This window comes from Acerihabitans sp. TG2 (genome assembly GCF_035013185.1).
Taxonomy (GTDB): domain Bacteria; phylum Pseudomonadota; class Gammaproteobacteria; order Enterobacterales; family Enterobacteriaceae; genus Acerihabitans.
In genome coordinates this window covers 57672-111583 of record NZ_JAYGJO010000017.1, presented here as the reverse complement: position 1 = coordinate 111583, position 53912 = coordinate 57672, and the positions used below count along the sequence as shown (strand labels likewise).

Below are 53912 nucleotides of genomic sequence, written 5' to 3'. Positions count from 1 at the left end.
AACTTTCAGGAAAATACGGACCCGGTTCATCAGCGGATGGCGATAGCCGCCGTAGCAACTTCGATTTCCCACCTGTCGACCTCGATCGGGCCTGGCAATGCGTTGCCGAAATGCGTGTCATTGCAGAAAGACACGGCGTATCTGTCAGTCAGATAGCGCTTGCCTGGTTACTGGTCAGGCCATATGTCACCAGCGTCATTATCGGCGTCAAGCGTATCGATCAGCTCGACGACAACCTCGGCGCAGCAGATATCATTCTGACAGCAGAGGAATTGGTGCGACTGGATGCGGTAAGCGCTCTGCCTCCTTATTATCCGGGATGGATGATTGAGCATCAGGACGCCGCTCGCCGCCAGGCATCCTCCAGCCCTCAGAAACTGAATGTGATTAAAACGTTGTAAAAACCCCTATCCCGTTGCTTGCATGTTTGCCTGTAGAACTGCATTGCGCTGGAATAAACCACGTCTAGCAAAAGAGATAAAGAAATGAATAAAGGTTATTTGATCGCGCATGTCACCGTATCGGACGCTGTCACCTACGCCGAATATGCCAAGGCTGCCGGAGAAGCAATGCAGGCGTTCAGTCCTAAGGTTATTGCCTGGTCTGGGCAGTATGAAAACCTTGAGGGAGAATCACATGAACGGCACGTCGTTTTTGAGTTTGCTTCTTTTGCCGAGGCCAAGCGTTTTTATGAGAGTCCTGAATATCAGGCAGCCAGAGTAATACGTGCAGGGGCTGCGACCGGAACTTTTGTGCTGGTTGAAGGAGGAGCTTAATTTTCGGCGTAATGCTTGATAAAAAAGCTAACACTGCCTTGGCTCTAAGGCCTGTCTGATGTCGGACTTTAGTGCTAAATATAATATTCATTTGGGCGTCATATGAATGTTATGAGGGGGCATCCCTCCCATTTTTACTGGCTACTAGGGAGAAAGCCTGAATTAAGCGACGAACTTCTTTTGGGTGGACTAAAAATTTTATTGATGCTTTTGAATCACACAGCCTTTGATACAGTGCGCCAGAATGTCTGCTCTAGCTGCCCATCAAAAAACAAAAAGCCCGCTTCAGTTCCCTGAAACGGGCTTTTCTAGAATCTTGGCTCCTCTGACTGGACTCGAACCAGTGACATACGGATTAACAGTCCGCCGTTCTACCAACTGAACTACAGAGGAATCACTAAGTGGTTCGCATAATAGCGATGCTTTGACCCCATGTCAAAGGGGGATGTGGTTAAAAAAACTGTTTGCTCATAGATTGCGCACCCCCGGTCGAGAATAGACTGCCTTTCCCTCCCTCCGGCACCACCATTCGTTCAACGTTGGTAGTGACACAAAGGAGAGCCGCCCGCCGCTGTGCTCGGCAGCGTGGTACGATCTTCGGGGTACGCCACCCAAGAGCATTTCAGACGATCATCCTGTTTCGACGGACTTATGGAAGTCCGGCTATAAAGAACTCTAGACATCTAAATGGTTGTCCGGTATGTTAATTCGCTAGTTAACCAGTTCATATTGTTGGTGTAAGCGATGACAAAACAGATTCAGATTCTTGATGGGGGAATGGGACGAGAGCTGGCGCGCAACGGTGCGCCATTCCGTCAACCCGAGTGGTCGGCGCTGGCGTTAATCGAGGCGCCGCAGTATGTCCGGCAGGCGCATGATGCCTTTATTCATGCCGGTGCGCAGGTGATCACCGCCAACAGTTATGCCGTGGTGCCTTTTCATATCGGCGAGGCGCGTTTTCAGGCCGATGGTGCGGCGCTGGCGTGGTTGGCCGGTAGCTTGGCCCGCGCGGCGGCCGATGCCAGCCCACATCCGGTATGCGTAGCGGGCTCGTTGCCGCCGGCGCTGGGTTCATACCGTCCCGATCTGTTCGAACCGGTGGCGGCAGGTGCCATTTTACAGGTGCTGATCGACGCATTGAGGGACAGTGTCGATATATGGCTGGCCGAAACGCAAAGTGCAATTGCCGAAGTGCGGCTGGTGGCTGAGTTGCTCAAAGGCGACCGACGTCCGTTATGGTTCTCCTTTACGCTTAACGATGCACTCGATGAACAAGGCCATGCCCGGCTGCGTTCCGGTGAGCGCATTTGCGACGCGGTAACGGCGGCCACCGAGCTGAATGCGGCGGCAGTGCTGTTTAATTGCAGTCCTCCAGAAGTGATGAGTGCGGCGCTGCGTGAAGCGGCGGCGAACTGCACCTTGCCGCTTGGGGTGTATGCCAATGCCTTCGAACCGGCGGATAATAAACGCGGCGCCAATGTCGGTATCAGCGAATTACGCACTGACACCCAGCCACCCAATTATTTGCGCTGGGCACAAGAATGGGTCGGGCAGGGCGCTAGCATCGTGGGCGGCTGTTGCGGCATCGGTCCTGAACATATCGCCGCCCTGGCGGCCGCGTTCCCGCCTGCCGGCTCACTACATCATCCTTTAGGTGTCAGTCATGATTAATCGTCGTTCTTTTATTAAAAGTACGGGGGCCGTTGCTATTACTGCCGCCATGACCTCTCCCTGGTCGTTATCGGCCGCCTTTGCCGCCGAGGCGCCCACGTCCCCTAAAAAGGGCGGGCACTTGATTGTTGGCGTGGATAATGCTTCCACTACCGACCGTCTGGACCCGGCGTTCTGGTTTGAGATCTGGATGTACTTCACCGGCAGCCAGCTGTTTAATGCCTTGGTGGAAATCGACGAGCAGGGCGAGATCGCACCCTCTTTGGCACAGTCCTGGTCCAATGAGAATGGCGGCCGTAAATGGGTGCTAAACATTCGTCAGGGCGTGGAGTTCCACGACGGTCGCAAATTGGGGGCGAAAGACGTGGTCTGGTCGCTGAACCATCATCGCGGCGAAAAATCAACCTCGCCGGTTAAAGGTTACCTGGATCCCGTTACCGCCATCGACGCCACGGGGGCGCACGAAGTCACTATCACGCTGAGCGAACCGAACGTTGAGTTTATTTCACTGCTCAGCGCCGTGCATTTTGTTATTACTGCCGAAAATGAAAGCTTCGACAAAGGCATCGGTACCGGGGCCTTTATTCTGGACAGTTTCCAACCCGGCGTGCGTATGCTGGTGAAACGCAATCCGAATCACTGGAACCCAGCCCGTGGCCATGTGGATTCGGTAGAAACCCTGGCAATGAACGATTCAACCGCCCGGGTGGCGGCGCTGGTCAGTGGTTCGGTTCATATGATTAACCGGGTGAATCCGCGCATTGTCAGCCGGATCGAAAAAATGCCGGCGATTCAGTTGGTCCGTGACAAAGACAGCCAGCTGTTCACGTTACCGGGCCTGTCCAATGTTGCACCGTTCAATACCCTGGATGGGCGTCTGGCGCTGAAATATGCCATTGATCGCCAGCAGATGATTGACACCGTGCTGGGGGGCTATGCTTCGCTGGGCAACGATAATCCGATTTTCCCGTCCAATAAGTACTTTGCCAAGGATATCCCACAGCGTCCTTACGATCCGGATCAGGCACGTTTCCACTGGCAGAAAGCCGGCTTCAACGGTCCGCTGGTGCTCTACGCCGCCGATGCCGGTTTCCCCGGCGCGGTAGATGCGGCCCAACTCTATCAGCAATCGGCCAAAAAAGCGGGTATCCCGCTCAGTGTGGAGCGGGTGCCGGATGACGCATTCTGGAACGATACCTGGTTGAAAAAATCGTTTTGTACCTCCAACTGGACGTCCCGTCCCACGGCGGATTCCCTGCTGTCGTTGGTGTTTACCAGTAAAGCCCCCTGGAATGAATCCGCCTGGCGGGTACCGGCCTTCGACCAGTTGGTGAGCGCAGCACGGGGTGAAACCAACGAAGATAAACGTCGCCAGATATACCATGACATCCAGGTGATGTTGGTGGATCAGGGCAGTGAAATCATCCCGCTGTATGCGGATTCACTCAGTGCCGCCAGCAAAAAAGTCCAGGGTTTTACGTCGGTGCCCGGTCTGCCACTAAGCGCTAACCGCGCCGCCGAGAAAGTTTGGTTGGAAGGGTAATATTCATGTCTTTATCCATAGCAGTTTCTGCTCGCACAGGAGGGCGGTCGCTACTGGCCGCCATGATTTTGCGGCGCTTAGCGGGTGGGTTGCTGATGGTACTTGCGGTCTCGGTACTGATTTTCGCCGGTCTCAATTTGTTGCCCGGCGATACCGCTACGGCGATCCTGGGACAGTCGGCAACGCCTGCGTCGGTGCAGGCGCTCAGGCTGCAACTGGGATTGGACCAGCCTGCGTTGTGGCGCTACCTGCATTGGCTCGGTGGGGTGCTTCAAGGGGATTTTGGCATCAGCCTGACCTCCCGGGATAATATTTCCATCACCTTGTGGGTTCGACTGAAAAACACCTTATTTTTGGCCGGCAGTACGGCGGTGGTGGCGATCCCCCTGGCGTTGACCATTGGTTTTGTTTCGGTACGTTTTCACGGTGGCTGGATTGATAATCTGCTTAACCTGTTTACCCGCACCGCAGTAGCGCTGCCGGAGTTTTTCTCCGGTTATCTGCTGATTCTGATTTTTTCCATGACCCTGGCCTGGTTGCCCAGCAACAGTAATGTACAGGGTGATATGCCGTTGCTAAGCCGGTTGCAGGCCATTGCACTACCCTGTGCGACGCTGGTGCTGGCGGTGCTGGGGCATATGAGCAACATGACGCGCGCGGCATTGTTGAGTGCTCAGCGCAGTAGTTATGTGGATACGGCCATCCTCAAGGGATTATCACCCATGGGGATTCTTTGGCGGCATGTTTTGCCGAATGCCTGGGCGCCAATCATTAACGTTATTGTACTGAATCTGGCTTATCTGATGGTGGGCGTGGTGATCGTTGAAAATGTGTTTGTCTATCCCGGCCTGGGCCAGTATATGGTGGACAGCATTACCAAACGCGATGTTCCGGTCGTGCAGAGCTGTGCCTTGGTGTTGGCGGCAATGTATATTCTGCTCAATCTGTTTGCTGATGTGGTGGCCATGCTGGCAAATCCCCGCTTGCGCCACGGAAAATAATGCGATGCCTGCGATAAAACTTTCTTTGTTACCCGGTATTGCCGGGCTGTTTCTGTTTGTCGGGGTGGCGCTGTTCGCCCCTTGGCTTTCTCCCCATGCACCCGACCAGGTAGTCGGCATGGCGTGGGACACCCCCTCGGCGCTGGCCCGTTTAGGCACAGATAACCTTGGCCGCGACCTGTTGTCCCGTCTTATCTGGGGAACACGTACGTCCCTGGCGGTGACCGGCTTGGCGGCGCTGGTGGCGTTTGTGATTGGCACGACACTGGGATTTATCGCCGGGGTATGCGGTGGTTGGATCGATCAACTTATTTCGCGCATTAACGATATCATCATGGCGATACCCACCCTGATCCTGGCGTTGATTATTCTGGCGATGCTGCCGAAAACCCTGGGGGTCATTATCATGGTGCTCGGACTGCTGGAAGCGACCCGTATTCTGCGCGTTGCCCGTGCGTTGGCGGTCAATATTGCCGCCATGGAGTTTATTGACGTGGCCCGCATGCGTGGGGAACGTTTGGGCTGGATCCTGATGCGGGAGATTTTGCCCAATGCGTTACCGATATTGATTGCCGAATTTGCGCTGCGTTTTATTTTTATTTTGCTGTTTCTTTCGGCCTTATCCTTCCTGGGGCTGGGGGTTCAACCACCCACTGCCGACTGGGGCGGGCTGGCCAGGGATAATAAAGACGGGATCCTGTTTGGCATCTGGGCTGCCCTGATCCCGGGGGCGGCTATTGCCCTGCTGGCTTTGTGCATCAATATGCTGGCGGACTGGCTGGTGGGTAATAATGCCCGCGCCTGGGGAGGTCGCAGCCATGACTAACGGTCACCTTGCCACATCTCAATGTCTGCTGAGTGTTGAACATTTGCACGTTAGTGCCAACGGCAAACCGGCGCGGTTGCTGGTGGATGATATTTCCTTCACGCTTAACACGGGCGAGGTGCTGGGCTTGATCGGTGAGTCCGGTGCGGGGAAATCGACGATTGGTCAGGCCATCCTTGGCCATTGCCGTGACGGTATGACACTGACCGGCGGGCGTATTATGTTCCATGATCAGGATTTGGCGCGTCTGCCAGAGCGTCAACTGCGTCACATTCGTGGCAAACGTATTGCTTATGTGGCGCAGTCCGCCGGTGCTGCTTTTAATCCGGCGCTAACCATTGGTGCTCAGGTGGTGGAAGCGGCCCGCCTGCATGGGGTACTGGACGCGCAGGCAGCCCGGGCCCGGGCGTTGGAACTGTTTCAACGCTTCTCTTTACCGCAGCCGGAACAGTTTTATCAGCGTTATCCCCATCAGGTCTCCGGGGGGCAATTGCAGCGCGCAATGATTGCCATGGCTTTGTGCAGCCGACCCGAGCTGATCATCTTCGATGAGCCGACCACGGCGCTGGATGTGATCACCCAATTGGAGATCCTGCAGGCTATCGCCGAGGTGATTCGTCACGACGGCGTGGCGGCTATCTATATCAGTCATGATCTGGCGGTGGTGGCTCAGTTGGCCGACCACATAATGGTGCTGCGCCATGGCCGTCAGGTTGAGCACAATACCACTCGTCAGATTCTGCATTTTCCCGCCGAGCAGTATACCCGCGATCTGCTGAATGCCGGGCGCAGTGACTGTCGCCCCGGAATTGTGCCGGGAGAGGCCACGACGCTGTTGGCAATCCGCTCACTTAGTGTGCGTTATTCTCATCAGCGGGTGTTGGACGGGGTTTGTCTGAATCTGTCTAAGGGCCGTACCCTGGCGGTGATTGGCGAATCCGGTTCCGGTAAATCGACGCTTGGTAAAGTGATTTGCGGTCTGCTGGCCGCCGAGGAAGGGTCCGTCACCCTTAACGGACTGCCGTTGCCGCCGACGTTACGCCAGCGCAGCCGTCAGCATTTGCAGCGGATCCAGATGATTCATCAAATACCTGACACGGCGCTCAATCCCAAGCTGTTGATTGGCGACCAGTTGAACCGTGCCTTGCAACAATTCACCGGGCTTGATCGGGCTCAGCGCGAACAGCGGGTTCGCGAACTGTTGGGGCAGGTGGGTTTGGAGGTAAGCCTGGCAAAACGTTACCCGCCGACGCTGTCCGGGGGACAGAAACAGCGGGTATGCATTGCCCGTGCCCTGGCGGCGCAGCCGAGCCTGATCGTGTGTGATGAACCCACGTCGGCGCTCGATCCGCTGGTTGCCCGCGAGGTATTGCAATTGCTGCGCCAGTTGCAACAAGATACCGGCGTCTCGTTGCTGTTTATCACCCACGATCTGCAGGTGGTAAAAGAAATTGCCCATGATGTGGCGGTGTTGCGTGCGGGGCGTATTATCCGCCAGGGCAGCGTCGATGACGCGCTGCGCCCGCCGCTGGATGGTTATACTCAATGTTTAATCGATGCGGTACCGGAAATGAGGGAAGACTGGCTGGCACAGGTGATGGCGTAAGGCAACCGCCATCACCTGCAGACGTATCACATCGATACCCAAAAAATCAGCGCCAGCAATTGTGGCGACAGAATGCGCAGGAACATGACCAGCGGATACACCGTGGCATAAGAGAGCGCGGCCGCGCCGCTGGTGCCGTGCAAAGCGTTGGCAAAAGCCAGCGCCGGTGGATCGGTCATCGATCCGGCCAATACGCCGCACAGACTGAGATAATTCATCTTGAACACCACCCGCGCCAGCAGGCCGACGCTAATCAGTGGGATAGCGGTGATCAAGGCGCCATAACCCAACCATGACAGGCCGTCGCCATAAACCAGGGTATGCACAAAATCCCCTCCGGACTTGAGGCCCACTACCGCCAGAAATAACACAATGCCCAGCTCACGCAACGCCAGGTTGGCGCTGGGCGGCATAAACCAGTACAGCTTGCCGATACTGCCGATGCGCCCAAGGATAATCGCCACCACCAGCGGTCCGCCCGCCAATCCCAGGCGCAGTGCGGCGGGCAAACCTGGAACATACAGGGGCAACGATCCCAGCACTACACCCAAACCAATGCCGATAAACACCGGCAGCATATGCACTTGCTGAAGTTTTTGCTGCGCGTTGCCGACCACGGCGGCGACAGCATGAATGGACTCCGGACGGCCGACTAAATTGAGGATATCGCCGAACTGCAGACTGGCATTACTGCTGGCAATCAGTTCCACGCCGGCGCGGTTCAGGCGGGAAACCACGACATCATATTGTTGTTTAAAATGCAGATCGTGAATTTTTTTGCCCAGCACTTTTTCATTGGTGACCACCACCCGTTCCATCCGTAGATCGGTACCCTGCATGGAAAGCGAGGTGTCAACCTGCTGGCCAATCACCAGGCGGGTTTTTTCCAGATCCCGGGGTAAACCCACCAAATGCAGCAGATCGTCGGTCTGAATCACGGTGGTGGGCAGCGGAACCATCAACATGTCGCCGCGTTTCAAGCGCGAGCAGACGATCTCGGTGCTATTTAGCACGGGCACATCCTGCATCGCCAGTCCTTGCAGATTGGCGTTGGTGACCCGGATATTCATGGTTTGCAACTGGCTGCGGTTGGCACCACTGTCAATGTCGTATTGTTTTGCTTCGCGTTCTACATTAATGCCTAAAACAAAACGAATCAGCCACATGCTCAAGAGGATGCCGAAGATGCCAAAGGGATAAGCCATGGCGTAACCCATGCCCATTTGGCTGATCTGGCTGGGGTTGGTGCCCAAATCAGTCAGGATCTGCTGTCCGGCTCCCAGGGCGGGGGTATTGGTGATCGCGCCGGAAAATATGCCCAGTACCACCGGCAGTGGCACATTAAACACTTTATGGATAAGTGCTGTTAGCAGCATACCCAGTACCACTATCAGTATGGCAAACAGGTTAAGTCGCAGACCGGATACACGTAATGACGAGAAAAAGCCCGGGCCCACCTGGATGCCGATAGTATAAACAAACAGGATCAACCCGAATTCCTGGATAAAATGCAGCATATCGCCGTTAAGGCTTAAACCTGCCGTTTTAGCAAAATGTCCGACAATAATGCCGCCGAACAGCACGCCACCAATACCCAGACCCACGCCATAGATGCGCCAGTTACCGATCCACAGTCCTATCACTGCCACCAGTGCCAACATACTGACCGTTAGTGCAATATCACTCATGACCTTATCCCTGGAGAATCATTGCGTTATTTATCGCTATTTTGTCAGAGCTGGCGCGCAGTGAATGGGGTGGTAAACACAAAAAAGCCTATTGTTCTCGCTTTAATCATCCATTCGGGGCATGCGGCATCACTTGACAAAAATATACGTAAGGTAGTTAATTAATGACATGTCAACTAATTGGTTGGAAGCTGTTTATTTATGTCATCATTGCCGTCCTCATCATTATCGCCCGTCTCGCCGCAACGCCAATTTGCCAATCTGATCGCCCAAACCGCCCGTCAATGGCGCCGGGTCATCGATCGTAAACTCCAGCCTTATGGCCTGACCGAAGCAACGTGGGTTCCCCTGCTGTATTTATCTCGCGCTGAAAAACCCATGCTACAAAAAGATCTGGCGGAGGCCATTACCCTGGATGCCTCTTCAGTGGTGCGGCTGTTGGATAATCTGCAGGCGCAGGGACTTATTGAGCGCCACGAAGGCAGCGATCGCCGGGCCAAGGAGATCCGTCTCACCGATCACGGCCAGCAGCGGGTGCAGCAGGTAGAAGGCATAGCACTGGCCGTGCGTAACCAGGTACTGTCTGGCGTGGACGATCACGATATTGAGCAGATGAACGGCTTGCTCACGCAGGTGCTGGCAAGTTTAGCGTTGGTGGAGAAAGATCCGGCATGAGTGGGACAGTGTCTCGTCGCCGACCGTCGCTCAGAGGATTTAGACGTCTTACACCGCGTCGCAAGCGTTGGGTTTTCGTTAGTTTGGTGCTGTTGGTGGTGTTGCTACTGTGGTTTGCCTCATGGGTCCACTGGCGGTTGAACCACGTAACGGAAAATGATGCCCATATCACTGGGGAAGTGATTACGTTATCGAGCCGGGTCGATGGTTGGTTGGTGGCTCGGCCGGTAATGGACGGCGATCGGGTAAAAAAAGGCCAGATTCTGGCGCAAATTGACACTCGCGATGCGCGGTTGCGCTTGGCGGCGATACAGGGCGATCTTGCGGCGGCCAAGGCGCAAATTGCATATACCCAAGCGCAACGCCAAACCGCAGACTTGACTACCGAGGCCGAGTTTGATCAGGCACAAGCGCAGTTGACGGTGGCCGAGTCCACACTCTCTGACGCTGGGCATCAATTGACGTTGGCACAGGCCAATTTTCAACGTGACGACAGTTTGGTTAAAAGTGGTCTGACCCCAAGAAAAACCTGGGATGAGAGCCATACCACGCTGCTGCAACGTCAGGATCAGCAGCGCGAGGCCGGGGCGCAGTTACTGGCCCAGCGGGCGGCGTTGGCTGATGCGCGCGCGCAGCGTGGTCAACTGCAGGTGCTGGACCGTCAGATAGATATGCAGCGCCAACAGGCAGTGGCATTGCAGGCGCAGGTGGATCAAATTACCCAGGAAATCGCCGACCGAACGCTACGCTCACCGGTGGAGGGTGTGGTGGATCGCACATTAGGTAATGTGGGGGACTATATACAGGCCGGTCAGTGGGTCATGATGGTACACGATCCGAAGAATGTCTGGGTCGAAGCCAACGTCAAGGAAACCGCATTGAGTGACCTGGCGGTTGGCCAGCCGGTGGACATCAGCGTGGATGCTTATCCCGGCATGGTGCAACGTGGGCACATTATTCGGGTGGGCAATACCGCGACCAATCAGTTTGCCCTGTTGCCCAGCCCCAACCCCTCCGGCAATTTCACCAAAATCACCCAGCGGGTTCCGGTACGTATCGCCTTTGATGGCAAGGCGGACAACGTCGATCAGTGGCGTAAACCTGGCCTGATGGTTGAGGTAGCCATTGATGTCGCCGATTGAATCACAGGCGGAGCGTTTTGGGCCAGCCTATCGCTGGCTGGCTACCGGAACGGTGATGTTGGGGACTATCGCGACGACGGCCACCGCCACCATTGTTAACGTCGCCATGCGCGATATTATGGGGGCGTTTGGTCTGGGCCAGGATCAGGTGCAATGGCTTTCTACCGCTTTTCTGGCCTCAATGACCGCCACGATGCTTATCACCGCCTGGGCATTGGAACGATTTGGTTACCGGCGCGCCTTTGTTGGCGCGCTGTTGATTTTTATCGCCGGATGTTTGCTGGGTTTTGTCAGCACCAGCGGCCCCGAGGTGATTTTGGCCCGGGTGCTGCAAGGCAGTGCTTCCGGCATTATTCAGCCGTTGGCGATGGTGGTGTTGTCGCAGGTATTCCCACCTTCCCAGCGCGGTAAAGCCATGGGCATTTATGGGGTAGGGGTGGTGCTGGCACCAGCACTCGGCCCCACCGTGGGCGGCTTGATGGTCGATCAGTACGATTGGCGTTACGTTTTCCTGGTGGTCGTGCCATTTTGCATCGCCGGCATGGCGGCGGCGATGATTATTCTGCCTGACCTGGATAAACAGGCTCCCGCACCGCGCCGCAGATTTGATGCCTTGGGGTTCCTGTTATTGATCTGCGCGCTGACCAGCTTGCTCACTGGGCTATCCAACGGCCAGCGCGAAGGCTGGAACTCCTTTTTTATCATCGGCATGTTTACCACCGCCGCGTTGACCAGCGCCGGATTTATTGCGTGGGAACTGATCGCACCACAACCTTTACTTAGCCTACGGGTGTTTACCAATGCCCGCTTTTCCGCAGGTTGTGTGGTGGCGTTTGCGCTGGGCGCCGGTATTTACGGCTCGACCTATATTATTCCGTTATTTGTCCAGACCGTGCAGGGTTACACGCCGACCCGATCCGGCTTATTATTGATGCCATCAGGCCTGGCGCTGGGGCTGATATTTCCTTTTGCCGGACTGCTAAGCGATCGGCTGCCGCCCCATATACCGGTTATCGCCGGCTTGGTCATTTTTGCCTTATCGAGCTGGTTAACCGGTGGGGCGGATGTGGATACGCCGTTCTGGACCATGGCGCTGTGGGTGGTGTTGGGGCGTATCGGTCTGGGGGTGATGCTACCGGCACTCAATGCCGGTGCTTTGCGTGCGCTGCCGGCTTCAACGTTGGCGCAAGGGTCGGGCAGTTTGAATTTTGTCCGGCAACTGGGCGGCGCCTTTGGCGTGAATTTGCTGTCGGTGGTTATCGACAGGCGGACCATTTTTCATGGTGATGCCTTGGCCCAGGCGTTGACGGCGTCGAACGCCATTGCGGCACAATCCATTTCCCGCCTGGCACTGCTTTATTCCCATTGGGGCAATCCGTTCGGCAACCGACTACCGCAAGGGGTTAATCCCGGGTCGATGGCCTATTTGGAATCGATGTTGGTACCCAAAGCGCAGTTGTTCGCTTATCAGGATGGTTTTTATGTGGTGGCGGTGTTTTTTTTTCTGGCTATTATCCCGGCCTGGTTTATGCGCCGCAAGCGTGCGCTCGTCTGATTTAGTGCTATTGTGTTTGATTGGCAGCAGCGTTTTCGGGCGACCACGAAACACCGCCCTAGCTGCCGGGTGATGTTTGAACCGTTGGCGCAGGATATCAGATCGATTTTTGGCAGCGATCACGTTGAGGTGTCGGCATGTTTAACGGAATTTTGATTGAGAAAGATGAACGCGGCTATCGCGCCGGTTGCCAGTCCTTGGACGAGGCACAGTTACCGGCGGGCAACGTGCTGGTGCGCGTCGCCTATTCCACGCTGAACTATAAAGATGGCTTGGCCATCACCGGTAAAGGCCCGGTGGTGCGGTCGTTTCCCATGGTGCCGGGAATCGATCTGGCCGGGATAGTGGAACAAAGCGACTATCCGGCGATTAAACCGGGTGACAGTGTGTTGCTCAATGGCTGGGGCGTGGGCGAAAAGCACTGGGGGGGGTTGGCGCAGAAGGCCCGACTTAATGGCGACTGGCTGATTCCGCTACCTGAGGGGCTGACCCACCGGCAATCCATGGCAATTGGCACTGCCGGTTATACCGCGATGCTGGCTGTTATCGCGCTAGAAAAAAATGGCGTGACGCCGGCGCACGGCAAGGTGTTGGTGACCGGGGCTAATGGCGGTGTCGGCAACTTCGCGGTGGCTTTCCTGACGCGTTTAGGTTTCCAGGTAGAAGCGTCCACCGGTCGTCAGGAAGAGGCCGAACATTTGCGCCAACTGGGCGCTACATCGATTATCGACCGTGGCCTGCTTGATGCGCCGGGACGCCCGTTAGCCAAAGAGCAGTGGGCGGCGGCGATTGATTGCGTCGGCAGCCACACGTTGGCCAATGTATGCGCCGGGTTGCAATATCAGGGCACCGTCGCGGCCTGTGGCCTGGCGCAAGGCATGGATCTGCCGGCCAGCGTCGCGCCATTTATCCTGCGTGGCATTACCCTTGCCGGGGTGGATAGTGTGATGCGGCCACCGCGTGATCGCATTGAGGCTTGGCGGCGCGTTGCGGCGTTGGTAGACGACGAGTTACTGTCCAGTATCAGCCGGGAAATCGGCCTAGATGAGGTTATCGCTACCGCTGCCCGTTTAATGGACGGCAAGGTGCGCGGTCGTATCATCGTCGACGTTAATCGGTAAAACGGTCGCGGCGGGGGCGGTTTCCCCTGCCGCGCACTGCGTGTTTTTATGCACGCCGATATACCGTTGATAGCGGGCAGGTTTGAGTTGGTTGAGATCAACCAGGACCAGACCGTCAATACAGTTGTTGAATTCGGGGTCACTACCGAAGTCAATAAATTGCACCCCACCGTTTTCGCACAGTTCAGAATATTGCTTATACAGAGGGGGGATGCTAAAACCTAAATTGCTTAATAGGCGCTTGAGTTTAAGCAGATCCTCTGCGTAGTTATTGCCGGTAAATTGCGCGAGTACATCCGGTAACGATGCCGGATAAGGCCGTCGTGATGTGGCGAGTGGCGATGAGGGTGCAAAATACAACCGATAAAAGGCGACCAATAAATCTCGTACAGCAAGGGGTAAGCCGCCGGAAATCGACACGGGTCCAAAGAGGTAACGGTATTGCGGATATTTTGCCAAATAGGCGCCAATGCCTAACCACAGATAATCCAACCCACGTTTTCCCCAGTATGCCGGCTGAATAAAACTCCGTCCCAACTCGATGCCCTCGTTGAGAATATCATCCATATCATGTCCATAATGAAACAGACTATGGCTGTAAATACCTTCCATGCCTTTTTGTTTAATGCGCGCGGCGGTGGGAATAAAACGGTATGCCCCGATGATTTGCAGTTCATTAGGGTCCCACAGGACCAGATGATAATAATCATCGTCGAAGCTATCGAGATCACGGCGTCGGCCACTACCTTCACCGACGGCACGAAAAGCAATTTCCCGCAGCCGTCCCAACTCACGTAATATCGGGACATAATCTTCGCCGTGGCGTTGGTACAAATAGATAATTTTGCCATCCGGCGTCTGGCCCAGTATTTCACTGGCGGATAGCGCCCGCTTGAGTACGGCTCGGTCTTCGGCTCGGGCAATGGACGATTCGGTTTGAAATAATCCTTTTTTCTGCAGCCCGATACGGTAGACATGACGACGAAATCGTTCGGCTAACTCGTTGACGCTGGTGTGCCCGTCGTGCCAATTGGCGTAAGGAATACGGGCGCCGATATGTAATTTGAGGCGGTTGCCTCGCTGGTGGAACATTTCACGAACTAATAATAACGAGGACAGCGGGCGGTAAAGCATGGAGCATAAGTAGAACAGCATGCTGTTGTTGCCGCTGATATGAACCGGCAAAATAGGAGCGCGAAATTTGGCCGCCATGCGGATAAATCCAGTATGCCAATGTCCGTCGCGAATACCTTTGGTACTCAGCCTGGATACCTCACCGGCAGGGAATACAATCAATACACCTTGATTTTCGAGGTGATCCTGCATCGTGGTGATCTGAGAACGTCGGGTGCGATTGCCCATATTATCCACCGGGATCATCAAACTACTCAATGATGCCACGTTCGACAGTAGGCGGTTCGCCATCACTTTGACATCAGAACGTACCAGCGAGACTGCGTGTAACAGTGCCAGCCCGTCTAAGGTACCAATAGGGTGGTTGGCAATGACCACCACCGGACCATAACTCGGAATTTGCTCTAAATCGCGTTCGGTAAGTTCGCATTGGAGGTTGAAGTGATCGAGAACCCGTTCCACCATGTCGAGTCCCTTCATGTGGCGATTCTCTTGTGCTAACTGCTGAAACTCCTGCTCATGGAACAACATTTTTAACATGCTTAACTGCCAATGTGTCGTTTTATGCTGGGGGTTAAGACTGGTAAGCACCGCATCCATGTCAAACATAAGAGGTCTCCTCTATTCACGTTAACCTGAACATAAGCAGCTTTCATTACAGTGACATGGCAGCAAAATGACGGTACCGGGAACATGTGGAAATGTGTATGGATTTTACTAATGATTATTTCGCTATACCCGAACCTTATTGTCTTAGGTTGATGGGATAAAATACCGTTGATGTCTCGAGGGGGGAGGAGTAGTGGCCCACACGGCCATTAATATAGTGCTACGCCGCGGGGCACGTTTGCGAGGGACAATCGGGAAAATAAAGGCTGAAACACAAGGTGCCGTCGGCATCGCAACGGGCCGTTGCATGGCCTTGATGCAGCGTCATAATCGCCTGGACAATAGACAAACCTAAACCGGTGGAATTACCGCTACGGGTGCGAGCATTATCGGCCCGGTAAAAACGGTCGAATAATCTGGCCATACTTGGTGGCGGAATGACCGGTCCCTGGTTCGTCACCTCGATAAGCCAACCGCCGGCGGTACGACGGCCGCGCAGGATAATCTGGCTATGTTGATTGGCATATCGGATGGCGTTATCCACTAAATTGCTGAGTGCTCTGCGTAATAGTATGGCATCTGCCCATACTTGACCGTGGCCTTGGCAATCCAATAACAGTTCGCGCTCTTCGGCCAAACCTTCAAAATAGTCCGCTACCTTTGTGAGCTCGGCGTTAAGTGATAACAACGTCGGTGTAATCGCCGAGTGTGCTTCCCCGGCCCGTGCCAGAAACAGGATATTTTCCACCAGGCGTGATATGCGCTCCAGCTCTTCGCTGTTGCGCACCAGTACGCTCTTGTACTCCCGCGCTGGACGCTGTTGATACAGCGCCACTTGGCAATGCCCCATCAGCGCATTGATCGGCGTACGTATTTCATGGGCTAAATCGGCCGAGAATTGACTTAAACGCTGATAACCGTCAGCCAGCCGATCGAGCATCTGGTTAAATGAGCCGATAAGCTGGTGCAGTTCGGGGGGCGCGCCCTGTTCCGATAGCCGGGTGTCAAGCGTATCGGGATGAATGCCACGGGCTTGGGCCGCCATGCGACGCAAGGGCTTGAGACCTTGACGCAACACCAAATATCCCATTACGGCTATGAGTATAAACGCGCCAATCGTCGCCTCGATAATGCGATAACGGTATTGTTCCAACATCCGGGTCTCGTTGAGCATCAGGTGACCGGCGGTAATTTGTATTGTTTCCCGGTCATCATTATCCACCAATGCGCTGACAAAACGGATCGGTATGCCGTCGGGGGTCATCGCCAGGTGGACGGTTGACAGGTTTAGGGGCTGACCCACCGCCACCGGCGTGACGGTGGGCAAGACATAACCGCGTGGATTGACGTTAATTAAAGGGGGTTGCCCGGGCCGCTGGAAAATCAGAATGTCCCACTCGTTGCCCAGCATATTTTCAAATAAGTGTGGGTTTTCACTGAGTCTGGATAAGGGAAACTGATTAGTGAGCAAATTGCGGAAATACTCTACCCGACCGGAGGTGTGTATGCCGGCCTCACGCCGCATGGAATGGGCGATGTCACCGTACAGGTAAAACCCCACGATGCTGACCACGAGTGCCGCAACGGCGGCGAACAGCAGCGCTGAACGGAGTGTCAGTGAAAGCAATGGCATGTGCGGCGCTTTCATTGCCGGGGCTCGCAGACATAACCGATACCGCGTACCGTATGGATCAATTTTAACTCAAATGGACGGTCTACCTTGGCGCGCAGGCGTTTAACCGCGACATCAACCACGTTGGTATCACTATCAAAATTCATATCCCACACTTGGGATGCGATCTGGGTACGGGATAACACCTCCCCTTGGCGCTGAACAAACAGCGCGAGCAGGGCAAACTCTTTGTTGGTGAGTACAATAGCCAGATCTCGCCGGGTCACTTTGCGTCGTAATACATCAATATGCAGATCTGCCAGCCAATAATCATTTTCTTCGCGGGTGACGCCGCGCCGGAGCAGGGTGCGAATACGCAATACCAACTCGGTAAATGAAAAGGGTTTTATCAGATAGTCATCCGCGCCTAATTCGAGGCCATGGATCCGATCCTGCACCCCGTCGCGCGCGGTTAGAAATAATACGGGCACATCGCTTTTTTTACGAATAATTTCCATAAGCTGCCAGCCGTCCAGCCCCGGCAGCATGACATCCAGTACGATCAGAGCATAGGAATGTTCCAGCGCCATAAACAGCCCGTCGGTACCGCTGCGAGCCAAATCCACGCCATAGCCCGCTTCACCCAGTCCTTTGCGCAAATATTCTCCGGTACTGTGATCATCTTCTACTATCAATATACGCATCCACGGGGTCCTCGTCGTTCCACACTTGGCAATCCAGGCCGTTTATCATTAGCCCATGTCAGCCAAGCGGCCAGTGTAGCAGTTCGTCTTCAGTTATTTGATGACAATATTGTCATCAAATGGTCATCTAGGGGAGCGGGTAGGTTTGCCAAGCTAATGATGTTAACCACGATTAAGGGTAGCGCGACATTGTATAGGTGTTGTATCCGGCGCCAAGGCGTTCGGCCAGACTGATAACAGGAGCGAAAATGACCAGACAAAAGATGTTAACAGGTATCTTATTGGGAGCCCTAACGTTGGGTAGTTTTGCGGTGATGGCGGCAGAGGCACCGGTCAAACCAATGGGCATCTTGCGTGGCACCTTAACCGAGATGAGTGGCGATCAGCTACAGGTAACCGATCGAAAAGGGGCGAAACATGAGGTGACAGTGACCAGCAAAACCGGCTTTGTCGCTGTGGCGCAGGGTAAAATAAGCGATATCAAACCCGACAGTTTTATTGGTACTGCGGCGGCGCCTCAGCCGGATGGCACGCTAAAGGCGCTGGAGGTTCATGTGTTTGACCCGGCGCTGCGTGGCTCGGGTGAAGGATTCAGACCCTGGCAAGGTGCCGATGGCAAGGTTGGCACCATGACCAACGGTACGGTGGGGCAGTTGGTGAATGCGAATGGCAGGACGATGACTGTTAAGTATCAAAATGGTGAGAAAAAAGTGGTCGTGCCGGATGATGTGCCAATTGTGACGTTGTCACCTGGAGACAAATCGCTGCTTAAAACGGGTGCCCATGTCATTATATTCCCGGACGCCGGCACCACTAAGCCTGTCGTTGCGGGGCGGATGATTGTCGGCGTCAACGGTACCATACCGCCAATGTAAGCCCATCCGGCTTGAGGTGATATTGCCATCCCGGCCGAGGATACCCACGGGATCTTTGGTCGGTTCACCGAGGCGTGGTATGCCAAGGCGTAGTTTATGCAGGTAGGGTTCACGAAGATGTTGTTCAGATAGCGGTTGTTCACGTAGGTGTCGTTCACGAAGGTCGAGTTTATGGAGGTCTTGTGGGAAAGTCCGCCGGGTTGCCTAACATCCGAATTCATCGCGCGCCGGTGCGGATTATGCACTGGTTAAACGTGCCCATTATCGGTGCGATGTTGATGAGCGGGTGGGGAATTTATAATGCGTCGCCACTGTTTGGCTTCACTTTCCCGCCTGCACTGACGCTCGGAGGCTGGTTAGGTGGGGCGATTGCCTGGCATTTGGCGGTAATGTGGGCCTTGGCGGCCAATGGTCTGCTTTATCTGTTGTGGGGACTGTGCAGCGGCCATTTTCGCCACGATTTTTTACCTGTGACGCCACGTTCGCTGCTGGTGGATACCAAACTTGCTTTGACGCTGCGTTTAACACACCGGCTTGGGCAGTATAACGCGGTGCAAAAGGCGCTTTATCTGTCGGTGTTACTGTGTGGCCTGGTGCTGGTTCTGTCCGGTTTGTCAATCTGGAAACCGGTGCAGCTATCCTATTTGGTGAGGGTATTTGGCGGATTTGATCGGGCACGGTATGTCCATTTTTTCGCCATGTCCGGCATAGGACTGTTTGTCATCGTGCATGTGGCGATGGTGATCATGGTTCCCTCGACCTTGCTGCCCATGATCACTGGATCCGTGAAGCCGAATGCGACGCGTGGACGGCAGGAAATCAATCATGACTGAGTTTAACAAGAATCCCAACGGAGATCACCCGACGTCAGGACGAGCCCAACTTCAACTGGAACCTGCACAGCAAAAGCAGTTGCATCGATTGCAACGCCGTTTACTGTTGCGCTCCGGCCTGACGCTCGGTGCCTTGACCCTGCTGAGTGGTTGCAATATGCAAGACGGCGACCAGGTGGACAAAGTGCTTTGGGCCATGTCCCGTTGGAATGATCGGGTTCAGGGGTGGTTGTTCGGGGGGCAACGGTTGGCGCAGACCTACGCGGCCGATCAGATAACCCATCCGTTTCCATTCAATGCCTTTTACCCAGAAGATAATGTGCCGGAGATTGATTTGTCGAGCTACCGCCTGGACGTCTCTGGCCGGGTTGCCGACAAACAGCCCTGGACTCTGGAGAAACTGCGGGCACTGCCACAACAAAGTCAAATTACCCGACTGATTTGCATTGAAGGCTGGAGCGCCATTGGTCAGTGGAGTGGGGTACCGCTCAGGATCTTTTTACAGCACATAGGCGCAGACCTTCACGCTGCCTTTGTCGGTTTTCGCTGTGCCGATCGCTACTATTCGAGCATTGATATGGCCACCGCGTTGCATCCGCAAACCACGCTGGCGTTGGACTTTAGCGGTAAAACCTTGCCGGATCCTTACGGTTTTCCACTGCGTTTGCGCCTGCCCACCAAGCTGGGTTTTAAAAATGCCAAGCATATTGTCGCCATCTCGGTCAGCAACACCTATCCGGGGGGATATTGGGAAGATCAGGGGTATAATTGGTTCAGCGGTCTTTAACCCGGCACCTTATGGCCCACAAATTTGGTCGCGTCCTTGACGCTTGGCTTGATAAAGCGCGGCATCCGCTTTGGCTATCAATGTTGACGGGGTGTCCTGACTGGCCACCGGTTGTCCGACAAACGCCCCAAGACTCAGAGTGAGGAAACCGGTGGGGCTGCCCTGGTGCAAAATCTGCAACCCTTGTATTTCCTGGTATATCCGTGCGGCGATCGCGCGGGTACTCGCCTCATCTGTCTCGGACAACAAAACGATAAATTCTTCGCTGCCATAGCGCGCCACCAGATCACGCTGACGCAACGGCAGCTCGTTGAGCGTTTTCCCAACCAGTTTCAAACAATCGTCGCCGGCAACATGGCCATATATTTCATTGAATTGCTTAAAATAATCAATATCCAGCAGAATAATCCCCAGTGTCTGTTGGTGCTGTAGTGCGTGGGTCAATTCGTTTGCCAGGGTTAAATCAAAATGTCGACGGTTGTAAAGGTTGGTGAGCCCGTCCGAGTCGGCGAGTCGCTCTAACGAACGGTTGAGCTTACACAGTTCCTGCTGGGCATGAATCAGTTCGATCTCGGCCTGCATTCTGGCGCGCATCTGGCGCATCAACAATAAACTGATCAGAACAATCGTAACCACAAAGATCATCGTCATAATCAGATGGCTGATAGCATCTTTGCGCCAGTCTACCAATGACCGATCAAGGGAGGTCGCGCTGATAATAATCACCGGGAAGTCCTTGAGATGCTGGTAGCTATAAACATTCCATTCTTGATCGTTGTCAGTGGCGCGGGTTACCAGCCCAGAGACGTTTCGACTGATTTCTTGTTTGAACAACGCGGTATCGGCAATGGATGTGCCGATGATTTTTTCATCATAAGGATGGCGATAAAGTAGGGTGCCATTACTGAGCAACAGCATGAATGTTGAGTTATCGCTTATGATGAATTTGGTGTAGAAATGGCGAAAGTGATCGAGGGTCACACTTTCCATCACTACCCCGGCAAAACGACCATCGGGGTCATTTAGGCGGCGGGAAATAGGCAGCACCCTTTTCCCGGTTAAGCGGCTTTTGATCACGCTGCCAATGTGGGCGGTCAACTGCGGATGATCCCGATGGTAGAGGAAAAACGCGCTATCGGCGAAACTCTTATTTTTAGGCAGTCGATCGGTTGCGGCCGCCAGAATGTTGCCCTGAGCGTCGTAGAGAGAAATCGCGTTGATTTGCGGCAAGCTACGGGTTTTTTCTTGCAAGGACTGGTGCAAACCAAGCAGTTGTTCCGGGCCCATTCCAAAACGATTGATGTATCCCGCCAGGTCTGCGAGTGTGGTTGACGCCTGCATAAAGGTATCGTTGGCATGCTGGGACAACGCCTGGGTAAGGTTAAGTGTGCTGACCTGCGAGCGCGCCAGGGCCTGGTGATAAGTCTTCCAGATATGCCACCCGTTGAGGACCAGCATGATTACGATCAGGAGGGTACTGGACGCAACCAGTTTTACCGTTAACGAAAAACGACGACGTTTGAGCGCCGTGGCGTCCCGAGCATTTTGCCGATTAAGGCCGATAAGGCTACTATTTCTCATAAGGGTTATTCGACAGCATCTCTTGGCAATACACCCCATAGATTTCACATTGCAGGCAGGTGAAACTATCCCAACACACTTACGTGGTCAAAAAATTCGGGTCAACGATCCTTGCCAACACCTCAGCAGCGTGAAAGATGAAAATAACATCATGGCTGAACGGCCCACCCACGATGATATGCCGCAAGGCGAATATGTAAAGTATTGACTCTTTACGTTCGTCAGTCAAAAAGACCCGGTCACTATCATGTCATGGTTTACCCGCGTCGCCTAGGTCAATTCCCGGCAACGTTAAGGGTTGTTCTTTTCTTTTTATCGTGAAAAAATAGTTTCATAACGACATTATTTCAATCTTTTGCACAGACGAAAAAAGGTGAATAGAACAGGCTTACTAAAATGGAACCCTTATCGATTGGCCGAAAACTGGATAAAATGGAATCACCCACCGGCAAGAGAATCGGGGTGTTTAGCGTGGCGGGTAAATCGTCCAGTACGGATATATTCTCGCGCGTAATGGTGATCTCATATAAGTCTGGGGTGTTTTTTTGGCGGTAAGTAAAAAAACGGGTGCGATGCAGGTTATACCGTTGGCCGTCTTGGTCAAATGAACCGTTCAGTGCGTAAAATCCCTCGTGACGGTTGGTAAAAAACATCTTGGCCTGCACCGTGTAGGCGAAGCTGCCTGCAGGGGTTGTGCCGCGATGGACCATGACTCCCGAGCACTGGAAACCTGAAAAGGACTGGCCATAATAGGTAATATAGAATAGCCAAAGAGATACCAGGCAGAGGGACACAATGACGATGCTTTTTTTCATTGGTCGCCCCAATTGTAAAAATAAAAATTCTGGCACCCTGATAAAGTGCCTCGAGAGTCTCTGTCGCATTTTGCCAGAAAAGTTCGGCGGTTAATGTGTTCCTTAACTCTGGGGTTAGCTACGGTGGTGCGCGAAAACAGCACAATATTCTGGTCATCGCAGTGATCGATATTGCCGGTCATGGCATGTTGTACGCGCAACGTAAAATCCGCCTGTTCCGATTGAGTTATTGGCCGCAGCGTATAAATATTACAGCTGTCTATTTTGCGGAAAAAAAACAACGGTTGTTTATTATTAATTGTAAAGTAAAAATAAATCATCAGCACAGTGATAATCATGGCAATAACCACTAGACTGTTTATGAATAACGTTGGGACGGAAAAAAAGGTCGCCAACGGCCTGGATGTTGTCTCGTTTATGCCAGCCGCAGGTATTAATGCTACCGTCGGTAGGGGGGCGATTTCTTGTGCGTCATACGGTGAAATAATCAAATGATCGTTTAATTTCAGCCCCCGTTTTGGCAACGTTATTATGGCGGTAGATTCCAGGCCCAAGGATATCAGCGCCTTTCTGATTAAACTTATCTGTTGATTCAAATTTCCGTTCGACGGGTGCAGTCCCTGGCTTTCCCATACTTTTTCAAACAGCGTTGCCCGCGGCACGGTCTCGCCGCCGCCGTGAACCCTGATCAGTTCTTCGAGTACCCGGCCGGCGGTATTGGACAGTTTAATCACCTGGCTCTCGTCGTTCAATAAAGTTAATTGATATTCGACTGTGTTGAACATGACGAGATGATTAATTAAATACACCATCGGTTTCTCCATACTGGCTTCATCAACATACCAATACACCCATTATTCCTACAGCGGCAGCGGCGTTGGCTGCGCGCACTCACTCGACTATCTTTTTGAGCAAGCGCATCGGATTCTCTTCCTTGCCCTGCTTGTGCTTCGAAAAATATAAGGTATCTACACGGAATATAACCGTGAAATAAATCTTGAGTATCCAGAATATTATCTTGTAATAATAAGGTCATTCTCTCGGGAGTATACCCAGCCAGCGAGGGCAAAAGCGCCATCGTGGCTGGAAAAAATCAGAAACAGATGTAAAAACCAAAAAATGAATTTAGCCGAGCATAAAAAGCTATTTTTACCGGGACCAAGCCGGTTAAGTCAATACACTGGTACTCATCGGACTTGTTCAGCGTACACTTGTAAGCTAAAGTGATGACCAGTGGTTACTACAATCATAGTAGTGAATCGATAAAGCAGTGAATCGATAAAGCAGTGAACCGATAAAGTAGTGAGTTGATAAAGTAGTGAATTGATTGAGACGCGGTTAACCCGGACCAAGCGGTTCAGGTTGATATCATTCAAGCAGATACACCCGTACCGACATTAGGGAAAGCATGCAGCGAAAGCATTTAGGCGATATGCCCTGTCCCATCGCGCAATCCCTGGAACTGGTGGGTGAATGGTGGAGCATTCTGATTTTACGTGACGCGTTCCGTGGCCTGGGGAAATTTGATGAATTCCAGCGTAGCCTAGGTGTGTCACCCACCATACTGACCCGTCGGCTAAAATCTCTGGTAACACACGGCATCTTGTATAAACACGCCTACAGTACCCGCCCACTTCGCTTTGAATATTTGCTGACCGAACGCGGAGAGGCTTTTTTCCCAGTGATGCTCACTTTGCTGCAATGGGGCAACCAATCTCTGGCCGCCGGTGACGTCACGGTAGAGCCGATCAGTCGCCAGCACGGAATGCCGGTAACGCCGGTACTGGTCGATGATAGTACCCATGAGGCGCTCACCCATCTTAACGTGGCAATTGCTGTCGGTGCCAACGCAATACATCGGCAGGACCCGTTACAAGGAACGAAAAATCATTATGAAACACATCCGAACAAGGAATCATTATGAGTAACCGCCGAGTAGTCATTACCGGAATGGGCCTGGTTTCGCCCTTGGGTTGCGGTGTAGAAACCGTTTGGCAACGTCTGTTGGCGGGGCAATCTGGCATTCGGCCACTGCCGGAAGCCATGGTGGAAAAATTACCGGTAAAAATCGGCGGACAGGTGCCTGAACCTCTGGCTGACCCTGAGGGCGGCCTGTACCCGGATCGCTTCGTCCAGCCAAAAGATCAGAAAAAGATGGACCGGTTTATTCTGTTTGCGATGGCCGCAGCCGATGAGGCACTGCGTCAAGCCGGTTGGTCAGCGGTAAGTCAGGAGCAGCAAGAGCGTACCGCCACGATTATCGCCACCGGTATCGGTGGGTTTCCCGCTATCGCCAATGCGGTTCGTATTTCAGATAATCGTGGTCCGGGACGGTTATCGCCGTTTACCATTCCTTCATTCCTGGCCAATCTGGCCGCCGGCCATATTTCGATCAAACACCAGTTTAAAGGACCGATTGGGGCACCAGTGACCGCGTGTGCGGCCGGGGTGCAGGCCATTGGTGATGCCGTGCGTTTGATTCACAACGATGAAGCGGACATCGCCATTTGCGGCGGTACGGAAGGGGCCATTGATACCGTAAGTTTGGGCGGGTTTGCCGCCGCCAAGGCGATTTCCACCCATTTTAACGCCGAGCCGTCTACGGCTTCGCGTCCATTTGATCAAGACCGTGATGGGTTCGTGATGGGCGAAGGGGCCGGGCTACTGGTGATTGAGGAACTGGAGCATGCCTTAGCCCGCGGCGCTACGCCATTGGCAGAGATCATTGGTTACGGCACCAGTGCTGATGCTTACCATATGACCTCGGGAGCCGAAGATGGTGATGGGGCCTATCGCGCCATGAAAATTGCACTGCGTCAGGGCCACATTACACCAGAGCAGGTGAGTCATTTAAATGCGCACGCCACCTCAACCTCGGTGGGCGATCTTGGCGAAATCAATGCCATAAAACATCTGTTTGGCGAGCACACCTCGCTGGCTATTACCTCAACCAAATCGGCCACCGGTCATCTTTTGGGGGCGGCTGGCGGTATTGAGGCAATCTTTACCGCGTTGGCCCTGCGCGATCAGATTGTTCCAGCGACACTTAACCTGGATAATGTTGATTCCGCCGCCGCGGGGCTGCATATCGTGCGCGGCGCGCCGGAACCGGTCAGTATGACCTACGCTATTTCAAACGGTTTTGGTTTTGGTGGTGTTAATGCCAGTATTTTATTGAAACGTTGGCAATAACCGACCTTCAATACGTCGCGTAACCTGCAGGCGGCAATACCGCAACAACGCTGTCTGGAACAGATTTGCATCGCGTTTGTGCTGGCCTCCTGCAGGATGAACCTCAGGGATGAGGTTCATCCATTCCCCTGGTTCATGTCCACGCGATCGGTGAATCCTACCGGGTCCACATCGCCACGGTGTGGCCCCAATAGTGATATCAATCGCATAAAGTTGTAAGGACTATGCCCTGCTTCATAGTTTGCTTGTGCGCTATCTCTATATAATGCCGGTGAGGTAAACGTCGATATATTCCTTTACCAAGTCCTCATAATAAGCCACAAGGAATCCTACAATGGACGAACAGCTAAAACAGAGCGCTCTGGATTTTCATCAATTTCCGCAACCCGGAAAGATCCAGGTATCCCCCACTAAACCGCTGGCCACGCAGCACGATCTGGCCTTGGCCTATTCACCAGGGGTAGCGGCGCCATGCCTTGAAATAGCCAAGGATCCGCTGGCTGCCTATAAGTATACCTCGCGTGGCAATCTGGTTGCCGTGATTTCCAACGGTACGGCTGTGCTGGGTTTAGGCAATATTGGCGCGCTGGCGGGCAAACCGGTCATGGAAGGCAAGGGCGTACTGTTTAAGAAGTTCTCGGGAATCGATGTGTTTGATATCGAAGTTGATGAAATGGATCCTGACAAGCTCATCGAGGTGATCGCCGCGCTTGAACCCACGTTTGGCGGTATCAATCTGGAAGATATTAAAGCCCCTGAATGCTTTTACATCGAGAAAAAACTGCGTGAACGCATGAAGATCCCGGTATTTCATGACGATCAGCATGGCACCGCCATTATTTGTACCGCTGCAGTGTTAAATGGGCTGCGGGTGGTAGAAAAGAATATGAGCGATGTCAGGCTGGTGGTTTCCGGTGCGGGTGCCGCCGCTATTGCCTGCCTAAATCTGCTGGTGGCGCTAGGCCTACAGCAACACAATATTATCGTCTGTGACTCGCGCGGGGTGATCTTCAAGGGGCGGGAAGAGAATATGGCGGTGACCAAGGCCGCCTATGCCATTGAGGATAATGGCATGCGCAGTCTCGCTGACGCCATTCTGGGCGCAGATATCTTCCTGGGGTGCTCTGGTCCCGGGGTGTTAACCCAGGCGATGGTAAAAGTCATGGGCCCCAAACCGCTGATTCTGGCGCTGGCCAATCCTGAGCCGGAAATCCTGCCGCCGCTGGCCAGGGCGGTTCGTCCCGATGCGATCATCTGTACTGGCCGTTCCGATTACCCAAACCAGGTGAATAACGTACTGTGCTTTCCGTTTATTTTCCGTGGCGCACTGGATGTGGGTGCCACCACCATTAACGAAGAGATGAAACTGGCCTGCGTGCGAGCCATCGCCGATCTGGCATTGGAAGAGCAAAGCGACCTGGTGGCCTCCGCTTATGGTGAGCAGGATCTGTCGTTTGGGCCTGATTATCTGATCCCGAGCCCCTTTGACCCTCGACTGATCGTTAAGATTGCGCCGGCCGTAGCGCGGGCAGCCATGGAGTCCGGCGTCGCCACGCGGCCGATAGAGGACTTTGACGCTTATACGGAAAAACTGACGGAATTTGTTTATAAAACCAATATCTTTATGCGGCCGATATTTACCCAGGCGCGTAAGCAACTTAAGCGAGTGGTGTTGGCGGAAGGGGAGGACGAACGCGTCCTGCGCGCGACCCAGGAGATCGTTAGCATGAAGCTGGCCCGGCCGATTTTGATTGGCCGACCCAGCGTGATCGACATGCGCTTGCAGAAGTTGGGTTTACGCATCGTGGCCGGTAAAGATTTTGAGGTGGTCAATAACGAATCTGACCCGCGCTTCAAGGCGTATTGGGGCGAATACTATCAGATCATGAAACGACAGGGTGTTTCCCAAGAACAGGCCCAGCAGCGGCTAATCGGTACGCCCTCACTGATTGCGGCCATTATGGTGCGGCGTGGCGAAGCCGATGCCATGATCTGCGGTACCGTTGGCAGTTACCAAGAACACTTTTCGATTGTTGAATCGGTCTTCGGCTATCGTGAAGGCTGTCATGTTGCCGGCGCGATGAACGCGCTGCTACTGCCCAGCGGCAATACCTTTATTGCCGACACCTATGTCAATGACGATCCAACGGCGGAACAGTTAGCGGAAATTACCATCATGGCAGCGCAAACGGTGCGGCGGTTTGGTATTGAACCTAAAGTGGCCTTGTTATCCCACTCCAGCTTCGGCAGTGCTGATTGTCCGGCATCGCGCAAAATGCGTCGGACTCTCGAATTGGTGAACCAACGGGCCCCGGAACTGGAAATTGACGGGGAAATGCACGGCGATGCGGCATTGGTGGAAAGTATCCGGCACGATTTGATGCCGGACAGCCCGCTGAAAGGCGCCGCCAATATCCTGATTATGCCGAATATGGAAGCCGCGCGCATCAGCTACAATTTGCTGCGGGTCTCCTCTTCAGAAGGCGTCACCGTCGGACCGGTATTGATGGGCGTGGCCAAGCCGGTACATATCCTGACCCCGGTCGCGTCAGTGCGGCGGATCCTCAACATGGTGGCCTTGGCGGTGGTGGAGGCCCAGACCGAACCGCTATAAACCGCACCTGTTTGGCGAATAATGGTCACGAACTCACCGGCGCTCAGGCGCCGGTTCATGCAAAATTACTCCTCAATATCCGGCTCACGCGTCAATGAACGCGCAATGTATTTGTACAAATGAAAAACGGAATAATCCTTTCTGGGGGTAACCCAAACCGAACTATTCGCCGCCACAATGCCCAAAATTCCCGGTACGTTCAGCATATCCAATACTCTGGCAATAGCCCGGGCATAACCACTAATGGTCAGTATCAGCACAAAATGGGCATTGTGCTCCACACTCAGCACCATGGCGGATAGCGGGTTTTCAATCGCCGGCCTGGTCTGGTGACTCTGGTCCAGAGTATAAACCCGGATGCCTTTGGCGTTGCGCACTTTGGTGACGCCCAGGGTTTTTAACAAGCGCGATACGCTGGATTGACCAATTCGGGGATAACCGGCGCGGATCATCTCCCGGCGGATTTCATCTTGGGATATATAGCTGTTACTGCTGATAAGTTTGTGACACAAGGCCAGTTTTTGTTGTTCATCCTCTCGCTGGACGGGTGATTTAGTCATCATAACAAGTCAACCTGGATCAGGTAGGTAATTGGGGAACCATTGTTGAATCAATCGACCAGACAGACAACCTGGGGTACCGGGCGGTGTGGCCAGTCGATGATCCCACGCGCCTTTTAATTGAGTAAACTCAGCTTTCCCGTGAAGATCAGCCCCAGTGTCAGTACTGCCACCAGTACCAGTAGTGCTGCGAGGGTGGTTTCACATCGTAGAAATACGCGCGTTGCCCCTTGGCTTTTTTTATGCCATGCATAGACGACAATGCCCGGCACAAACAGCAGCGAGGACAACAGCATTTGCCCACCTGCGGCGTAACAGAGCCATAAGCCGTATAACGTACCTACCAGGCCTAAGAGGATATCGGCGCCACGGTGTTCATCCGGCCGATAACCGGTACCTTGCCAGGCCAGTTTTAGCCCGTAGGCGGCGCTGAGTAGATAGGGGGGAAGAATGGCGGCAGTAGCGATGGAAAACAGTGCCTGGTATCCTGCGCTGTAAAACAACGTCAATAATAAAAATAGCTGGATCAGACTATTGGTGATCCATAGCGCCACCATCGGTGAGTTACTGGCATTCTTTTTCGCGAATATCACAGGGAACATGCCGTCTTTAGCTGCCACGAACGGCAGTTCGGCGGCAAATAACGTCCAGGCCAATAGGGCGCCGGCCACGGATAATATCACCCCGGCAGCGACAAATTTGGCGCCCCATGCACCGACGATATGTTCCAAGACCCCGGCCATAGAGGGGTTTTTTAGGCCGCCCAATGCGGCCTGATCCAATACGCCCATCGATAGCAGACTCACCAGCAGATAGATAGCCAGGCAGCCTACTAACCCAAGTACCGTGGCCTTGCCGATATCAGCCCGTTTAGCCGCCCGGGTTGATACTACCGTGGCGCCCTCAATGCCAATAAATACCCAGGTTGTGACCAGCATGGTACTTTTCACCTGCGCAAACAGTGCTGGATGAGCATGGTCAACCACGATCATTCGGCCCCAAAAATCGGCGCTAAAGATGTCCAAGCGAAACGCCACCACGGCGGCGGTGATAAACACCAGTAACACCAATACCTTGACTACCGTCAGGATAGTATTGATCAGCGCGGCTTCTTGCACGCCGATCAATACCAACAGATGTACCGACCACAGCACGAGGGACGCACCAAGAATCGACTGCCAGTTATTGCCCAGGCCAAATACCGGGAAAAAAAAGCTTAACGCACTAAACAACAGCACGGCATAAGAAACATTGCCCAACCAGGCGGAAAACCAATACCCCCAGGCTGCCTGGAAACCGATAAAATCACCAAAGCCGGCCCGCGCATAACTATAAATACCCCCCTCCAATTCGGGACGTCGTTTATTGAGCATTTGGAATATCAGCGCCAGGCAAATCATGCCCACCGCCGTAATGCCCCAACCGATGAGTAACGCGCCAGACGACGCGGAGTAGGCTAAATTCTGCGGTAGGCTAAATACGCCACCGCCAATCATTGAACCGATGACCAGCGCGATCAGCGCGCTTAGACCTAATTTTTTGCCAGACATAGTCAGTCCCTCCTACGGCGCCACGGCGCCGTGGGTTAAACAGTGTCATAGGGAAATACGGCAACCCAGACCGGGCCGCCGCATAATGTTAATCGCCGAGCGTGGCCACCATAACGGCCTTGATGGTGTGCATACGATTCTCCGCTTGGTCAAACACGATGGAATAGGGCGATTCAAACACGTCTTCGGTGACTTCCAGCCCTTTCAGGCCATAGGTTTGCTCGATTTCTTTGCCTAGCGTGGTCTGTTCATTATGAAATGCCGGCAGACAATGCATGAATTTAACCTCTGGATTACCGGTGGCTTTCACAACCGCCATATTGACCTGATAGGGTTTCATCAACGCCACTCGCTCAGCCCATGCGCTTTTGGCTTCGCCCATGGAAACCCAGACGTCGGTATACAGAAAGTCCACGCCAGCCACACCCTCATCGACATATTCCGTCAGCGTGATTTTTGCCCCGGTTTGTGCGGCGATGGCCCGGCATTGTGCTACCAGGTCGTCTTGTGGCCGGTAACTGGCGGGCGAGATCAGTCGAATATCCATGCCCATTTTCGCGGCGCCGACCATCAGTGAGTTACCCATATTGTTGCGGGCATCCCCTAGGTAAGCGAAAGCGATTTGATTCAGTGGTTTGCCGCCGGCATATTCTCGCATGCTCATGAGATCGGCCAGGATTTGAGTCGGATGGAATTCATCGGTCAGGCCATTCCATACCGGTACACCGGCGTAGTGGGCCAGCTCTTCAACGATCTGCTGGCCGAAACCCCGGTATTCGATGGCGTCATACATCCGGCCGAGTACCCGAGCGGTATCTTTCATCGACTCCTTATGACCGATTTGTGAGCCTGATGGCCCGAGATAAGTGACCTTTGCACCCTGGTCGAAGGCCGCCACTTCAAAGGCGCAACGGGTACGGGTGGAGGTTTTTTCAAAAATCAGGGCAATATTTTTCCCACACAGGTGCTGCTGCTCATAACCGGCGTTTTTGGCTTTTTTCAGGTCCACCGCCAAGGACAGCAGGAACTGAATTTCGGCCGGGGTATAGTCGAGCAATTTAAGGAAATGACGGTGATGCAAGTTGTAACTCATTATTTTTTCTCTTGATAATAGATAGACGTTGTCGAGTCTCTCCGCACTCGTTAATCACGAGTGATACGGGTGCCCTTGGTCCCATGCAAAATAGCGACGCCATCTGCTAGCGCCCCGATGCCGACCATTCCGCCGGTGGTATTGACAAATTCACAAGCGGCCTGGATTTTTGGCCCCATCGAGCCGGAGTCAAAATGCATTGACGCCAATCCCCGGGGCGTTGTCTGCCGCAAGGCCTCCTGCGTGGGTTTACCCCAGTCGGCATACACGGCATCGGCATCGGTCAGGATCAGCAACGCATCGGCGTTGATTTGACGCGCCAGCAGCGACGCCGACAGGTCCTTATCGATTACCGCTTCGATACCCCGCATTTCACCGTGGATCGCGGCGACCGGAATACCGCCGCCGCCGCTGCAGATCACCAGATGGTCATGGGCGGTCAGGGTGGTGATCGCCTGCGCCTCAATAATTCGTTGCGGGCGAGGGGATGGCACCACACGGCGCAGGTATTGTCCGTCAGCTTTCATTACCCAGCCGTTGCCGACGGGTAGCGCAGCTACCTGCGGCGCGGTATATACCGGGCCGATAAACTTAGTGGGTGCCTGGAACGCCGGGTCGTTCGGATCGATTTCCACCTGGGTTAGCACAGCGGTAACCTCAGTGTCCGGCAGGCGGTTTTTCAATGCCTGGATCAGCATATAACCAATCATGCCCTGCGATTCGGCGCCGAGAATGTCCAGAGGATAAGGTGGCACGTCATGGCAGGCGCTGTTTTGTAGCGCCAGCAGCCCTACCTGCGGGCCGTTACCGTGGACCAGCACCAGCCGCCATTCCTGGCTTAAGGTGGCCAGGGTCGCGGCGGCCATGGCGATATTACTGCGCTGGATCTCCGCATCTAAGGGTTGCCCGCGCCGTAGCAGGGCGTTGCCGCCGAGGGCGACGACCAAAGTGGGTTGGTGTCTGTTCATAGGGGTCCTGTTGATGAATAGCGGATTACACATCGTCACGTTGAAGTGGGCAGCTCATGCAGCGGGCGCCTCCGCGACCGCGACCCAGCTCATCACCGGGAATACTCAAGACGGTGATACCGGCTTGGTCATATTTTTCGTTGGTAAAGGTATTGCGCTCATAACCGATCACCACCCCAGGACGAACCGCCAAAACATTGTTGGCATCGTTCCACTGCTCGCGCTCCGCTTCGAACTTATCGCCACCGGTGGCGATAAGTTCTATGTGATCCACCTCTAACGCCTGTCCAAGTGCGTTAAGAAAATGCGGCTCCTCGATCATGCACAGTCCGCCATGTTCGTCGGGCGTCAGGTTCCAATAATGGCTATCTGCTTGTATTACCGCCGGGTAGACTGAAAATTTATTAATATCCAATTGGGTAAATACCGTATCCAAATGCATGCAAGAGCGATGTTTGGGTAATTGCAGCGCGATGACTCTTTTAGCTTGATGATGTTTAAATAAAGATCGCGCCAGTAACTCAATACCCTGAGGCGTGGTTCGTTCCGATATGCCGATTAATACAATGCCTCGGCCGATAACCAATATATCACCGCCCTCAATGGTGGCGTTTTCATCAGTAATCTTTTGCTCATCAAAATAGCTAATAAAGGGATGTTGAGCGAATAAAGGATGCCAGCGATAAATCGCGCGTAAATTATCGCTTTCCCTTCGTCGTGGCACTTTTGCCATTGGATTAATGGAAACTCCATGATAAATCCAGCATGACGTATCACGGGTGAATAAATGATTGGGCAAGGGGTTGATAATAAAATCGGCGTCATTATGTGTATTGACCACCATGTTGACCATACCCGCTGGCACCTCGCCATAGGTCAGGCCTCCGGTCAGTATCCTGGCCAGTTGTGAATCAGGCAGGGCACGCAGCCAGCCTTGAATTTCAGCCGCGTAAGAGGGCCCGAGACGGAAATCTGACACTTGTGTGGTCAATAACCATTCCTTGGCCTCGTTGATGGCTAACGTCTCGGCCAACAACTTGGACAGTAATAAGACTTCTACATCTTGTTGTCGCAGTGTTTCAGCAAATACATCATGTTCCTTACCTGCTCGTTCTACCGATAACACATCATCAAACAACAGATCCTGACAATTAGATGGGGTTAAATGCTGCAAACTTAAATTTGGGCGATGCAGCATGACGCGCCTCAGCCGCCCTATTTCAGAACCGACGTAATGCGTTGACATAGTTAATGCCTCTCTGTGAGTGATAACATTTAATGAAGTGATGTAATTTCCGTTAAAATAATTGTAAGTAATGAATCAATAATGAAGTCCGTTATTAATCGATGGCGAGATAATAATAATTGGATGGGTTTCATTAGTGATCTACATCACACTTATAGGGTTTTTGACCAAGCTGAAGATGTTATTTGATAATCGTCATTATTTGATTGAATAGTTCAGGGAGGACGATGAATATTTATGTAGATGTCGTGCTTTATCTTCCAGCGGACAGCTTTTTTTCTTAATTGGCTATTAAAAGTGGCGTTTCTTAATTTCATGATTTCGTAGGCATTATAATTTTCAAGGTTGATTTATTTTCCGGTTATGCGAATAACAGGATTAATTATCATGTGAAGAAATATTATGCATGGAATGTTATGCGGATAAATACGGGTTTAAACGTCAGCCAAAATTGAGATGGATTTAACGGTTAATATAAAAACTCAGTTATTACAATGGATTAATGAAGGGGTGTGTGCTAGGTTGTTATTAATTATGCACTTTTATTGATTACTATTCCACCGCGACGGCGGTCAATGCGCCGTTCGCAGGGATAGTTATTCAGGGGGTTATTTAGTCTGGGATTGAGGGGTGCGGCGATACAGGCGTCGGGGATGACCGATATTGCCGTAGCGCATTTCGACACAAAGAAAAGCGGTTTCAACGCAATATTCTAAATAGCGGCGCGCGGTGGTCTTGCTTAATCCGGTCTGACTGACGATATCATCGACAGAATGAAGGTCGCTGTCACCGTGGATGAAAATCTGACGTATCAGACCTAGGGTATTCTCTTCAATGCCTTTGCAGCCAGCTTCCTGGTTAAAGCTCTTGGATTGTAATTGATAGAGATTGTCGACATTCTGCTGATCCACTATCTTAAATGCGCGCTGAGTGGTGGCAAACTGGATAAAACGCTCTAATGAGTGGCGCAGGCGCTTCCATGATATGGGTTTAAGAATATAGTCGAAAGCACCGCAGCGGATCGCCTGACTGCAGGTATCCATATCGCTGGCGGCGGTAATAAATATTACCGAGCAATCGAGGCCCCGCAGAATATCACTCTCCATCAATGTAATGCCTTGTCCATCCGGCAAATAATTATCCAATAATACCAGCCGCGGCCGTTTTAGCTGCAGTTGCTCGCGCGCCTCATGCAGTGTGCCGACAATGCCGACGAGACGGAGTTTCTCATGATTATCGATCAAATCGGCGTGCAGGCGCGCCAGTGAACGTTCATCTTCAACAATCAGCACGTCATAAATTTCAGCTTGCATAAGTGGGTCCATCTGCAGTAGAGGAACCCGGAGACAATGGGTCGCTCATTGGAATAAATACGGAAAATACCGTTCCGTAAGGTTGGTTGGCGGAAACCTCGACAGCGCCGCCAGCATGATCAACGTAGCTGGCGACCAAATGCAGCCCCAGCCCATGATCGCCATGGGTTTTAGTGGTGACTCCCTGAGTAAAGAGCCGTTCATAGTCGCCGTCTGCCACACCAATGCCCTGATCGGTGATTTCAATCACCAGATCGCCGCGGCCACCAACAATATACACTTCGATCGGATAGCGCTCTCCATCCCGCTGCAACGTCGCCTCGATAGCGTTATCAAGCAGGTTTCCGATGATCGACATAAGTTCAGTCTTGCGTAAACGAGAAGGAATCTGGGTTAACTGACAGGCCGGATCGAACAGGATTTCTACCCCTTTTTCGCGCGCGCTGGAATATTTTCCCAATAGCAGACCACACAGGGTTGGCGAACAAAATCGCGCCGAAACAAAATCAAGAATCTCCTGGGCACTTTCTGACTGGGCCTCTATATACTGGATTGCCTCGGGGTAGCGTTTCATGTGTAGCAGGCCCGCCAGCGTAGCGGTCCAGTTGAGCTGTTCATGGCGTAGGATCCGCAGGTTATCCGCATAGCGTTTGACCTGGCTTAATTGGTTATTCAAGCTGTCGATATCGCGCTGATCGCGAAAACTGATCACCCAACCCTGCAGCGTATCCTCCAGCATGATCCGTACCCGGCTGGCAATCACCGTCACGTGGTTAAATACGCACATTTCGTCATGGGTATCGCGAGCCAACATGGTCTGCTGTTCCAGGAACGGGATCGGCTTAATGACCTCGGCCAGCAGGCGGCCACGTAATTGACGGGATGTCTCTTTCAGGGATAATAGCGACTTGGCTGCATGATTGACTTCGGCAATACAATAGTCTTTATCAATGGCTATCACGCCTTCAAAAATAGCCTCCAGCAGGGCTTTTTGTTTTCGTACCAACAAGCCAATTTCCCGTGGTTCAAGGGAAAACATCTGCTTTTTCATGGTGTTAGAAAACCACCAGGAAAAGATGAATAACGCCAATAATAGCAGCAAGGCCATCGCAATAATATTGAGTAGTATTCCTGCACTGAGATGATCAATATGGCTTTTTAAATAACCGATCGAAACGATGCCAATAATATTGTTCTCAGCATCAATGATTGGCGCTTTGCTACGCAACGATATACCCAATCCTCCCCTGCGAATTGAAATTATTGTTTTTCCCGCCAGGACTTCGCTATTATCGCCACCCACCATGGATTTTCCAACCTGCTCCGGGTAACGGGAATGATAAAGATGTATGCCATTGCGATCGCCTATCACAATATAACTGGCGTCGCTGCGGCGGGCCAATTTATCCATCAAATGTTTAATGTCGTTTATATTATGCCGGTGAACCGCATCAATAAGCGAAGGGAATATGGCAATTTCCCTGGCCTGAACCTGAGCCCGTGCGCCAAGTTCAGCGTAAAGCTGTTTATCTTGATCGTAATAATAATAAATACCAATCAGCATTAGCAGAAGCGAGAAGAATATAATAAGGCTCAAAAAAAGCTTTATATGAAATGAAATTCTCGCGTGCATAATAATCTAATGCCTGTTGGACAGAAATCATTGATTTTCAAGGTTAGCATGATTGAAAATAGTTGTAAGCCGACGGCAGCATAAAGTGTGATCGCAAACACAGCCTGATGTACGGACTGAGGGTTCCAGTCGCAATGATAAAGGGCGTTATGGGTAAAAAACATTTTTATTACGAGTTATTAACACAAAATAGGTTTTAATAAAAACCATTAAAACCATAAAATCCATTAACGCCATAAAAGTCAATAAAATTCCAGTTGGCGAAATTGATTGGGGTGAGTAGATATGAAATAATAAAAACCATTAACACCTTAAGTGCCTTTAAAAAAGCGTGTTTAATTTGAATGCAATCACATAAAATATTCTCACCGACCCCTATCATTTTTGCACTAATTAATAAGGGGGCTGATGATGAGCACAACCGATGACAGCTATATTGTGGTAACTGATACAGTAAACGTAAAAAAAATCCCATTAAAAGAAAAATGGTGGCATATCCTGGATAATTGGAAGATCGGTATTATTCCATTGCCTATGTTTGTGCTGGCCGGTGTTCTGATTGGTATTGATTGCCTCAGCGGCAAATTGCCCAGCGATATTGTGGTTATGGTGGCAACCCTGGCCTTTTTTGGTTTTGCCTGCGGGGAATTTGGCAAGCGGCTGCCTATTATCGGTAAGATGGGTGCGGCAGCGATTTGCGCCACCTTTATTCCATCAGCCCTGGTGCATTATGGCCTGTTACCCCAGGTGGTGATTGCGTCCACCACCACGTTTTTTAAAAGCACCAATATTCTCTATCTCTATATCTGCTGCATTATTGTCGGCAGCATTATGAGCATGAATCGGCGCGCGCTGATTCAAGGCTTCCTGCGTATCTTTTTCCCCATGTTGTGCGGTGAAGTGGCTGGCATGATTGTGGGTATGGGCGTTGGCATGATGCTGGGTTTGCCGCCGTTTCAAATTTTCTTTTTCCTGATTCTGCCGATTATGGCGGGTGGCGTTGGTGAAGGGGCCATTCCATTGTCCATCGGATATGCCGCGCTGTTACATATGCAACAAGGTGTGGCGTTGGGCCGAATTTTACCCATAGTGATGTTGGGTGGTTTGACCGCCATCATTATTGCCGGCTGCCTTAACCGTCTGGGCAAACGATACCCACATCTTACCGGCGAAGGCAATTTAATGCCGATGAAACCCGGAGAAACCCAGGAAACCACCGAGGAGTTGACCCAGACGCCACAGGGAGCGGGCGGAAAAGTCGATGTGACCACCATCGCGGCGGGCGCATTGCTGGCGGTATTGCTGTACATGGTTGGCATGCTCGGCCAAAAGCTGATTGGTTTACCTGCGCCGGTTGGCATGCTGTTTATCGCGGTATTGATCAAGCTGGCTCATGGTGTCTCGCCACGTATGCTGGAAGGCTCCCAGGTCGTGTATAAATTTTTCCAGACCTCGGTAACCTACCCGATTCTGTTTGCGGTTGGGGTTGCGATCACGCCGTGGCAGGAGCTGGTAAACGCGTTCACGATATCTAACCTGTTGGTTATCGTCAGCACCGTTGGCACGCTGGTCGCCACCGGATTTTTCGTCGGTAAAAAAATCGGTATGCACCCCATTGATGTGGCCATCGTCTCCTGCTGTCAAAGTGGCCAGGGCGGTACCGGCGATGTGGCGATCCTCACTGCGGGCAATCGTATGGAGCTTATGCCGTTTGCACAAATTGCGACCCGTATAGGTGGCGCGATAAATGTGTCGGTTTCCTTACTGATATTGAGCAATTTTCTTATCTGACATTACGTTGGCAAAACACACCGTTGATTCAGGACATGACATGAAACTCGCAAGTTATCTTCATCAGGGCGTCAGGAGCTATGGCATTGTGACCCCGAACGGCATTATCGATTTAGGTCGACGTCTTGGCCATCGCTTCGCGGATCTTAAAGCGCTACTGAGCGGCGATGCGTTGCCCTTAGCCCGTGAACACGTGGATGCCGCCGTGGATCTGGCAATTTCAGGCGTGACGTTTTTACCGGTTATCGAACAACCGGGGAAAATCCTCTGTGTCGGCATGAACTATGCGCAAAAGCGCCTCGAGTTTAATCAAAGCAACCCGGCGCCGACGTTGTTTGTTCGTTTCGCCGATTCACAAACCGGTCATGGTGCGCCGATCCTTAAGCCCAGCCGTTCCGTCGAGTTTGATTATGAGGGCGAGCTGGCGGTGATCATTGGTCGCGACGGTGAGGATATACCTGCCACCCAGGCATTAAGCCATGTGGCGGGTTATAGCTGCTACATGGATGGTTCCGCCCGCGATTGGCAGCATACCTGGTTCACCGCCGGTAAAAACTGGCGGCAAACCGGTGCCTTTGGCCCCAGCATGACCACCACTGACGAGATCCCCGATCCTCATGTCTTGGGCATACGCACCTGGTTAAACGGGCAAAAAGTACAAGACGACAATACCGGCAGCATGATCCACCGGGTTGCCGAGTTGATTGAATACATCAGTACCTTTACCCGACTGCATGCAGGCGACGTTATTATTACCGGTTCACCGGGTGGAGTGGGTAAAAAACGTACGCCGCCGCTGTTTATGCAGGCCGGCGATCATATTGAGGTCGAAATAGACCGTATCGGCCGGTTGAGCAATCAGGTGATCGATGCCGACATAGCGCCGACCGCTAACGCCTATTATGCCAATGCGCTGTCTTAAGTCCGCACCGGCCTCATTTTTCCACCTCGCAGAAGAGGAAAGCAGTATGTACGATCGGGAACCGCTGGATTTTTCCATGCTGAGCGTTAACGCCACCGAGGCCGCACTGGACGACGTGCGCGCGCTGTTAGGGGACGGTGGCCTGGGCATGGATGCGGATATCCGCCAGTTCGTCGTGGCCCGCAGCGGTAAACGTATGGTGGGGTGCGCGGGAATTGCCGGCAACGTGATCAAATGCGTTGCCGTGGCGGTGGATTATCGTGGCGATAATCTGAGTGCCCGGCTGCTGGCCGAAGTGGAGATTATGGCCGTACGACAAGGCCATTCTCACCTGTTTCTTTATACCCGTCCGGCCAATCTTGACGTATTTCGCCGTTGTGGTTTTTATCCGCTGGCGCAATGGGATAACGTGGCGGTGCTGATGGAAAATACCCCGGTCGGTATTCACCTCTATGCCAGATCGTTGGCGCAATATTATCACCCGGGTAAGGCCATCGGTTCGGTAGTGATGAACGCCAATCCTTTTACCCTTGGTCACCGCTACCTGGCGGAACAGGCTTCAGCCGCCAGCGATTGGTTACATATTTTTGTGGTCGGCGAGGATGTTTCGCTGTTTCCTTATGCCGAACGGCTGGAAATGGTGAAGCAGGGCGTGGCACATCTGGGTAATGTGACGGTGCACGCCGGCTCGGATTATTTGATTTCACGTGCGACCTTCCCCGGCTATTTTCTGCGCGATGCACAGTTGATCAGCCAAACCTTTAGCGCTATCGATTTGTTGATTTTTCGCAATCATATCGCGGTGCCATTGGGCATCACCCATCGTTTTGTCGGTACCGAACCATTTTGCCCAATGACCCATCAATACAACCAAGATATGTATGACTGGCTGGAAAACCCGGCCCGATCGCCAAAACCGCCGGTGCGGGTGGTGGAAATAGAGCGCAAATGCCAAGCCTCAGGCCGGGCGATATCCGCTTCGGAAGTCCGCAAGTTGCTCAATCGGGGGGAGTTGGCGCGTATTCGCAGTATCGTGCCAGCCAGTACCTTTGCTTATCTCAAACAACCCACGTTGTCGGAACCCGTCGGCAGCTATGTGCTAGGAATATGAATCACGCTATACCCTAAATAATTCGGGTTGCAGGAAGGCGGCAACGCAGCTGCAACGTGACGTATGACGGGTATATGAAAATCAATTTATTATCAGGACATGTATCATGAAAATTATTAAGGAGGCCTTGGCGGGCACCTTTGAATCCAGCGATTTGCTGGTCAAAATTGCCCCGGCCCATGGTGATCTCACGGTGGTGGTCAACAGTGAGGTGATTAAACAATTTGGCGAACAGATTCGTCTGGTGGTCGCGCAGACGTTATCCGCCATGGACGTTGACGAAGGACTGGTGATTATCGACGATAAAGGCGCGTTGGATTGTGTGATTCGCGCTCGGGTACAAACCGCAGTGTTACGCGCCGCTGGCGCTGCGGATATTCATTGGGAACAATTGTCATGAAAAAGCTACGTCGCAGTATGCTGTTTATTCCCGGCGCCAATGCCGCCATGTTATCCACCGCGTTTATCTACCGCCCCGATTCCATTATGTTCGATTTAGAGGATGCCGTGTCGCTACGCGAAAAAGACAGCGCACGCATTCTGGTGTTCCATGCTTTGCAACAGCCTATGTATCAGGATATTGAGACCGTGGTGCGGATTAATCCGCTGAATACGCCATTTGGTTTGCAGGATTTGGAGGCGGTAGTGCGTGCCGGGGTGGATGTAGTGCGGTTGCCGAAAACCGACACGCCGGAAGATATGTTCGAGCTTGAATCCCATATTGAACGGATCGAACGTGCCTGTGGGCGCGAGGTCGGCTCGACCCGCACCATGGCGGCCATTGAATCCGCTACCGGCGTCATTAATGCGGTGGCGATTGCCCGCTGTTCGCCGCGGTTGATCGGTATTGCGCTGGCAGCGTTCGATTATGTCATGGATATGCAAACCGAACGCGGCGACGGCACCGAGCTGTTTTATGCGCGTTGCGCGGTGTTGCATGCCGCCCGTGCCGCCGGTATTGATGCTTTTGACGTGGTCTATTCCGACATTAACGATGACGAGGGATTCCTAAAAGAAGTGGATCTGGTGCGCAAAATGGGCTTTAACGGCAAATCGCTGATTAATCCCCGCCAGATTGAACTGCTGCATAACGCCTACGCCCCGACCCAGGAAGCGGTGGACTATGCCGAACGGGTCATCGTGGCCGCGCAGGAAGGTGAGCGCAATGGCCTTGGTGTGATTTCACTTAACGGCAAGATGATTGACGGACCGATTATTAATCACGCACAGGTGGTACTGGAACGCGCCCGAGCTTCGGGTGTGCGCCGGTAAGGTGTCCCACGTTAACGGAAAGACAGGAATAGGCAATGAGTAACGTAACAGCAGATTTACATGCACAATTTCATCATTTACAAACCCTGGTGCCGTTTAGCCATGCCAATAGCGGCACGCCTTGGCTCGCTGACAACGCCACCAAACACCACCGTAAACTGTGTGACAGCCTGGAGCAGGCCATAGAACGCAGCGGTTTGCGCGATGGCATGACCATTTCGTTTCACCATGCGTTTCGTGAAGGGGATATGGTCATCAACCGGGTCGTATTAACCCTGGCCCGTATGGGATTCAAAAACCTGACGTTGGCCTCCAGCTCCCTGATGACCTGCAACGATGTGCTGATTGAACCAATCCGTGCCGGGGTCATTACCAAAATTTATACTTCCGGCATGCGGGGCAAACTGGCGGATGCCATCTCCCACGGCTTAATGGAAGAACCGGTGCAAATCCACTCCCACGGTGGGCGGGTGAAGTTGCTGCAAGACGGCGAATTGAACATTGATGTGGCGTTTTTGGGCGTCCCTTGCAGTGATGAATTTGGCAACGCCAACGGCAGCCATGGCAAATCCTGCTGTGGTTCCCTGGGATATGCCATGGTGGACGCGGAATTTGCCCACAAGGTGGTGTTGTTGACCGAGCAATTGGTGCCGTTTCCCAATATGCCCGCCAGTCTGGCCCAGGACCAAGTGGATTATATCGTTACCGTGGACCAGGTGGGCGATCCGGCGAAAATCAGCGTCGGCGCAGCGCGGGTCACCAGTAATCCGCGTGAGCTGCTGATCGCCCGCGCCGCTGCCGAGGTTATAGAATATTCCGGGTATTTTACCGATGGTTTTTCATTACAAACCGGCTCCGGCGCTTCATCGACGGCCTGCACGCGTTTTCTGGCACGCAAGATGCTGCGTAACGGTATCAAGGCGCGGTTCGCCTTGGGCGGCATTACCGGGGGTATTGTGGATTTGCATGAGCAGGGGCTTATCGGCAAAATATTGGATACCCAATCCTTTGACGGACAGGCGGCGGCATCGCTTGAGCACAATGCCAATCATATCGAAATCTCCACCAGCGTGTATGCCAATCCGATAGCCAAGGCCGCCTGCTGTGACCAGTTGGATATTGTCATTCTCAGCGCCCTGGAAATTGATTTGGCGTTTAATGTCAACGTGATCACCGGGTCAGATGGGGTGATGCGCGGCGCTTCCGGCGGCCATTGCGATGTTGCTGCCGCCGCCAATTTAACCATTGTGGTGGCACCACTGACACGTAGCCGCATTCCCACCGTGGTACGTCAGGTCACTACGCTTGTGACCCCAGGGGAGAGCATTGACGTTCTGGTGACCGATCAAGGTATTGCCGTCAATCCAGCCCGGCCTGACGTGCGTCAGCGTCTGGAAGACGCTGGTCTGGCGGTGATGGATATTGAACAGCTGTATCACCGGGCGGTGGCCTTGACCGGCGAGCCAAAAGCCATTGAGTTCACATCAAGGATTGTCGGAATCATTCGTTATCGCGACGGCAGTGTTATTGATGTGGTCCGCCAGGTAAAAGAGGAGGAATAGATGACGATTGCGGAACAACTGCATTCCACTGTCACTCTTGATGAATTGTTGCAGGCCAAAGACCGCCGAGCTGCACGCCAGAATACGTGGCTGCAGTCTTATCAGCAGCCACTGATCTCTCTGACCCTGGTGACCCCAGGGCCGGTAAAAGACTCTGCCCTATACCGGCGCTCAATGCGCGCCGCGGTGGAAGCCTGCAATGGTTTGTTGAGTACGCACGGTTGGAATACCTTGGCGCACCAGGTGTTTTGGTTTGATACCGGCCCGGAAGCGCTATGGTCGGTTGATCACGCCGGTGCAGAGCTTAAGGCGGCCACCGTGGCGCTCGAACAGTCACACCGGATTGGCCGGTTATGGGACATTGATGTTATCTCGCCCGGCGACGGTATTATCGGCCGTGATTCACTTGGCCGCGCGGGGCGGCATTGCCTACTGTGCGACCAACCGGCTCACGCCTGCTCCCGTTCCCGCCGCCATCCACTGGAACAGGTGGTGGAAAAAATCGAGGATATGTTGGATGCCTATTTCTGCGCAAAATAACCTCGAGCGGTTTTGTATCGCCGCAGTGGATCAACCGCCAGCGATTGAATTGCTGGCGGCTAGCGCATTGCGTGAAGAGGTGCTGTTGACCCCCAAACCGGGATTGGTGGACAGTGAAAATACCGGCGCGCATCGGGATATGGATTTGCCGTTGTTTATGTGCAGTATCGACGCTATCGCGCCTTGGTTCGGCCGGTTTGTGTCACTCGGCCATCAATGCGCCAGGCTGGCACCTACACGAGTGCTGATGGAAATCCGTCCCGCCGGGTTGGCTTGTGAGCAGGCCATGTTCACCGCCACCGGCGGCGTGAACACCCATAAGGGCGGTATTTTTTCCATGGGGTTATTATGTACCGCGGCCGGCTACCTGTCCGGCCGCGGTATCACCTTAACCCGGCAGACGCTGTGCGACACGGTGGCGGCATTTTGTGCTGCGCTTATCCGTACCGAACTGGCCGGCTGTCGACGGGCGTCCACGGTAGGCGAACAGCTCTATTTACGTTATGGCATGACCGGTGCCCGCGGTGAAGCGGCCGGCGGTTTTGCCACGGTACGACGCCATGTGTTGCCGGTATGGGATCGACTGACGCCGCGGGGGGACGATCGCCAGGCCCGGCTGTTACACGGTTTGTTGATATTAATGGCCCATAATCCCGATACCAACCTGGTGGCGCGTGGTGGCATGGACGGATTAGTCTATGTGCAAACCTATGCCCGTCGTTTGCTGTCGGACGGCTGGAATGACGCTCAACTCCGGCAGATGGACCGGTTACTGGTGGCGCGCAACTTAAGCCCCGGCGGTAGCGCTGATCTGCTGGCGGTGGCCTGCGTGCTGGCGCAATTTCCGCAATGAACCGTTATTCACCGCCGCTGGACCGGACGCGGCCGCCGCCAAACGGTCCGGTGGGTGCCATAAATGATGACGCGCTTTGCACGGTCCTGGTGCCAGGCATCAACGACAGTGGGCCAGAGCATTGGCAAAGCCTTTGGGGGCAGAGCCATCCCCAGTGGCGGCGCATTGCTCAGCGTGATTGGCTGCAGCCGGATCTGGATGGGTGGCTTTCCGCTATCCGGCGCGCGATAGGAAATACTCAGGCACCGGTGCTGTTAATCGGCCACAGTTTCGGTGCGCTATCATCGTGGTATTACGCCAGCCGTTTCCCCGGACAGGTTGCCGGCGTGGTGCTGGTGGCACCGGCTGAACCGGTGCGTTTTGAAATTGAAGACCGCATCACGGCCGCGCCGCTGCCGGTGCCAAGTTTGATGTTCGCCAGCCATAACGATCCCCTACTGACGATCAATCGTGCGCGCCACTGGGCTCAGGCGTGGGGTGCCGAGCTGGTGGACGTTGGCGACGCGGGCCATATCAATGCGCAAGCGGGATTCGGTGCTTGGCCACATGGACTGGAACGTGTCGAGGAATTTGCTCGCCAACTGCGTGGCCCCGTGCGATAAATCGCTTATTGCCGATGAGGTTATCGCCCTTTATGATGAGGTGTTGATGCTCATCTCGGGGCGTCCAGAGTGGAGACACCTTATGCCTAATGAGCGGGTCCTGCTGGTGATCGATATGCAAAATGGCGTATTCGCCACGCCACGCCTGAATCGGGCGGAGTGTGTCGGGCGCATTAATCAGCTGAGCGCCGGTGCGGATGTGACGATTTTTATCCAGCACGAGGAAGGGGAAATGACCGAGGGCAGTGAATCTTGGCGTTTATTGCCTGAACTGCACCTGCCGACGCGGTACCTGACGGTGAAAAAAACCGCCTGTGATGCATTTTACCGTACCAAACTGGAACACACGCTCAGCGAATTGGGGGTCCACGCGCTGACGGTTTGTGGTTGCGCCACCGACTATTGTGTCGACACCACGATAAAAGTGGCCGCCAGCAAAGGTTATGCCCTGACCGTTGCCGCCGATGCCCATACCACCGCCGATCGTACCCATGTTTCGGCGCAGCAACTGATCGCCCAACATAACGAGGTATGGGCTGGTCTGTCGATCCCGGGTAATGCCATTACCCTTAAGACCACACAGCACATTCTTGCCGATTGGCGCGGATCACCGACCGCGCGGGGCGAGATAGACCCAAACTTTTCCTCCCCGGCAACACCATAATGAAAGAGTGCGCGTGGTATTTTTTTACTATGCCATACTTAATAAATAAGCCTATATCTTTCATGTTTCTAGTCGCAAAAGTGCCGGCGATGGGCATACATTCGAATCATTCGAGAAGCTTATCGGGATTTTTTGCTTGCCGCTGGCTTGTCATTTGCTGTCCATTGGCTACATATCGGGAGCGACAATGAGTAAGAAAAAATCACATAAGGACGCCGTATCGGCTGTTGAGAAATTAGACGCCGCATTGGCTGTTGAGGAATTAACCGGTAAGGAGTATCACCACGCGCTGCATAAACTGCAGGTCGAACTGGTTAAACTACAGCGGGAAATCATCGCCGCCAACGATAAAATCGTGGTGATTTTCGAAGGTCGGGATGCAGCGGGTAAAGACGGTATTATCAAAACTCTGTCCGAACATCTTAGCCCGCGGGAAATTCGTATCGTCGCCCTGGGTAAACCGTCAGAGCGCGACCGTGCCGAATGGTATTTTCAGCGCTATGTAGAACACCTGCCGGCGGAGCAGGAAATGGTGTTGTTCAACCGCAGTTGGTACAACCGCGCCGGCGTAGAGCGGGTCATGGGGTTTTGCACCGACGCGCAGTATCACCAATTTATGGATACGGTGACTGACTTTGAACAACTGCTGGTGAGTTCCGGCGTCAAGGTCATCAAGTACTATCTGGATATCACCAAAAAAGAGCAGAAGCAGCGACTGGAATCCCGCGAGACTGACCCGCTTAAACAATGGAAAATCAGCCCCATTGATGAACAGGCCACGAAAATGTGGAAGCATTACAGCGCCGCGCGTGACCAAATGCTGACCCGTACCCATACCGCCGCCACACCCTGGGTTATTGTGCATACCGACAACAAGCATCAGGCGCGATTAAATATCCTGCGCGATTTGCTCGATCGTTTGCCCTACAAGGACCAAGATAAAAGCTTGGCACCGGCCGATCCTAACGTGGTTTTTCCGTTTGACACCTTATGCTTGCAAGATGGTCGATTGGCCCCTTAGGCCGGGCCTTGTTGCGCTAGCGCCCGCCGCGGCCATGTTGCGCCGGGGCAGCGGGCGCGCTATTGTCGTAGTGGTCCGGCATCGCCGGCCAGGCGGGTTATTGTACGATACCCACCATACTGCACGTTACGTTGCCGGTATCCCACTTACGTTGATCAAAGGATAATTCATGTCTGAGTCCATTTATGATATTCCCCTGACAAAAATCGACGGCACCCTCGGCAGCCTGGCTGCGTATCGCGGTAAAGTATTGCTGGTTGTCAACGTGGCCTCGAAATGCGGTCTCACGCCGCAGTATAACGATCTGGAAAAGTTATATCAGGATCGGCACGCTAGCGGGCTGGAGGTGCTGGGATTTCCCGCCAATAACTTTAAAGGTCAAGAACCTGGCACCGATACTGAAATCAGTGAGTTCTGTTCGGTCAACTTTGATGTCCATTTCCCTATGTTTTCCAAAATTTCGGTATTGGGCGACGATCAGCATCCACTTTATGCGCAGCTCACCGCCGCACAACCGGTGGCCATCGGCGAAGGCCCGTTTCGTGAGCGCCTGAAAGGCTACGGTGTTGATCCTACCAACCGCCAGGATGTACTGTGGAACTTTGAAAAATTTCTCATCAACCGGCACGGTAAAGTGATTGCGCGCTTCGCACCGGACGTTACCGCCGACGATCCGCGCCTGATCGTGGCCCTTGACGCTGCGCTGAACTGATCAAGACAGTTGAATCCTATCATCATTTTTACGCGGTATATCCCAGTGCGTGTAGTGCTTCTCTGGCAGAATAACGTTTTAGTCGCTAGATGATATTCTGCTGTGGCGCGAAGCGCGCATGTGCCATGGTGGAACCTGGCTTCGCGTTTTTCATTATGGCATGAGGGTTATACCGTGGCACGGACGATTATGTTGATTCCCACCGACGTCAGCGTCGGCCTTTCCAGCGTCAGCCTGGGCGTCATCAGGGCCATGGAACGGGAAGGGGTACGCTTAAGCGTATATAAACCTATCGCTCAGCAGCGTGACGGCTGCGCGCATCCGGATCAAACCACAGCTATTGTCAGCGCCAATTCCAGCATCCCCGTTGCGCAACCGCTGGATATGAGTTATGTGGAAACACTGCTGGGTTCTAACCAGCAGGCCCTGTTAATGGAGGAGATCGTCGCGCGTTATCACGCCAACCTACGCGGCGCGCAGGTGGTGCTGATTGAAGGATTGATGCTGACCCGGCGCCATCAGTTCGCCAATGCGCTGAACTACGATATTGCCAAAACCTTGCAGGCAGAAATTGTTTTTGTTACCACGCTGGGCACCCACACACCGGCGCAGTTTGCCGAGCGGCTGGAACTGGCGCGGGCCAATTTTGGTGGGCGCCGTAACCGGGCCATTACCGGGGTGATCGTCAATAAACTCAATGCCCCGCTCGACGATCAGGGCCGGCCCCGGCCCGATCTTTCGGATATTTTTGATCAGGATGGCGATGGCGACGCTGAGCCGACTGAATCGTTGCCCTCCTTTGACCAAAGCCCATTGCCGGTTCTTGGCTGCATTCCTTGGTGTTCTGATCTTATCGCCACCCGCGTTATCGATATGGCCAGGCACCTTAACGCCCGCATCGTGAATGCCGGCGATCTCGAGACCCGGCGGGTCACCTCCGTCATTTTCTGCGCGCGGGGCTTGACCGGTATGGTCGATCATTTTCGCCCCGGCTCACTGCTGGTCACCTGTGCCGATCGGCCTGAAGTGCTGGTGGCCGCCAGCTTGGCGGTCATGAATGGGGTGGATATCGGTGCCATACTACTGACCGGCGGCTATGACATTGCCCCCTCCATCGCCAGGCTGTGCCAGCGGGCATTTCAGGCCGGGTTACCGGTGCTGATGGTGACGACCAATACCTGGCAAACCTCGCTTAACCTGCAGAATTTCAATCTGGCGGTGCCGGCGGATGATCGTCAGCGGGTGGAAAAACTGCACGATTATATGGCCAACTTTATTGACCCGCAGTGGATCCACTCCCTTAGCGCCGCCGCCGAGGGCCCGCGTTTGCTGTCGCCACCAGCGTTTCGTTATCAACTGACCGAAATGGCCCGGCGCGCAGGCAAGCGCATTGTGTTGCCCGAAGGGGAGGAACCCCGCACTATCCGCGCGGCGTCAATCTGTGCTGAGCGCGGCATCGCACGCTGCGTCTTGTTGGGCTGTCCGGATGAGATTCGTCGCGTGGCGACAGCCCAGGGCGTGATCTTGGGGAAGGGGATAGAGATTGTCGATCCGTCACTCATCCAGGCACGATATAGCGCCCGATTGGTTGAACTGCAACGCAGCAAAGGCATGACCGAACTGATTGCCCGCCAGCAGTTGGAGGATAATGTACTGCTAGGCACCTTGATGCTTGAGCTCGGTGAGGTGGACGGTCTGGTGTCCGGTGCGCAGCATACCACCACCAATACTATCGGGCCGGCGCTGCAGTTAATTAAGCCTGCCGCCGGCAATTCGCTGATCTCATCGGTGTTTTTTATGCTGCTACCGGATCAGGTGCTGGTGTATGGCGACTGTGCTATCAATGCGGACCCCAATCCGCAACAACTGGCTGAAATTGCCATTCAGTCTGCGGAATCGGCCATCGCCTTTGGCATTGAACCTCGGGTGGCGATGATCTCCTATTCCACCGGGACCTCTGGTTCCGGCAGCGACGTGGAGAAGGTGCGTGAAGCCACCCGGTTGGCTCAGGCCAGGCGGCCAGATTTGATGATTGACGGTCCGCTACAGTATGACGCCGCCATTATGGCTGACGTTGCAAAAACCAAGGCCCCGGATTCGCCAGTGGCTGGGCGGGCTACGGTGTTTATTTTCCCCGATCTGAATACGGGCAATACGACCTACAAGGCGGTACAGCGTTCCGCCGCGCTGGTGTCCATTGGACCGATGCTGCAAGGACTGAGCAAACCGGTAAACGACCTGTCACGCGGCGCGTTGGTGGATGACATCGTCTATACCATTGCGCTTACCGCCATCCAGTCGTCCCAGTTGGCAACCTGAGCGAGAGACCCATGCGGACCAGATTAATCCGGCCAGCCATGCATCTGCTCTTTAGCGTAAGATTTGTGGTGGATCTCCGTTTTAAAAATAATCCGGAAAGCCTGCATTTACTAACTATACTTAATTTATATCAAAAATACCGAACGGGTATTTTCACTTAGATTTTGCTTATATCCTGCATGTTTAGTTGCGGGTGTGAAGGTTAATAAACATAGAGGTTTTCCCATGGGTATCGGCACAATTATTCTGATTATATTAATTCTTTTATTAATTGGTGCATTTCCAAGCTGGCCTCATAGCCGCAACTGGGGCTATTATCCGAGTGGTACCCTGGGCATCGTGGTGGTTATTTTACTCATTTTGGTGCTATTGGGTCGTATCTGACGCTGCGATAAGTTTGGTCCTCGACGATAACATGCAATCGTTGTGACCAATGTTACCCGTAAAATCTGCGCTGGATGCGCTGCAGGACGTCAAGGGGGTATTGGTAAATACCCCCCGACTAGGTACCAAACCGACGATATAAGTTGGAACCAATCCACTCTAACCGGCTATCATTTTCATGACGTGGTAATAGGGTCCCTTTATTACTCCAGTGTCCTGTGAGCTTTGTGGTATGCGACGGGGGCAGCAACAGGGCGGTATTTCTTTTGGCCTAGATTGACAGGAGTTATTCATGCGGCGAACGTTATTTTGTGTAGCGGCGATATTAAGCGCCAATATGGCTTGGGCACAAGCTCAGCCGGTGGTACGTACCCTTGATCTGGTGGGACTCAATGGTAAGAATGTGGGCAAAATCACCCTGACTGAGGCCGCTAAAGGGGTGATTTTGCGCCTCGAGGCCAATGGTTTTCCTCAGGGCTGGCATGGGATTCATTTTCATGAAAAGGGCGTATGTGACGCTAACAATAAATTTAAAGATGCCGGCGGTCATGTCCATGCCATGACGTCGGTAGTGCATGGGCTGTTAAACGCTAACGCGAACGATGACGGCGACTTGACCAATGTTTACGCCGGAGCCGATGGCAAAATCAATGCGGAAATTTATTCAACGTTGGTCTCGGTTTATCCTGGTCGCGAACGTCCGGCATTGCTCGACGGTGATGGTGCCTCGGTGATTATTCATGCCAACCCAGACGATTATCAAAGCCAACCTATCGGCGGCGCGGGGGATCGCATCGCCTGCGCGGTGATAAAATAATCGACCAACAGACCGGTGATGGTCGGCCGGTTTGTTGCGTCCTATACCCTGTTTGCCGTCCAACCGCGCAATCCTAAGTCGCTCGCCAAGTCGCGTTATTTTTGCCATAATAGCTATATTAGCCATTAATGGGGATGTACCATGAACGCCGGGTTGCTTAACGTTGATGATTTACCGCGCCAAAATGCGACGCAGGTTAAGAACAAATGGGGCGATGTGGTGCGGTTGGTCCATCAAGCCGGCTCGGTGGCCATTACCAATCACTCGGTGGTGGAAATGGTCATGCTGGATATCGAGACCTATCGTAGGTTGGCGGCGGCCTTAGATCGGGTCAATGCCCAGGAAAAAACGGTAGTAGACGAGCTGGCAGAACGTTTCAATGCGCGGTTGGCGGTCCTCAATGAGACCGGTGCTGCCGAGCGAGTGGATGCATTATTCGCAGCAAAAGGCCAGCTTAAGAGGCGGCCCAAGGCGGGAGAATCGTACTGATGCCAGCAACGGAACGGAAGCCGTTTATTTTTGTATTGGCCGGCGTCAACGGCGGCGGTAAAAGCTCCGTGGGTGGTGCCATTGTAACCCAACATGGACTGTCATGGTTTAATCCGGATGCTTATGCCCGTGAATTGGTTAACCAACTCGGGCTTGAACTCAGTGAGGCCAATGGGCGCGCTTGGGCACATGGGGTCGCACAGCTACAAGCCGCGCTGGATGCCCGCACTAACTTTGCTTTTGAAACCACACTCGGTGGCAACACTATCCACAGGCTATTGGCGCTGGCAAAACAGACACATGATGTCGTCATGCTGTTTTGCGGTTTGCAAACACCGGAACAGCATCTGCAGCGGGTAAAACTGCGTGTGGCCCATGGCGGTCATGACATACCGGAGCACAAAATCCGCACACGCTGGGACAGTTCGCGTGCCAACCTTATCAAATTGCTGCCGACGCTGACGCATTTACAGGTGTTTGATAACAGTACTGACGCGGTTGCCGGGGACAATATCCCGGATCCGAGGTTGCTGCTGGAGATGGCGCATGGCAAGGTAGTCTTCCCCCCTGCGGACGATGTGTCGGCACTGATGACCATACCCGACTGGGCGCGACCTATTGTGCAGGCGGCGTTGGAATGTGCACCTCAGGTTCACCATAATTTATCCCCCCGGGTCAAACAACGGCCACAAGCTTGATTCTATAGCGCTGCAATAAAAACCGCTGGTGCGGCTATTTAACCACTTATCCGTATATATGACCGCTAAGGTAAAATCCTCTGGGTTTACCTGTTGGTCAGCATAGAGTACGACTCTATGTATCCCTACGGACCTAAACATAATGAAAAATAATCTCCTTAAGCATATACCCTGGCTCATTATCGGCCTGATCGGCGCGTGTTGTCTTGGCGTGGTGGCGCTGCGTCGTGGTGAACACGTCAGTGCCATGTGGATTGTGGTATCCGCAATCGCGGTTTATCTGGTGGCCTATCGTTACTACAGTTTGTATATCGCCACTCGCGTCATGGGTCTGGATGGCTCTCGCGCCACGCCGGCGGTAGTGAATAACGACGGTCTGAACTATGTTCCCACCAATAAAAATGTGCTGTTTGGCCATCATTTTGCGGCGATTGCCGGGGCTGGCCCATTGGTAGGCCCGGTGCTGGCGGCGCAGATGGGTTATCTGCCGGGCACAATGTGGATATTGGCGGGTGTGGTGGTCGCCGGTGCGGTACAGGATTTTATCGTGCTGTTTATGTCTACCCGGCGCAATGGGGTTTCCCTCGGTGAAATGATCAAAGAGGAGATGGGGCCGGTACCCGGCACCATCGCGCTCTTTGGTTGTTTCCTGATTATGATCATTATTCTGGCAGTGCTGGCCCTGATCGTGGTTAAAGCGCTGGCGGAAAGCCCGTGGGGTGTCTTTACCGTTTGTGCTACCGTGCCTATTGCCCTGTTTATGGGGATTTATATGCGCTTCCTGCGTCCGGGACGGGTGGGCGAGGTGTCGGTGATCGGGGTGCTCTTACTGTTGCTGGCCATCTGGTTTGGCGGCGTGATTGCCCATGATCCCTATTGGGGACCTGCGCTGACGTTTAAAGATACCACCATCACTTATACGCTGATCGGCTACGCCTTCGTGTCGGCATTGCTGCCGGTATGGTTAATTTTGGCACCGCGCGACTATTTGGCCACCTTCTTGAAAATAGGGGTGATCGTCGGTCTGGCGGTAGGTATCGTGATCATTAATCCCGATTTAAAAATGCCGGCGATGACCCAATTTATCGACGGTACCGGTCCGGTATGGAAAGGTGCATTATTCCCCTTTTTGTTTATCACCATCGCTTGCGGTGCGGTATCCGGTTTCCACGCGCTGATTGCTTCAGGCACCACGCCTAAACTGTTGGCCAATGAGAAAGACGCGCGTTTTATCGGTTATGGCGCGATGTTGATGGAATCCTTTGTGGCGATTATGGCCCTGGTCGCGGCGTCTATTATCGAACCTGGCCTTTATTTCGCCATGAATACCCCGCCAGCGGCGTTGGGGATCACCATGCCGGACCTGCACCATCTCGGCACGGCTGACGCGCCTATGATCATGGCCTCGTTAAAAGATGTCACTGTCCATGCG

49 protein-coding genes and 1 tRNA gene (1 of these 50 only partly in view) are annotated in these 53912 nt (G+C 53.3%); 35 read left to right on the top strand and 15 right to left on the bottom strand.

Annotation, left to right across the window (positions count from 1 at the left end; translation table 11 throughout):
- Together SJI19_RS15640 and SJI19_RS15635 are read left to right on the top strand one after the other, a co-directional pair.
- Nucleotides 1-401: aldo/keto reductase (locus tag SJI19_RS15640; protein WP_323479191.1), on the top strand; the 401-nt coding region annotated here is incomplete at its 5' end.
- An 84-nt stretch (nucleotides 402-485) separates the two neighbouring features.
- Entirely contained in the window at nucleotides 486-776 is a 291-nt protein-coding gene (locus tag SJI19_RS15635; protein ID WP_323479190.1) for a DUF1330 domain-containing protein, read from the top strand.
- A 317-nt stretch (nucleotides 777-1093) separates the two neighbouring features.
- Here the strand turns inward: SJI19_RS15635 and SJI19_RS15630 are convergent.
- A tRNA-Asn gene (locus tag SJI19_RS15630) sits at nucleotides 1094-1169 on the bottom strand.
- A gap of 351 nt (nucleotides 1170-1520) precedes the next feature.
- Here SJI19_RS15630 and SJI19_RS15625 point away from each other — a divergent pair.
- From SJI19_RS15625 to SJI19_RS15605, 5 genes are read left to right on the top strand one after another with little or no spacing between them, the layout of a single operon-like run.
- Nucleotides 1521-2447: a homocysteine S-methyltransferase family protein gene (locus tag SJI19_RS15625; protein WP_323479189.1), complete on the top strand. Its 927-nt coding sequence runs from the start codon at nucleotides 1521-1523 to the stop codon at nucleotides 2445-2447.
- On the top strand, nucleotides 2443-3990 hold the full coding sequence (locus SJI19_RS15620) for an ABC transporter substrate-binding protein (RefSeq protein ID WP_323479201.1): 1548 nt from the start codon (nucleotides 2443-2445) through the stop codon (nucleotides 3988-3990). The genes SJI19_RS15625 and SJI19_RS15620 overlap by 5 nt, the downstream gene beginning before the upstream one ends.
- 5 nt (nucleotides 3991-3995) lie before the next feature.
- A complete protein-coding gene (locus SJI19_RS15615; RefSeq protein WP_323479188.1) occupies nucleotides 3996-4991 on the top strand; it encodes an ABC transporter permease in 996 nt (331 codons plus the stop codon).
- Nucleotides 4992-4995: 4 nt separating this feature from the next.
- Nucleotides 4996-5817, top strand: coding sequence for an ABC transporter permease (locus SJI19_RS15610; RefSeq protein WP_323479187.1), 822 nt, complete (start codon nucleotides 4996-4998; stop codon nucleotides 5815-5817).
- Nucleotides 5810-7423 carry an ABC transporter ATP-binding protein gene (locus SJI19_RS15605; RefSeq protein ID WP_323479186.1) on the top strand — a complete coding sequence of 538 codons (1614 nt, stop codon included), beginning with the start codon at nucleotides 5810-5812 and terminating at the stop codon, nucleotides 7421-7423. The genes SJI19_RS15610 and SJI19_RS15605 overlap by 8 nt, the downstream gene beginning before the upstream one ends.
- A gap of 26 nt (nucleotides 7424-7449) precedes the next feature.
- Here the strand turns inward: SJI19_RS15605 and SJI19_RS15600 are convergent, their stop codons facing one another.
- Complete coding sequence (locus tag SJI19_RS15600; RefSeq protein WP_323479185.1) at nucleotides 7450-9111, bottom strand: putative transporter; 1662 nt, start codon at nucleotides 9109-9111, stop codon at nucleotides 7450-7452.
- Between the two features lie 201 nt (nucleotides 9112-9312).
- Here SJI19_RS15600 and SJI19_RS15595 point away from each other — a divergent pair, with 201 nt between their 5' ends.
- From SJI19_RS15595 to SJI19_RS15580, 4 genes are all read left to right on the top strand, one after another.
- A complete protein-coding gene (locus SJI19_RS15595; RefSeq protein ID WP_323479184.1) occupies nucleotides 9313-9786 on the top strand; it encodes a MarR family winged helix-turn-helix transcriptional regulator in 474 nt (157 codons plus the stop codon).
- Entirely contained in the window at nucleotides 9783-10928 is a 1146-nt protein-coding gene (locus SJI19_RS15590; RefSeq protein ID WP_323479183.1) for an HlyD family secretion protein, read from the top strand. The genes SJI19_RS15595 and SJI19_RS15590 overlap by 4 nt, the downstream gene beginning before the upstream one ends.
- A complete protein-coding gene (locus SJI19_RS15585; protein ID WP_323479182.1) occupies nucleotides 10915-12483 on the top strand; it encodes a DHA2 family efflux MFS transporter permease subunit in 1569 nt (522 codons plus the stop codon). The genes SJI19_RS15590 and SJI19_RS15585 overlap by 14 nt, the downstream gene beginning before the upstream one ends.
- A gap of 137 nt (nucleotides 12484-12620) precedes the next feature.
- Nucleotides 12621-13604, top strand: coding sequence for an MDR family oxidoreductase (locus tag SJI19_RS15580; RefSeq protein WP_323479181.1), 984 nt, complete (start codon nucleotides 12621-12623; stop codon nucleotides 13602-13604).
- Here the strand turns inward: SJI19_RS15580 and SJI19_RS15575 are convergent.
- The 3 genes from SJI19_RS15575 to SJI19_RS15565 all read right to left on the bottom strand — a co-directional run bounded on the left by SJI19_RS15575 (nucleotide 13554) and on the right by SJI19_RS15565 (nucleotide 17663).
- Complete coding sequence (locus SJI19_RS15575; protein ID WP_323479180.1) at nucleotides 13554-15347, bottom strand: lysophospholipid acyltransferase family protein; 1794 nt, start codon at nucleotides 15345-15347, stop codon at nucleotides 13554-13556. The two genes, SJI19_RS15580 and SJI19_RS15575, sit on opposite strands and share 51 nt — an antisense overlap.
- A 220-nt stretch (nucleotides 15348-15567) precedes the next feature.
- Nucleotides 15568-16980 carry a heavy metal sensor histidine kinase gene (locus SJI19_RS15570; RefSeq protein ID WP_323479179.1) on the bottom strand — a complete coding sequence of 471 codons (1413 nt, stop codon included), beginning with the start codon at nucleotides 16978-16980 and terminating at the stop codon, nucleotides 15568-15570.
- A gap of 11 nt (nucleotides 16981-16991) precedes the next feature.
- Complete coding sequence (locus tag SJI19_RS15565; protein WP_323479178.1) at nucleotides 16992-17663, bottom strand: heavy metal response regulator transcription factor; 672 nt, start codon at nucleotides 17661-17663, stop codon at nucleotides 16992-16994.
- Between the two features lie 248 nt (nucleotides 17664-17911).
- Between SJI19_RS15565 and SJI19_RS15560 the strand changes: the two genes are divergently transcribed.
- From SJI19_RS15560 to SJI19_RS15550, 3 genes are all read left to right on the top strand, one after another.
- The gene (locus tag SJI19_RS15560; protein ID WP_323479177.1) at nucleotides 17912-18538 is read left to right on the top strand and encodes a hypothetical protein; all 627 of its coding nucleotides are present in this window, start codon (nucleotides 17912-17914) and stop codon (nucleotides 18536-18538) included.
- A 200-nt stretch (nucleotides 18539-18738) separates the two neighbouring features.
- On the top strand, nucleotides 18739-19371 hold the full coding sequence (locus SJI19_RS15555) for a cytochrome b/b6 domain-containing protein (protein WP_323479200.1): 633 nt from the start codon (nucleotides 18739-18741) through the stop codon (nucleotides 19369-19371).
- Nucleotides 19364-20158, top strand: coding sequence for a molybdopterin-dependent oxidoreductase (locus SJI19_RS15550; RefSeq protein ID WP_323479176.1), 795 nt, complete (start codon nucleotides 19364-19366; stop codon nucleotides 20156-20158). The genes SJI19_RS15555 and SJI19_RS15550 overlap by 8 nt, the downstream gene beginning before the upstream one ends.
- A gap of 9 nt (nucleotides 20159-20167) precedes the next feature.
- Here the strand turns inward: SJI19_RS15550 and SJI19_RS15545 are convergent, their stop codons facing one another.
- From SJI19_RS15545 to SJI19_RS15535, 3 genes are all read right to left on the bottom strand, one after another.
- Entirely contained in the window at nucleotides 20168-21739 is a 1572-nt protein-coding gene (locus tag SJI19_RS15545) for a sensor domain-containing diguanylate cyclase (RefSeq protein WP_323479175.1), read from the bottom strand.
- A gap of 347 nt (nucleotides 21740-22086) precedes the next feature.
- The gene (locus SJI19_RS15540) at nucleotides 22087-22554 is read right to left on the bottom strand and encodes a FidL-like protein (RefSeq protein ID WP_323479174.1); all 468 of its coding nucleotides are present in this window, start codon (nucleotides 22552-22554) and stop codon (nucleotides 22087-22089) included.
- Nucleotides 22551-23405, bottom strand: coding sequence for a hypothetical protein (locus SJI19_RS15535; protein ID WP_323479173.1), 855 nt, complete (start codon nucleotides 23403-23405; stop codon nucleotides 22551-22553). Before SJI19_RS15535 ends, SJI19_RS15540 begins: the two co-directional genes overlap by 4 nt.
- 557 nt (nucleotides 23406-23962) lie before the next feature.
- Here SJI19_RS15535 and SJI19_RS15530 point away from each other — a divergent pair.
- The 3 genes from SJI19_RS15530 to maeB all read left to right on the top strand — a co-directional run bounded on the left by SJI19_RS15530 (nucleotide 23963) and on the right by maeB (nucleotide 28360).
- A complete protein-coding gene (locus tag SJI19_RS15530; RefSeq protein WP_323479172.1) occupies nucleotides 23963-24478 on the top strand; it encodes a helix-turn-helix domain-containing protein in 516 nt (171 codons plus the stop codon).
- A complete protein-coding gene (fabF, locus tag SJI19_RS15525) occupies nucleotides 24475-25746 on the top strand; it encodes a beta-ketoacyl-ACP synthase II (RefSeq protein ID WP_323479171.1) in 1272 nt (423 codons plus the stop codon). Before SJI19_RS15530 ends, fabF begins: the two co-directional genes overlap by 4 nt.
- Nucleotides 25747-26080: 334 nt before the next feature.
- Nucleotides 26081-28360, top strand: a complete 2280-nt coding sequence (maeB, locus tag SJI19_RS15520) for an NADP-dependent oxaloacetate-decarboxylating malate dehydrogenase (protein WP_323479170.1) — start codon at nucleotides 26081-26083, stop codon at nucleotides 28358-28360.
- Between the two features lie 65 nt (nucleotides 28361-28425).
- Here maeB and SJI19_RS15515 read toward each other — a convergent pair whose 3' ends face one another.
- From SJI19_RS15515 to SJI19_RS15485, 7 genes are all read right to left on the bottom strand, one after another.
- Entirely contained in the window at nucleotides 28426-28920 is a 495-nt protein-coding gene (locus tag SJI19_RS15515; protein WP_323479199.1) for an ArgR family transcriptional regulator, read from the bottom strand.
- A 116-nt stretch (nucleotides 28921-29036) separates the two neighbouring features.
- Entirely contained in the window at nucleotides 29037-30470 is a 1434-nt protein-coding gene (locus tag SJI19_RS15510; protein WP_323479169.1) for a basic amino acid/polyamine antiporter, read from the bottom strand.
- Between the two features lie 88 nt (nucleotides 30471-30558).
- Nucleotides 30559-31563 (bottom strand): ornithine carbamoyltransferase, encoded by a 1005-nt coding sequence (gene argF, locus SJI19_RS15505; protein WP_323479168.1) that lies wholly within the window; start codon nucleotides 31561-31563, stop codon nucleotides 30559-30561.
- Nucleotides 31564-31613: 50 nt separating this feature from the next.
- Nucleotides 31614-32531 carry a carbamate kinase gene (gene arcC / locus SJI19_RS15500; protein ID WP_323479167.1) on the bottom strand — a complete coding sequence of 306 codons (918 nt, stop codon included), beginning with the start codon at nucleotides 32529-32531 and terminating at the stop codon, nucleotides 31614-31616.
- Nucleotides 32532-32556: 25 nt separating this feature from the next.
- Nucleotides 32557-33777, bottom strand: a complete 1221-nt coding sequence (gene arcA / locus SJI19_RS15495) for an arginine deiminase (protein WP_323479166.1) — start codon at nucleotides 33775-33777, stop codon at nucleotides 32557-32559.
- 608 nt (nucleotides 33778-34385) lie between these two features.
- The gene (locus SJI19_RS15490; RefSeq protein WP_323479165.1) at nucleotides 34386-35090 is read right to left on the bottom strand and encodes a response regulator; all 705 of its coding nucleotides are present in this window, start codon (nucleotides 35088-35090) and stop codon (nucleotides 34386-34388) included.
- Entirely contained in the window at nucleotides 35080-36723 is a 1644-nt protein-coding gene (locus SJI19_RS15485) for a sensor histidine kinase (protein ID WP_323479164.1), read from the bottom strand. The genes SJI19_RS15490 and SJI19_RS15485 overlap by 11 nt, the downstream gene beginning before the upstream one ends.
- Before the next feature lie 411 nt (nucleotides 36724-37134).
- Here SJI19_RS15485 and SJI19_RS15480 point away from each other — a divergent pair, with 411 nt between their 5' ends.
- From SJI19_RS15480 to SJI19_RS15395, 18 genes are all read left to right on the top strand, one after another.
- A complete protein-coding gene (locus SJI19_RS15480) occupies nucleotides 37135-38514 on the top strand; it encodes a 2-hydroxycarboxylate transporter family protein (protein ID WP_323479198.1) in 1380 nt (459 codons plus the stop codon).
- A 40-nt stretch (nucleotides 38515-38554) separates the two neighbouring features.
- On the top strand, nucleotides 38555-39436 hold the full coding sequence (locus SJI19_RS15475) for a fumarylacetoacetate hydrolase family protein (RefSeq protein ID WP_323479163.1): 882 nt from the start codon (nucleotides 38555-38557) through the stop codon (nucleotides 39434-39436).
- A gap of 46 nt (nucleotides 39437-39482) precedes the next feature.
- A complete protein-coding gene (gene citC, locus SJI19_RS15470) occupies nucleotides 39483-40547 on the top strand; it encodes a [citrate (pro-3S)-lyase] ligase (RefSeq protein WP_323479162.1) in 1065 nt (354 codons plus the stop codon).
- Between the two features lie 106 nt (nucleotides 40548-40653).
- Nucleotides 40654-40947, top strand: a complete 294-nt coding sequence (gene citD, locus SJI19_RS15465; RefSeq protein ID WP_323479161.1) for a citrate lyase acyl carrier protein — start codon at nucleotides 40654-40656, stop codon at nucleotides 40945-40947.
- Nucleotides 40944-41819 (top strand): citrate (pro-3S)-lyase subunit beta, encoded by an 876-nt coding sequence (gene citE, locus SJI19_RS15460; protein WP_323479160.1) that lies wholly within the window; start codon nucleotides 40944-40946, stop codon nucleotides 41817-41819. Before citD ends, citE begins: the two co-directional genes overlap by 4 nt.
- A gap of 35 nt (nucleotides 41820-41854) precedes the next feature.
- On the top strand, nucleotides 41855-43381 hold the full coding sequence (gene citF / locus SJI19_RS15455; RefSeq protein ID WP_323479159.1) for a citrate lyase subunit alpha: 1527 nt from the start codon (nucleotides 41855-41857) through the stop codon (nucleotides 43379-43381).
- Entirely contained in the window at nucleotides 43382-43921 is a 540-nt protein-coding gene (citX, locus tag SJI19_RS15450) for a citrate lyase holo-[acyl-carrier protein] synthase (RefSeq protein WP_323479158.1), read from the top strand. It begins immediately after the preceding gene.
- Nucleotides 43899-44774 carry a triphosphoribosyl-dephospho-CoA synthase CitG gene (citG, locus tag SJI19_RS15445; RefSeq protein ID WP_323479157.1) on the top strand — a complete coding sequence of 292 codons (876 nt, stop codon included), beginning with the start codon at nucleotides 43899-43901 and terminating at the stop codon, nucleotides 44772-44774. Before citX ends, citG begins: the two co-directional genes overlap by 23 nt.
- Entirely contained in the window at nucleotides 44771-45376 is a 606-nt protein-coding gene (locus tag SJI19_RS15440) for an alpha/beta hydrolase (protein WP_323479156.1), read from the top strand. The genes citG and SJI19_RS15440 overlap by 4 nt, the downstream gene beginning before the upstream one ends.
- An 82-nt stretch (nucleotides 45377-45458) precedes the next feature.
- The gene (locus SJI19_RS15435; RefSeq protein ID WP_323479197.1) at nucleotides 45459-46040 is read left to right on the top strand and encodes an isochorismatase family protein; all 582 of its coding nucleotides are present in this window, start codon (nucleotides 45459-45461) and stop codon (nucleotides 46038-46040) included.
- A 187-nt stretch (nucleotides 46041-46227) separates the two neighbouring features.
- A complete protein-coding gene (gene ppk2, locus SJI19_RS15430) occupies nucleotides 46228-47061 on the top strand; it encodes a polyphosphate kinase 2 (RefSeq protein WP_323479155.1) in 834 nt (277 codons plus the stop codon).
- Between the two features lie 169 nt (nucleotides 47062-47230).
- A complete protein-coding gene (locus SJI19_RS15425) occupies nucleotides 47231-47773 on the top strand; it encodes a glutathione peroxidase (protein WP_323479154.1) in 543 nt (180 codons plus the stop codon).
- A gap of 174 nt (nucleotides 47774-47947) precedes the next feature.
- On the top strand, nucleotides 47948-50092 hold the full coding sequence (gene pta, locus SJI19_RS15420; protein ID WP_323479196.1) for a phosphate acetyltransferase: 2145 nt from the start codon (nucleotides 47948-47950) through the stop codon (nucleotides 50090-50092).
- 225 nt (nucleotides 50093-50317) lie between these two features.
- On the top strand, nucleotides 50318-50476 hold the full coding sequence (locus SJI19_RS15415) for a DUF3309 domain-containing protein (RefSeq protein WP_416347554.1): 159 nt from the start codon (nucleotides 50318-50320) through the stop codon (nucleotides 50474-50476).
- A 292-nt stretch (nucleotides 50477-50768) separates the two neighbouring features.
- On the top strand, nucleotides 50769-51293 hold the full coding sequence (locus SJI19_RS15410) for a superoxide dismutase family protein (protein WP_323479153.1): 525 nt from the start codon (nucleotides 50769-50771) through the stop codon (nucleotides 51291-51293).
- A gap of 141 nt (nucleotides 51294-51434) precedes the next feature.
- A complete protein-coding gene (locus SJI19_RS15405) occupies nucleotides 51435-51782 on the top strand; it encodes a hypothetical protein (RefSeq protein ID WP_323479152.1) in 348 nt (115 codons plus the stop codon).
- Nucleotides 51782-52480, top strand: a complete 699-nt coding sequence (locus SJI19_RS15400) for a hypothetical protein (protein ID WP_323479151.1) — start codon at nucleotides 51782-51784, stop codon at nucleotides 52478-52480. The genes SJI19_RS15405 and SJI19_RS15400 overlap by 1 nt, the downstream gene beginning before the upstream one ends.
- A 142-nt stretch (nucleotides 52481-52622) precedes the next feature.
- Nucleotides 52623-53912, top strand: the 5' portion of a protein-coding gene (locus SJI19_RS15395) for a carbon starvation CstA family protein (RefSeq protein ID WP_323479150.1). Its footprint extends 861 nt past the window's final position; only the first 1290 of its 2151 coding nucleotides appear in the window; it begins with the start codon at nucleotides 52623-52625; its stop codon lies off the right edge, out of view.

What these genes read in the sequence shown, in the direction of transcription:
- SJI19_RS15635 (WP_323479190.1), top strand. Translation starts at nt 486, where the DNA reads ATGAATAAAGGTTATTTGATCGCGCATGTCACCGTATCGGACGCTGTC.
- SJI19_RS15625 (WP_323479189.1), top strand. Translation starts at nt 1,521, where the DNA reads ATGACAAAACAGATTCAGATTCTTGATGGGGGAATGGGACGAGAGCTG.
- SJI19_RS15615 (WP_323479188.1), top strand. Translation starts at nt 3,996, where the DNA reads ATGTCTTTATCCATAGCAGTTTCTGCTCGCACAGGAGGGCGGTCGCTA.
- SJI19_RS15610 (WP_323479187.1), top strand. Translation starts at nt 4,996, where the DNA reads ATGCCTGCGATAAAACTTTCTTTGTTACCCGGTATTGCCGGGCTGTTT.
- SJI19_RS15605 (WP_323479186.1), top strand. Translation starts at nt 5,810, where the DNA reads ATGACTAACGGTCACCTTGCCACATCTCAATGTCTGCTGAGTGTTGAA.
- SJI19_RS15600 (WP_323479185.1), bottom strand. Translation starts at nt 9,111, where the DNA reads ATGAGTGATATTGCACTAACGGTCAGTATGTTGGCACTGGTGGCAGTG.
- SJI19_RS15595 (WP_323479184.1), top strand. Translation starts at nt 9,313, where the DNA reads ATGTCATCATTGCCGTCCTCATCATTATCGCCCGTCTCGCCGCAACGC.
- SJI19_RS15590 (WP_323479183.1), top strand. Translation starts at nt 9,783, where the DNA reads ATGAGTGGGACAGTGTCTCGTCGCCGACCGTCGCTCAGAGGATTTAGA.
- SJI19_RS15585 (WP_323479182.1), top strand. Translation starts at nt 10,915, where the DNA reads ATGTCGCCGATTGAATCACAGGCGGAGCGTTTTGGGCCAGCCTATCGC.
- SJI19_RS15580 (WP_323479181.1), top strand. Translation starts at nt 12,621, where the DNA reads ATGTTTAACGGAATTTTGATTGAGAAAGATGAACGCGGCTATCGCGCC.
- SJI19_RS15575 (WP_323479180.1), bottom strand. Translation starts at nt 15,347, where the DNA reads ATGTTTGACATGGATGCGGTGCTTACCAGTCTTAACCCCCAGCATAAA.
- SJI19_RS15570 (WP_323479179.1), bottom strand. Translation starts at nt 16,980, where the DNA reads ATGCCATTGCTTTCACTGACACTCCGTTCAGCGCTGCTGTTCGCCGCC.
- SJI19_RS15565 (WP_323479178.1), bottom strand. Translation starts at nt 17,663, where the DNA reads ATGCGTATATTGATAGTAGAAGATGATCACAGTACCGGAGAATATTTG.
- SJI19_RS15560 (WP_323479177.1), top strand. Translation starts at nt 17,912, where the DNA reads ATGACCAGACAAAAGATGTTAACAGGTATCTTATTGGGAGCCCTAACG.
- SJI19_RS15550 (WP_323479176.1), top strand. Translation starts at nt 19,364, where the DNA reads ATGACTGAGTTTAACAAGAATCCCAACGGAGATCACCCGACGTCAGGA.
- SJI19_RS15545 (WP_323479175.1), bottom strand. Translation starts at nt 21,739, where the DNA reads ATGAGAAATAGTAGCCTTATCGGCCTTAATCGGCAAAATGCTCGGGAC.
- SJI19_RS15540 (WP_323479174.1), bottom strand. Translation starts at nt 22,554, where the DNA reads ATGAAAAAAAGCATCGTCATTGTGTCCCTCTGCCTGGTATCTCTTTGG.
- SJI19_RS15530 (WP_323479172.1), top strand. Translation starts at nt 23,963, where the DNA reads ATGCAGCGAAAGCATTTAGGCGATATGCCCTGTCCCATCGCGCAATCC.
- fabF (WP_323479171.1), top strand. Translation starts at nt 24,475, where the DNA reads ATGAGTAACCGCCGAGTAGTCATTACCGGAATGGGCCTGGTTTCGCCC.
- maeB (WP_323479170.1), top strand. Translation starts at nt 26,081, where the DNA reads ATGGACGAACAGCTAAAACAGAGCGCTCTGGATTTTCATCAATTTCCG.
- SJI19_RS15515 (WP_323479199.1), bottom strand. Translation starts at nt 28,920, where the DNA reads ATGACTAAATCACCCGTCCAGCGAGAGGATGAACAACAAAAACTGGCC.
- SJI19_RS15510 (WP_323479169.1), bottom strand. Translation starts at nt 30,470, where the DNA reads ATGTCTGGCAAAAAATTAGGTCTAAGCGCGCTGATCGCGCTGGTCATC.
- argF (WP_323479168.1), bottom strand. Translation starts at nt 31,563, where the DNA reads ATGAGTTACAACTTGCATCACCGTCATTTCCTTAAATTGCTCGACTAT.
- arcC (WP_323479167.1), bottom strand. Translation starts at nt 32,531, where the DNA reads ATGAACAGACACCAACCCACTTTGGTCGTCGCCCTCGGCGGCAACGCC.
- arcA (WP_323479166.1), bottom strand. Translation starts at nt 33,777, where the DNA reads ATGTCAACGCATTACGTCGGTTCTGAAATAGGGCGGCTGAGGCGCGTC.
- SJI19_RS15490 (WP_323479165.1), bottom strand. Translation starts at nt 35,090, where the DNA reads ATGCAAGCTGAAATTTATGACGTGCTGATTGTTGAAGATGAACGTTCA.
- SJI19_RS15485 (WP_323479164.1), bottom strand. Translation starts at nt 36,723, where the DNA reads ATGCACGCGAGAATTTCATTTCATATAAAGCTTTTTTTGAGCCTTATT.
- SJI19_RS15480 (WP_323479198.1), top strand. Translation starts at nt 37,135, where the DNA reads ATGAGCACAACCGATGACAGCTATATTGTGGTAACTGATACAGTAAAC.
- SJI19_RS15475 (WP_323479163.1), top strand. Translation starts at nt 38,555, where the DNA reads ATGAAACTCGCAAGTTATCTTCATCAGGGCGTCAGGAGCTATGGCATT.
- citC (WP_323479162.1), top strand. Translation starts at nt 39,483, where the DNA reads ATGTACGATCGGGAACCGCTGGATTTTTCCATGCTGAGCGTTAACGCC.
- citD (WP_323479161.1), top strand. Translation starts at nt 40,654, where the DNA reads ATGAAAATTATTAAGGAGGCCTTGGCGGGCACCTTTGAATCCAGCGAT.
- citE (WP_323479160.1), top strand. Translation starts at nt 40,944, where the DNA reads ATGAAAAAGCTACGTCGCAGTATGCTGTTTATTCCCGGCGCCAATGCC.
- citF (WP_323479159.1), top strand. Translation starts at nt 41,855, where the DNA reads ATGAGTAACGTAACAGCAGATTTACATGCACAATTTCATCATTTACAA.
- citX (WP_323479158.1), top strand. Translation starts at nt 43,382, where the DNA reads ATGACGATTGCGGAACAACTGCATTCCACTGTCACTCTTGATGAATTG.
- citG (WP_323479157.1), top strand. Translation starts at nt 43,899, where the DNA reads ATGCCTATTTCTGCGCAAAATAACCTCGAGCGGTTTTGTATCGCCGCA.
- SJI19_RS15440 (WP_323479156.1), top strand. Translation starts at nt 44,771, where the DNA reads ATGAACCGTTATTCACCGCCGCTGGACCGGACGCGGCCGCCGCCAAAC.
- SJI19_RS15435 (WP_323479197.1), top strand. Translation starts at nt 45,459, where the DNA reads ATGCCTAATGAGCGGGTCCTGCTGGTGATCGATATGCAAAATGGCGTA.
- ppk2 (WP_323479155.1), top strand. Translation starts at nt 46,228, where the DNA reads ATGAGTAAGAAAAAATCACATAAGGACGCCGTATCGGCTGTTGAGAAA.
- SJI19_RS15425 (WP_323479154.1), top strand. Translation starts at nt 47,231, where the DNA reads ATGTCTGAGTCCATTTATGATATTCCCCTGACAAAAATCGACGGCACC.
- SJI19_RS15415 (WP_416347554.1), top strand. Translation starts at nt 50,318, where the DNA reads ATGGGTATCGGCACAATTATTCTGATTATATTAATTCTTTTATTAATT.
- SJI19_RS15410 (WP_323479153.1), top strand. Translation starts at nt 50,769, where the DNA reads ATGCGGCGAACGTTATTTTGTGTAGCGGCGATATTAAGCGCCAATATG.
- SJI19_RS15405 (WP_323479152.1), top strand. Translation starts at nt 51,435, where the DNA reads ATGAACGCCGGGTTGCTTAACGTTGATGATTTACCGCGCCAAAATGCG.
- SJI19_RS15400 (WP_323479151.1), top strand. Translation starts at nt 51,782, where the DNA reads ATGCCAGCAACGGAACGGAAGCCGTTTATTTTTGTATTGGCCGGCGTC.